Here is a 43,464-nt window from a genome sequence, read left to right as displayed (position 1 = left end):
CTAGGGTCAGGACTCGATCAGCACCAGAAGGCGTTGACGGCGGCGAGCGCAACAGCCGAGGCGTAGTTGCGGCGCTTGTCGGCGGCCAGGCGACGGACCCGACCGGGCGCCTGGGCGAGCACGGCTGGGGACGGTGGTGACGTCGCTGGCGTTGCCGGGCGTCAGCAGGAGGACGTCGGGGCGGCCGAGGACATCGATGAGGGCGTGGATCTTGGTCGTCCGGCCGCCACGCGACGGGCCGATGCCTTAGCGCACGAGCCCCCCCCTTTGCCGCCATGCGCCGAGCGGTGCGCCTTGACGGAGGTGCTGTCGATGGCGGCCGCCTCGCCCGCCCATCCGCCCTTGGCCGGCGCGGTCAGCATCGCCCGCCAGAAGCCGCGGCGGGACAAGCGGTTGTAGACGGTGGTGCGCGGACCATACGCTGCCGGGCCGTCGCGCCAGCGGCAGCCCGAGGTGAGAACGTGCAGGATGCCGGAACCGAAGGACCGCGTAGCGAGATGACCTGCCGATCGTCGTTCCGTTCCGGCCCGGGCTGGTTCTTGGGCATGAATGGTTCCATCACCGCCCACCGCTCGTCCGAGAGCCAGAACAGGTCCGCCATCGCCGCCTTCGTGCTGCAAACGGCGCTTCTGAGTCATAAAACCATAGCTCTTGCAACGCCTTGGTTCGGTTCACACCCTAGCGCATCGCCCCCCAAACTGGTGAGACGACGCGCCGACGCATGGACCTACGGTCTTCGAACAGCCAGGTTGAGGCGGGGCTGGTCGTTCCTGGAAGATCGGGGCGGGCTATCGCCCATCAGTCTTCCAGGGCGAATACCCACACGGTACCGCCCTGCGGTATATCCTTCTCCCAGCCGCGTTCCGTGTGCATGATGCCCTGAACCAGCGCCGAGTCGACACCCCAACCGGAGACGACGGCGATGTATTGCTTGCCGTTGATCGAATAGCTGGTCGGGGGAGCGATGATTCCGGAGCTGGTCTTGAACTGCCAGAGAATCTTGCCCGACTTCGCGTCATAGGCACGGAACATCCGATCGCTCGTCCCACCCGCGAAAATCAGATCGCCAGCCGTCGACAGGATCGAGCCCCAATTCCAGGATTCCGCATAGGTGTCTCTCCAGGCCTCCTCACGTGTCTCCACATTGATGGCCTGGATTCCGCCGATATACTTTGCATCTTTGTTGATATGGAGTTTGATGTCCTTGATATCGACGCCGGCCGACCACTGGCCCGGGATGCGCTTCTGGACCTTGCCGGTGAAGCTCATGCAGTGGTTGTCGTTGAACGGAACGTAGAGGTTTTTGGTCTTCGGGTTGTAGGACTCGTAGGGCCAATCCTTGCCGCCCCAGAGACTCGGGCAATACATTCCGGGTACCCCGGTGCCGGGAACGGTGCCTGCGTTGTATGTCGGGCGGCCGGTCTTCGGATCGACGCTGGCGAAGACGTTGTTGTGAACGTAGGGTCGCGCATCGCGGAAGCCGATCTTGCCGTCGGGCGTGTTCTCGAGGCGATAGAGATACCCGTTGCGCTGCGCGCTGATCAGCGTCGGGACCTTTTTCCCGTCCTTGTCGAGTTCGATCAGGGTCGGGGCGTTCATGCCCGCCCAGTCCCAGCTGTCGTTCCAGTGATACTGGAAGTGGTTCTTGATTGTTCCGGTATCGGGATCCATCGCGAGGACGGAGGCGAGGTAGAGGTTGTCACCCGGACGCTGGTCGCCGAGCCAGGGCGAGCCGTTGCCTACTCCCCAGTAGAGAACGCCGTTCTTGGCGTCGTAATTGCCCGGCATCCACATGGTGCCGCCGCCGGTCTTCCAAGCGTCCTTCCACAGGCCGTCCTTGGGCCAGGTCTCCGAACCCTTCTCGCCGGGGGCCGGCACGGCAAAGGTCTTCCACACCTCCTTGCCCGTCTCGGCGTCGAAAGCCGCGAGGAAGCCGCGAATACCGAACTCGCCGCCCGAGGGGCCGACGATGATCTTGCCGTTCACCGAGACCGGGGCCGAGGTGATGTAGGCGCCTTCGGTCCAGTCACAGACCGTGACTTCCCAGACCAGCTTGCCGGTTCTGGCATCCAGCGCGGTCAGCTTGCAGTCGAGGCCGGCGACGTAGACTTTGTCGCCCCAAAGAGAGACGCCGCGGTTGGTGTAGTGGAAGGCGCTAAATCCTTCGGGAAATTCTCTCTTGTAGCGCCAGATCGGGTCTCCGTTCTTCGCATCGATGGCGAGAACCTGATTGTAGGGGGTCGTCACGAACATGAGGCCGTCATTCACGATGGCGGGCGCTTCGTGGCCCGACGTAACGCCGGTTGCCGAACTCCAGACCGGGCGCAGCTTCTTGACGTTGCTCGTCTTGATCTGATCCAGGGCGCTGTAGCTCCAGCCGGCGTAATTGCCCTTGGCCATGAGCCAGTTCTCCGGCTCGGGGTTCGACAGGCGCTTCTGCGTGATCGGCGAATAGCTCTTCAACTCGCCTGCGGCGCACGGCGCCGCCGCAAGGGTGGCGCCCAGGAGCAGGGCGATCTTGTTCTTGACCATCATGTCTTCCTCCCTCGTCGAATTGGCCGTTCGCTCGACCGAAATCTTGATTATTGCCGTTGTGGGCCGAGTGCCCCGGTGAACGCGCCCGCTACGGTGATGGCGTCGCCCGAGATTTGGAGCGGCAACCGCGCGATCCGCCGCGATGCAGGGCCTTCAAGAACCTTGCCGCTGTCCGAAAGGTCGAATACAGACCCGTGGCAGTTGCATATGACCGATCGCTTGTCGTCCTGCAGAGAAGTAATCGGGCATCCGTTGTGAGTGCAGAGAGCAGAATAGGCCACGATTCCACTTTCCGCCGTCGTTCGCATCTCAGGAGACAGCGTGCCGGGATCGACCCGCGCGACGAGGATCTGGTTGACCCGCGAACCATCCCTGACAAGCCCCGTCTTGGGATCGGCGGGGTAGGCCAGCGTCGGCTCGTCGCCGATCTTGAGATCCGCTGCAGTCAGTGTCCTGCCCTGACTGTCGCCCGCGAGATGGACGAGAACGTCGCCGATCTGGGGACGCACGGCCTTGTCGTTGGCCAAGGACGGACCGGCGCCCGCTAGGAGCATAGCAGCGGCGCCGATCACGATCGTCCGCCGCTCCAGCATGGATGCGCCGCAGCGGCACTGGGTTTCCTCAGGCGGCGCTGCTGTCATCGACGATACTCCTGTTCTTCGTTCATCATCGCTCGGCGAACCTCGTGTAAGGATGGGACGGGATCTCGACCGGTCATTCATCGCCTTCGATTTGCCGTTGCGGGCGCGCAGGGCGCATGCGTCGAGCAGCCAAAGACGCAATGGCGAGCCCGGTCGTCTCGCGCCGAGCAGGCCCTCCATCAATCGAGATGAAATCCAGACGCGCTAGATCGGCGAAATTCATCGTTTGATCAAGATAATAACAACAGTAAACTCAATAAATATTTATGAGACCGCAGAATTGATTAATTTTTCAGTATCTCGGGCGGCTTACATCATGGGATATAGAGATACCTGAGGTAGAAAGCATTGGTAGGGCGGGCGTTTTCCGCATAGACGCTGCGGGAATAGCGAACCGTGAGGTTCTGTTTCGGGTTGAAAAAGAACATGAGACCCGCGCCGAGAGCGAGATCCTGGTTCTGGCTGTTCGGAATCACCACCTTGCTCAAAGCGAGGCGGCTGGCCGTATTGTACTGGTAGTCGAGGGCGAGGAACGGTTCCACCGGAAGAGTGGGCATGTTGAGCTTGTATCCGAGCCGAAGGTTGGTGTGGAACGTGGTGCCCGGGCTGACTGCCGCAGCACCGGGTGCGTTCTGCTCGCTGCGGAAGACGCCGCCGACATCGCCCGTGAAGCTGAAATCCTTGCCCTGAACGTCGAACAAGATGCTGGTGTAATTCGCGAAGTAGTGATTGCTGAAGTAGTCGCCGCCGATCGGCGCCTGAAGAAACGTCTGAATACCCAATGTGCTGTTCGGAGTCGGCTTGATCCAGGTCGCCACGCCCCAGAGCGTATCCCCGAAGCCGAAACGCTCCTTGGCGTCGCGGGTCCCGAGATAGATTTCGGGGAGGATCGCCTCAAGCGCGATACCGACATCGGGTAGCGCGTCGATCGTCGTGAAATAGACGAACTTGCTCAGGCCCGCCGCGAGGTTCTGACGCGATGCGCTGGTCAGATTGCCCTGCGCATCGAAGAACTGCGACGTGGCGTTGAACTGCCCGTACTGCACGAAAAGAGAGAAGTCCTTGTAATTGATGGGCAGGTCATACTCGTGTCCATCAATGACCGCGAAGGTGATGTCGGCTGCCGCAGCCGCGTCGGGCTGGGATGCTGCGCCGTAGAGCCCCAATGCCGCTGCGAAAATGTATTTGACGCCGATTTTCATGATCTCCCCCTAAATCCAATGGTATCGTAATCGTTGTTTTTGATTTTTGCGCGAAGCCGACAGAATCTCATAAGTCTGTGCCGGCAAGGCGAAAGCTGTTCGATTTAGTTCCTCTCACAAAAATTCCGCTCCCTTGTCATTGCCGGAGCGAGAACGGTCAGAGGCCGGGAGTTTTGTGAGGCAATCTTATTCAGGATTGGATGTAGACGACGTGCGTCTCTGTGAACTCGTAGAGGCCGTGCTTGCCGTCCGCCCCACCAATGCCCGATTTGCGCCGCCCGGCATGGAAGCCCTGCATGGCCTCGAAGTTCTCGCGGTTGACGTAGGTCTCGCCGAACCGAAGCTCGCGGCTGGCCTGCATCGTTGCATTGATGCTCGATGTGTAGATCGACGAGGTCAGGCCATATTCACTGTCGTTGGCGAGGCGGATCGCTTCATCGAGGCTGTCGACAGCCTGGATCGGTAGGACCGGGCCGAAGATTTCCTTGCGCATGATCTCCATGTCGGCCGTCGCGCCGGTCAGAATGGTCGGCACGTAATGGAAGCCCGCCCCCAGATCAGCGACCGCGCCGCCCGTGACGACGGTGACCCCGTCGGCCTTGGCCCGCTCGACCATCGCCGCGACCTTGTCGAGGCCGGCCTTGTTGACGAGGGGGCCCATGGCCAGGGTCTCGTCCTCGCTTGGGTTGCCGTAGCGGGTTGCCTCGAAGAGAGCCTTGAGCCGCGAGACGAACGCGTCGTGGACGCTGCGCTCGACATAGACCCGCTCGGCGCAGTTGCAGACCTGTCCGGTGTTGATCACACGGCTGGCGTGGATGGCCCTGGCGGCGAGGTCGAGATCGGCATCGGCCAGGACGATGGCCGGGGCCTTGCCGCCGAGTTCGAGATTGACCCGCGTCAGGTTCTCGGCAGCCGCCTTCATGATTTGGATGCCGGTGCCGACACTACCCGTGAAGGTGATGAGGTCGACCTCGGGATGGGCGGTGAGCGCCTGACCGACCGTGGCGCCGCGGCCGCCGATGAGGTTGAACACGCCCGGTGGGAGATCGGTCTGCGCAACGAGTTCGGCGAACACGAACGCATTGATCGGCGTCTCTTCGCTCGGCTTGATGACGATGGTGTTTCCGGTCACCAGGGCGGGCGCGAGCTTGCGGGCGATGAGGAAGAACGGGAAGTTCCAGGGCAGAATGCCGCCGACCACCCCGAGCGGCTTGCGCAGCAGGAAGATCGTCTCCTTCGGCCGGTCGCTGGAGAGCACTTCGCCCTCAAGGCGGCGCGCCCATTCGGCCATGTAATCGATGTAATCGGCGGTGAAATCGACCTCCACTTGAGCCAGGCTGCGGATCTTGCCCTGCTCGCGGACGAGCAGATCGGCCAGTTCCACGCGGCGTTCGCGCACCTTGGCCGAGATCGCACGGAGGTGCTTTGCCCGCTCGATCGGCGGCAGGGCCTCCCAGGCCGGTTGGGCGCGGCGTGCGGCGCGCACGGCCCGGTCCACATCCTCGGCGGTCGCCTCGGGGGTCGATGCGATGAGGCTGCCATCGGCCGGATTGTAGACGTCCACCGTGCTCTCGGTCGGGTCCTCGAACCGGCCATCGATGAAATGACAATAAATCTTCGGATTGATCGTCTCCGGTCCGAGCGACAATGTCTGACTTTTTTGTATTTTCAATTTGATCCCCCCCTTTGTATTTTCTATTTTAAGTCGATTACGGCGATACCGATGATTGAGTGTCGCCGTTCGCCTCCCGTTTTTGTGGCGATACTACATGGTATTTCTGTTTATATTGTCCTGCTTTTTTACAATTCGATCAATGCTTGAATTTGTGGAGATATAGACCGGTCCTTCTCCGGATCGGCATCCGCAACCGGCGTGCCAAATTTCGTCGGCACCGGCGAATTCGGCTCAACCGCTCGTTATCCGTTGCAATCATTCGGATTTTTTGTTTCCCGCCCGGCATGGTCGGCGCGCGGCAGTCGTTTCGAGAGCCGACAATGCGACACCCGTCGCAAGACGGGGTGCGACAGGTGTCGCGCGGCAGGCGGAAGCGGCGCCGGACTTCGGCCGACCTTGCCTTCGTACGATGAAGAGGAGCCGGTTCCGCGAAGAGCAGCTCTGCGGCATCCTGACGGAGTAGGTGTGCAGTCCTACGGTGTGGTGGCATGGGTTTAGCTGAGGCCGCCGCACACCGGAGGCGTTATGGGACAGGCTCTCTACGGCTGCGCCACGACCACGCACGCCGTCAGAGCAGCGCTACAGCGCTCGAAAGCTCCGCTCATACGACCTCCGTGTGATTCCTTCGGAATGGCGCAGTTCGGCTTCGCTCAAGCGCCGCGCGGGCTTGCCGATCCAGCGACTGCTTCGATCAAGCGGACGCCATATCAAAGGTCTTGCCGCGAAGTGATCGGCTCCCATACGGCGGTCCCAGTTCAAAGTTAGTGCCGGGTCGGCCTCTGCACCACGGGTAGCTTGGCCGGCGGAGCCGGTCGGGTGAGGGCAGCCGGCCAAGCGGATGAGGCCGGTACGAACACCTCCGGGGCCGGTGGTCGGTAGTCCAGCGAAGCATGCGGGCGCACGCCATTGTCGTGTCTCCGCCAACGCTCGATCACGATCTGCGCCTCCTTGAGCGTGTAGAAGATCTCACCGTTCAACAACTCGTCCCGTAATCGCGCGTTTGGGATTGCCCCGTTTCTGTGGACGGTCAGGGGGCTTGGCTGAACAGGGGCTCGGGTAGCGGGTCCGGCTGGGTTTCCTGCTCGTAGACGACGGGCGAGCGGTATCCGAGCGCCGAGTGCCGGCGCAGCGGATTGTAGAAGCCCTCGATGTAGCTGAAGCAGGCCATCCGTGCCTCGGCCTGTGAGCGGAAGCGACGGCGGGCGAGCCGTTCGCATTCGAGGGTCGAGAAGAAGCTTTCAGCCATGGCGTTGTCGTAGGCATCGCCGACCGGGCCCATTGAGGGTCGCACGCCCGCCTCCTGACAGCGGCTGCGGAAGGCTAGCGACGTGTATTGTGCCCCCTGGACGCCCTTCTGTGTGTCAAGCCGCGATGCGGGTCTGATTGATCGCCTTCTGCCGGCGGGTGATGAGCGTGAACACCTCACGGGCAATGTAGCGCTTCAGGCAGCGGATCGCCTCCAGCTTGGAGTGGCCCTCTGCAATCCGGCGGGCCATGTACGCCTTGGTCCGCGCGTCAGTCCGCAGTCGCCCGATGGCCATGATGTGCAGCGTGCTGTTGGCTGCGCGATCACCGCCTCGGTTGAGGCGATGGCGCACCGTCTTTCCCGACGAGGCCGGCACGGGGCTCACGCCACACAACGCCGCGAAGCCTGCCTCCGAGCGCAGGCGCTCAGGATTGTCGCTGGCCGTCAGGAGCAGCTGCGCGGCGCCCTTGCTGCCTGAAGTCGACCCGTAGAGCTTGGCCGAACGGAGTCTCGCCAGCACCGAAAGTGCGGATGAACCCTTATTCCACGCCTAAACACAGGCGGCGACTGCCGAGGCGATCCTGACGCTGTCGCGACAGGGCGTTCCGATCCGGCAGATCGTCCGTACGACCGGCCACAGCCGCAAGCTCGTGCGCACCGTGCTGCGTGGCTTGACCGGCGACGTGTTCCGGGCGCGCCAGAGCAGCCTGGAGGCCTATCTACCCCGGCTCGATGCCGAGTGGACGGCCGGCTGGCGCAACGGTGCCGAACTGTGGCGACGCCTGCGCGCAAGCGGATTCACCGGCAGCCTGCGCGTCGTCGGAGAGTGCGCGACCCGCCGCCGACGCCATGAGCAGTCTCCCGAGCGTGCGCCCGGCAAGGTCCCGTCTGCGCGCCTCCTCGCGCGGCTGATGACGAGCGGTCGGGACAACTTGAGTAAGGCCGAGGCCGTGACGGTGGCGACGATCGAGGCAGCGGTCCCGGCGCTCGACGAGGCCCGTTCGCTCCTGTCTGGCTTCCAGGCCATGATCCGCGAGCGGAGACATCTGGACCTCGACACTTGGACCGATACGGCTGCCTGCGGTCTCCTCGCATCCTTCGCGAACGGCCTGGCAAGGGACAAGGCGGCTGTTACCGCGGCGCGATCCGAGCCGTGGTCGAACGGCCAGACCGAGGGGCAGATCACCCGCCTCAAACTCGTGAAGCGGCAAATGTACGGCCGGGCCAAGCTCGATCTGCTCGAAGCGCGGCTGATCGGCGCCGGGGGAGGCAACCGCATCGAAAGTCAGCCAGACCCGAACCATGACCCTGGCAAAATTCTCGCTACCTAATTGCTATAACATGAAAATACGCATTTTGGTTGGGGTCAAGACTGGGGCCGATCGTGAAACCATCTATCAGCGCGGTTCAGACGATGCTGCAATGACTTAAGTGGGCTCGTGGGAGGGGGCATCAGCCGATGCCGATCCACACCCAGGTGGCGCCGGTGCTCTGGCTGATCATGCCGGACTCGGCCAGCTTGGCCCGCAGCAGGCGAGATCCCGGCCCGTCGAGCCATCTGTGGCCGACGGGGCCATACTCGATCCAGCGCCACTGCCGGGCCGGCGGCCCGCCGGGGCGCTGGTGGGAGGCCTCGCGGGCCTGATCCTCATCGTAGGCCGCGAACAGATAGGCCTGCTGCCGCTCGTTCAGCCCGGTCGCGATCGCTGCGAGGGCCGCGGCGCCCGCCATCGCCTCAACTTACCAGCTCGACCGTGATGCCGACGGCATCGTCCAGTTGTGCCCACGCCTGATCCGCCGTCAGGGCGACGAGGCCGCGCGTCTTTGCCAGGGCCAGGCAGGCGCGGTCCCCGAAGGACAGGCCGGCCTGGCGCGTGGCCAGCCGGAGCGCGCCAGCCTCGACCGCCTGAGTGCGATCGAATTCGACCACTGCGAGGTGCAGGTGGTCCAACGCTCGGCTAAGGGTCGCGACGGCCCCTCCACGCTCCACGAGCTTGGCGATGACCTCAGAGAGGTTCACGGCGGACATGGCCGACTCGGACAGCGCGGCACGAACGCGGTCCTGTCCCTCTTCCTGATTCAATAGGCAGAGCAGGGCTGACGCGTCCAACGCGTACTTCATGGCCACGGGGTCACTCCTTGGCCGCTTCGGCGCGCCTGTCGGCTAGGAACTCGTCGACCACGCTGACCCCTTCGGGCACCAAGCCCCGAACAATCTTCTGGATCTCGTCGATAGCAGCATTGCGAGATCGTACCCGAAGCTCGCCATCCACCATCTCCATCACCACTGTATCACCGACCTGAACGCCGAGTTCGCGGCGGAAGCTTGCAGGAATGACGAGTTTGCCCCCGTCAACGATTTTCGTAGATCGCGATTCCATGGCAATTATCGCTCCATATGCATGAAGCGCGTAGCTAGACCCAAACGGGTTCGGTTGCCAGGGATGGATTTCCATCCGGTGGATGGGTGCCGCAAAAAGGGTATACCGTTACGCCTCGACCTCATGGCACAGCTTCCGTATGAGGCAAAACGGTCATTTTCGAATTATGCTACATGATAGGTGTGCAGGCCACCCTTTTGGCACGTTCGAAGGCCCAAAATGCCCCGTTTCGGCTACGCCCGCGTCTCCTCGACCGATCAGGACCTCACCATCCAGCTCGAGAAGCTCAAGGCCGCCGGCTGCACCGTGATCCGCTCGGAAAAGATGTCGGGCAAATCCGCCGACGACCGGCCCGAGCTCGCCACCGTGATGCAGTTCCTGCGCGAAGGCGACGAGCTGGTGGCGGTCCGCCTCGACCGGCTCGGCCGCTCGACCCGCGACGTGCTGAACCTCGTGCACGAACTCGACCAGAAGGGCGCTTGCCTGCGCATCCTCGATCCGGAGCTGACCACCGGCGGCGACGTCGGACGGATCGTCGTCACTGTGCTTGGGATGGTGGCCGAGATGGAGCGCAAGTTCATCCTGGAGCGCCAGCGCGCCGGGATCGAAGCCGCCAAGGCGGCCGGCGTCTACGCCGGCAAGGGCCGGCCGAAATCCGTGCCCGAGGAGGAGATCCGTCGGCGCCATGCGGCAGGGGAGGGGCCGACCGCCATCGCTCGCGCACTGGGGATCTCACGCAGAAGCGTTTATCGCGTACTCGATGAGAAAAACCCCGCGCAACCGCGGGATCTCACACAGCGAACCATGTTACCAACATCGAAGGCGGCGGATAAAGCCGATGTCAGCTAAATCTCAAATATACCATTCAATTGACTTTCTATAATATTAGGTCCTGGCGCCTGCCTGTCCGCTTCGAGATATGGATCGTAATCATAGACGGAATGCTCATGATGATTTGGATCGCTCCATCGATCATGGGCACGACAATCCAGGGTTATGCTAATAGACGAAGAGTGGGCGCGTTCCTGCGGAACCGTGCCCTACTCGCTTCGCTCCCCGAACCCCTTCGGGTTTCGGCCCTGCGGGTGACGACCACATCGCGCGGGCTCGCGTGGAGGATCAGGGCGATCCGCGACCGTGCAGCAGCTTCACTCTGACTGCCTGGGACCCGGATGCGAGGTGCTCCCTTTGAAGAGCGCCTCAGTGTCCACACGCACCTGCTCGGCGGAGGAGCGCTGTGGGGCCTCCGGCACAGGAGAAAGCTCGCCCAGCAATGTCTCCATCATCTGGCGGATCTCAACGTGATCGGGGGAGAGCGGCCGGGCCAACTCCTCGGTCATATCGCGCATCAGACACACCTCGATGTCCTCGGAGAGGCTCGGAAGATGCTGGCGTGCGAGCGCGAGCAGGAGGCCTGGAGTGAGGTGTTCCGCGTACTCCGTTCCGAACCAGATCTGTGGTGAGGCGCGCTCCTCCTCATCCATTTCGGCGGTGTGCAGCGCCTCGTTCCAGATCTGGAGGTAGAAAGTGGAGAGCGGGGCATCCCAGCCGATCGCGAGACTGACGCCCGGTTGATCGAACTCGTATCGACTCATCGACGGCCTTTCAGCTCGCACGCCCGATACCTGCCGCAGGAATCCGCTCGCGACCGGCAGCGTGCACACCCAGAAGACAGTCATTGGGGTCGATGAGATCTGCAACGCGAGTGCATTTCTCAAATATTGATTGCTTAAACACTGCTGATGATGCAGGCTATTCAATCTTCGATCCGTAGCCGGGTCACGGAAAGGGGCCTGTCGCAAGCCGTGCCATAGGCCGCAGCAAAGGCTGGATCTACTGCGTTTTCAGGTTTTGTTAACTGCCTGAAGTCCGAAGCAGACTCCGAGTAGCCGGTTCTGCTCGCGGACGGTCCAGGCGCCGGCAAAGTCGAAGCCTTTGCGCAGCCAGAGCATGGCCTCGAAGCCGCAGATCGTGCGTCGAGCCGTGTGGAAGGATTGGAAGCCGCCGATCCGAGGGATGTTCTTCTTGACCCGGAAGTGGTCGCTCTCGACGCCGCGCTCCAGGAAGAGCACCTCGATGTCGCGGTAGCTCAGCGGATAGCGCAGGTACCAGGAGACGGCCTGGACGATGAGCGCAGCCTCATAGTGCCGGCCCTTGAAGTCACCTTTGGCGCGCCGCTTGAGCTTGGCGGCCATGGCAGACAGGATCATGGGGCGCCCTCCGGAAACGGAGGCGCCATGCGGCCAGCATGGTCAACGTTGGGTAAACGACGGGGCGATCGCGTTTGCGACACGCCCACGGAAGGTCCGACTCCCAACGGAATCACGGGAGATCAGCTCATTCAGAGTGAAAGCGGTCCGTCTAAATCCCCCGGCCTTGTTCTTGGAGAGAAGAACTAGGAAAGTCTATGCAAATGCTCGCTACCGTTCGATCAAGATGCATCGCAATCATTTTTGCTATTATTCCTGCATCCGCAAGAACCGAAGGCATCGACTCTCTTGAGAAAGGCTTCTACCTGCCGCCTGATGTCGGCTGTGGTGGAATTGGTGGTGCGGCCGGGATTTATTTTGATGGTCATAACTTCTCTGTGCATTATCAAGTCTGCAAAACATTCAAGCTATCACAAAAGAATACGTATAAGTCGGACTGCCTCGAAGGTCAGGGAGCTAACTGGCCCAAAAGAGACGAAATTGAGAAAAGTCCAGACAAGACTTCGGCCGTTATAAATACCGTAGTGAAAACAAATAAATCATTTATAATGGATGGCACAAGATACAATCATTGCAAGTCAGGACGATGAAGGATTTTGATGTATTGTATTTTTCGTCTATAATTACTGCGGCGTATGCATCATATTGTCCAAGTGGAGATGCTTTGATTAAAACAACACCCTCTGAATCAGCTGTGCCCCAATGGATTTACTGGCAAGGGTGGTAAGTCCATTCCGGACGCAATCACGCGATCAGTGGACACTTCGGATGACTTTGGGGTCGTTCCATATTTATGAAATTTGCCATTATTATCTGTATATCCGATATTCATGTGGTCTGTATCTGTGAGGATTTCTCGGCCAAACCCTCGTCCTTAATAGTATAATGTTACCTATGGTATTATTTTGACTCATATCCGGTAGCTGAAAGCGTAAGTTATTTCATTCGTCCCGTCGGAGTTCTCTTTTAGGTTCATCGGGTTTGCACCCCTAGCTCACGAACTCGGTCTTCAACGTGGAGCTTGTCATCGCCACGCGGTTGCGGCCGCCCTCCTTGGCCGCGTATAGCGATACGTCCGCTCGCTTGAGCAGCGTGCCGACGCTGTCCCCCTCGGACCACTCGCTCAGCCCGATGCTGACCGTGAAGCGAAGCGGACAGCTTCGCTCCAGAAGCGCCGAGCCGGCGCACTGACTGCGGACGCGGTGGGCCACCACCGCCGCGGCGCCCAGGCTGTGGTCCAGGAGGAGCAGTGCGTACTCCTCCCCGCCCAGCCGTCCGGCGATCGCACCGGTCTCCCGTAGGATCTGAGCGATGTGCCGGATCACCAGATCCCCCACGTCGTGGCCATGGCGGTCGTTGATCTTCTTGAAATGGTCGATGTCGAGCTGCATCACCGCCAGGGGGCGGCTCACCGCCGCGCTCTCGACCGCCGCTTGGGCCTGACGCATGAAGGCACCGCGGTTCAGGAGTTGCGTCAGGTGGTCGGTGTCGGCCTGCCGGATCAGCGCCTGCTGCAGCTTCAGCACCCGCTCGGCCGAGCGTAGGCGCCCGCGCAACTCCTGCGCCTCCGGCGGCTTCATCAGGAAGTCGTCCGCGCCGGCATCGAGTACCTCGTCCAGCGGCCGCCTTTCCCGTGCGGAGGACATCACCAGGATCGTCAGGGGGCGCCGATCGTCGGCCAGAGCCCGCAGCGACCAGCACAGCTCCAGCCCGTCGAGCGGTTGAACCTCAAGGCTGGTGAGCACGCAGGTCACCGACGGATCGGCAGCGACCTGCGCCAGCGCCGCGGCCGAGTCCGAGAACGCCACCACGGTGTGTCCGGCCGCGATGAGCATTCCCGAGATTGTCTTGCGGATCACGCCGCTGGGATCGACGAGGACGATGTGCATGGTACGCCCATTAAACCGAGGTCAGGTGTCGAGGGGGAAGCTTGGGGTGAAAGCCGTCGCGATGGGATGAAAGGCCTTCACCAGCGCCGGATCGAGGCGGCCCATCATCCCCTGGAGGATCGCGTAGGCGGCCTCGCTCGCCATCGGCGGCTTGTAGGACCGGCGCTCGATCAGGGCGCCGTAGATGTCGCACACCGTCACCACACGCACGAGATCGGGGATCGCCCTCCGCACGAGCCCGTCCGGGTAGCCGGAGCCGTCGAGCATCTCGTGATGCGAGCGCACCACGCCGAGGAACTCCGGCTCGAAGCCCTGGTTGGCCAGCATGGCCTCGCCCTGCGCCGGATGCAGGCGCATCACTGCCTTCTCCGCTGCATCGAGCTTGCCCGGCTTGTTGAGGATCGCGGCCGGGACGTGGATCTTGCCGACATCGTGCAGCAACGCCGCCTTGGTCAGCCGATGGCGCTCGCAAGGTCCGAGGCCAAGGCTCGCCGCGAAGGCAGCGGCCAGCCCGGCCACCAGTAGGCAGTGCTGGTGCGTAGCATCGTCGAAGCGGCGCACCGCCCGGATCCAGTCGCGGATGCCGGTTTCTTGGACCGCCCGCGCGACGAGGTCGGTGCCGTTGTCGACCACGACCGGCGTCACCGGCCCGCCGGCCACGAAGACCGACCCGTAGAAGGCGCGCACCGCCTCGGCCCGTCGCCGGGCCTCGGCCGGCACGGTCTCCGCCCGATCCTCCGCCGCGCCCAGCGCGCGCCGGAGCCGGCCCAGGTCGAAGGGAGCCCTCACCGTCCGGCTCGCCCCGAGCGCCAGTGCCTGAAGGCGGGCTTGCGGCGTGTCCTGGCGCAGCAGCACGACCAGCGGAGTACCGCGGCGCGTCCGTGCCAGAAGCTGGCGCAGGCGCTCGACGTTGGCCGCCCCGAGATCGGCCACATCCGTGACCAGCACCGCCGCGGCCTCGGCCGGATCCGCCTCGTCACGCAGGTCGTGGACCCGGTACGCCAAGCCGGGATCGAGACCGCCCACGAGATCCGCGCTCCGACCCGGATCGTCGGTGATCAGAAGCGTCTGTCCCATCATGGATCTCGCTCCCGGTTGGCCTAAGGGAACATCGCGTCGATGGCATCCTGGGATACGCTGACCGCACCGGGCAGCGCCGGACCGTTCAGGAGCGCGGACTTGCCGGTCCGCTCGCGGCGCGCCAGCGTCGGAGCCGCCGCGCTCGAACCGGACCACAGGCGCACCATCTCGACGATCCGCTCCTCGACGAACTCGATCGTCCTCACCACCTTCGCGATGGCGCTGGCCGGTGAGATCCTGGAAGTTGCAGGCCTCGAAGATCGTCTGCACGTGATCCTGGATCGCCATCACGTCCGCCCGGGTCCCCTCGTCGCGGCTCCGCTTGGCGATCCCGCGGGTCGGGGCATCGACGGCTTCCGCGGTCGACAGGATGGTGTTGGTGGCCCGCTCGGTCCCCTGAACCACCGCGTTCAACTCGTCGCAGGTGCGGCCGGTCTCCTGCTCATGCCGCAGCTCGGCGATTTCCTGCCGCATCCGCTCGATCACCGTCGATATCGCGGCCAGATGACTTTGCAGGAGCGCGGAACTTCCCTCAGGTCCAACGGCATTTGGCGCAACACGGGTCATGGTGCTAGACCGCATCATATTTCCTAAAATCCGGACTTAGCTGAATAAAATTAATGATCTACAATTGCCGTGACAGATACACTCCTATTGTAGCCATCTGCCGAATGATCTAGGCGCGCTACGGCCCATGATCGACTGATAAGACAAGACAGTACAGGGTTGGGCGGCTTTCCGTATCCGTCGATTTGGCGCGGATCGAGTATTTTAGGAATGACTTGGGCGGCTTCAGGCAACGTCGAAGAAGAGATCGAGCTGCTCGGCCTTCGTCTGGCGCGTCCGGCCCTTGCGCGGCGCCGGCTTGGGCGCAGCCGGCGCGAATACCGGAAGAGGCACCCCGGCCTTCCCCTAAAAGTACGCGCCGACACAGGCCCCCTCGGCGGTGATGAACACGTTACAGGTATGCCCCGTGGATTTCAGGATGCAGCGCGTGAGCGGCGTCGCCTTCGGCAACGCCGCCAGCGCCTTCAGCAGGCACGGTAGGCCGGCCGAGTGGATGCCGAGGATCGGATATTCGAACGCCAGACCCGCACAGGTCAGGTGCGCGGCGACGGCCGTGGTCGACGGGAACGGGTTCAGACCGAACGCCGTCCCCTCGTCGCGCAGGAACGCCGCGAGCAGGGCGCGATCCTTCCCATCGATCAGCCCGGCCAGACGGGACCTGTCGGATGCGACCAGCATTCAGAGCACCGGATACGGCCCGAGGAACAGGTCTCCCAGCGCCCGGCGGCGCAGAAAGGTCAGGCGCCGCCGCCGGATGTGCTCCGGCCGATCGTGGTCCAGGTGGCAGCGCTGGCACCAGGCGGCGAGATCGGTGGGGCCGTTGAGGCTCGTGTCGTGGGCGCGGTGGCAGGTGGCCAGGATCGGCCGGGTCAACCGGGCGCTCGCCAGGTCGGGCGTGCGCCGGAGAATCCGGCCCCGGCCCGAGCGCCAGACGCCGCCGTCGGCGTCGTACCAGCTCCCGTCATCGACGCAGACGATGACCCGCCCATGCGGACGCCCGCAGCGCTCGCACAACCCGCCGGCGCGGCCGAAGCGGATCGCGACCGAGAGCTGCGGCCAGTCGATCGGGTAGAAGTGGCGGTGTTCGGGGCGGATCGGCACGGTGCGGCTACGCTAGCACGGCAGCTAGAGCCTCGTGTCTGAAATCAGAATCGCGGGTTGCGGTGGAAGCGTTGGTTTGATGCCGTTTCCGGCTGATTAGATGTTCGGTCTGTTTTTCTGCGGCCACCAGTGGAAGAGGGTGTTGTCACGCAGGGTGTGCGGTTGAGCTTCGACGTGGCGGCATCTTTGCTCGATGCGGTCTTGGACCTCGGCCATCCGGTCGAAGTGCCGGTTGACGATGGGCTCGTCGACGAGTTGCCAGAGGTGCTCGGCGGGCTGGAGTTCGGGGGGGTAGGGCGGCCGGTAGACGAGCCGCAGACCATCCGGCACGCACAAGCCCGGTTGGGTGTGCCAGCCGGCCCCGTCGAGCAGCAGGATGATCGTGCGCTGCGGGCCTGCGCCGGCCTCGCGGGCGAAGGCGGCCAGCAGGCGTTCGAACAGCGGCTTGGAGACGCCGTTGCCGACGTCCCAGTGGCTCTCGCCGGTGGCGGGCGCGACGAAGGCGGTGACGTAGAGCCATTCATAGCGGTGGTGGCCGAGTGCGGTCGGCCTCTGCCCGCGCGGGGCCCAGATCCGGCGGGTGACCGGCTTCAGCCCGATGCGGTGCTCGTCGGTGCAGAAGAGCGCGACCGGGCGGTCGGGCTGGCGTGCTTCTTCCTCGGCGAGAAGGGCGGCGCGTTTTTTTTGAAGGCGGCCTGCTCGTCAGGACTGGCCGCAGCCGGGTTCCTCGGACGCGGCGCCTGGATCGTCCAGCCGATCGCCTGCAGCGCGTCCCAGGCGCGTTGCGGGTAGACCGAGACGAGGCCGAGGTCCTGAGCCATCCAGGCGGCGATCTTGGTCGTGGTCCAGGTGCCGCCATCGGGCGGCGGCGTTTCCAGGCGCGTGCGCAGGCGGTCCAGAAGCGCGGGGGTCAGAAGCCGGGCGGTTGCGCCGTTGCGGTGGCGGCGGTCGCCCAGCGCGTCGGGGCCGAACTGGTTGTAGCGGCGAGCCAGTTGCTCCAGCCAGCGCGACACGAAGCCGGTGACGGCGGCGACCTCCGGCACCGTCTGCCCCTGGGCCAGAAGCCAGATCGCCTAATAGTGCCGCGCCGCGCAGGCGTCCGCGCTGGTGCGAGCCCGCCGGCCTAGTTCCTCCACGCTCAGATGGTCGGCGATGTGAGCCATGTCCGCCTCCGCCAAAGGCGCACAGGCTAACCCCACACCGCACCAGCCGGAATCCCCCCGAACTGATCAAGCGGAAACCGTATCATTCCCTTCTGCTTGGAGGTGGATCATGGGCGAATGCTACTCGCTGGACCTTCGTGAGCGGATCAGCCGTTGGGTTGAGGAAGGGCACTCGCGCCGTGGCGCGGCCCGTCGCTTCGCCGTCAGCCCCAGTTGTGCGGTCAAGCTGGCGCAACGCCGAGCCCGAACCGGGTCGGTCGCACCCGCGGCACAAGGGCGGCCCAAGGGCAGCGGCAAGCGAGCACCGGTGGCAGGCTTTCTGATCGCGACGGTTGAGGCCACGCCCGACATCACGATGCCGGAACTGGCCGAGCGGCTGTTGGCCGAGCACGGCGTGACGGTCACGCCGGGGGCGCTGTCACGCTTCCTCTGCCAGCGCGGCTTCACGTATAAAAAAATGCCCTGATGGCCGCCGAACGCGGTCGCGCACCCATCCCTGAGGATCGTCATGAATGGCGCACAAAGCGCCAGCCGTTGATGCGGAAGGCCTGCCATCGCCTCGTCTTCCTCGACGAGACCTCCGTCACCACCAAGATGACCCGCCTGCGCGGGCGCAGCCGCAAGGGCACGCGGCTGCACGCCAAGGCGCCCTTTGGCCATTGGGGGACGCAGACCTTCATCGCCGGGCTGCGCTGCGACCGCCTGAGTGCGCCCTGGGTGATCGACAAGGCGATGAACCGGGCCGCCTTTGAGGCCTATGTCGAGACCCAACTCGCCCCGACCCTGAACAAGGGTGACGTCGTCATCCTCGACAACCTCGCCGTCCACAAGAGCCCCAAGGCCGCCGCCTGCCTGAAGCAGCACGGCGCCTGGTTCCTGTTCCTGCCGCCCTACTCGCCCGACCTCAACCCGATCGAGCAGGCCTTCGCCAAGCTCAAAGCTCACCTGCGCAAGGCCAAGGCGCGCACCTTCGACGCCCTCTGGCGTGCCATCGGCGACATCTGCGGGCTGTTCGAGCCGCAGGAGTGCTGGAACTTCCTCAAGGACAAGGGATATGCGTCCGATTAAAAGGTCGCCGCTCTAGCGCCTTTCACGATGCCCACGGATTCTACGCCACCCATATTCACGAGGCAGCTCATGCCAGCGGCGCAGCCCATCGGCTCGACCGGGATTTCGGCGCCAAGTGGACCAGGCACGCACTCGGCATGGAGGAAGCGACCGCCGAACAGACCGCATCGTTCCTGCTCGCCGACCTCGGGATCGCGCACGAACCGCGAGGCGACCACGCGGCCTACATCACCTCGTGGCTACAACTTCTCAAGGACGAGCCTCGGGCGATCTTTACCGCGGCGAGCAAGGCGCAGGCGGCAGCCGACTGGATGCACGCCCAGCAGCCATGACCCAGCAGCGACCAAGGCTGAGCGGCCGATCCCTCGCGGGCTCGGCCGCTTCCCTATATTATCTCAGTTCACCGCATCGACCCGCATCTCTCCATTGTGCAGGAAGCAAGTCTTCGTGAAAAGAGCCAAGTCGACGGGATTGGGCAGTCGAACGTTCGATAGGTTCGGAAGAGGTTTGCCTTCCATGTCGAACGAGCGATCGATCTGAGAGATCGCAACGATGATCGTTGACGCTATACAGGCGAAGCCCGCGAGCGTTTTGACCTGAACTGCGAGTTCGGGATTTCGTCGCCTTTGATCCAGTAGTTGAAGATAGTCGACCACTACCACGCTGTCGTCCTGACCATGTCCTACACGTTCGATAATATAATCGGCGCAAATGGCGTCTGACGTATCGATCACCAGAGCGTTTCCGGTTTCGTCCATGTCGAAGCCGAGGCCTTGAAGACGGTTGGAGATGCTCGATTCGGTTTCCTCCAGGCTGAAGAAGAAGCTGCGGTGACCCGCTCGCGCCGCTTCTACGGCCAGTTCGACGCCAAGCAGGGTTTTGCCGTGACCGGGGCGCGCACCGAGCAGCACGAGATCGCCAGGCACAAAGTGAGCCAGTAGTTTAGGCGCTGGCCGATCATGCGAACTGGAACTCGCGAGATGACTCCAGCCTCGATACCCCTCTCGTTTCGCGACCTCATCAAGAGACGCGTGCAACGGCGCATTGGTTTCGCGGGAAAGCAGCTTCGCCTGTCTTTTCAGGCGGAAAATCGGAGCAGACAACTTCATCGAAAGCCTCCTTTTCGAGCAGTTTCTGCAACCCCTCCTTATGCATTCGCTCGAACAGAGTGCGTTCGATTGAGTAAGTTACCCCGCATGTCGAATGCTTCCCCAAATCGGAGGGAGGAGGCACGGGCCATGCCTTCCCGGCGATCCTAAAATCGCAGAATTAAGAAGGCAAGCTTCAGCTCGTAGCCGACGGGCATCGATCACGCATATCTTGATGCGGACGCCGCTGGCGCGGCGGCGCTGTCGTTGGGCCTCCCTCGATGCGGGTCTGGTCGGCGCTCCCTGCTAGGCCCGCCACGGCGTGCAGCAAGCCCGGCTTCGCCGAGTTGCTCCATTTCATTTCGCCCCTCCGGGTGCGCCCCACCGCTTGCGGGCCTCCCCGGTCGGTCTCGCCGCCCACCCCCGCCTCGGGGGAGCCATGGGATTTTGGGCAGTGCTGGAGGCACCGATGGTTTTCACCTTCCAACCGCCATTTTCCGCTGGACTGTCAGGATATGTGGCCGAGATCTCGGCGGCCTACGTCTGCGCCAGCCTCGGCATCGTACCCACCGTGCGCCACGCCGACTACATCGCGTCCTGGCTCGAGGTGCTGCGCTCCGATCCCCGCGCCATCGTGCAGGCAGCGGGACACGCCAGCCGCTCGGCCGACTGGCTGCTCGGCCTTCTGCCGCCCGAGCTCGCCCCGGCCGGTGTCGGCGAACAAATCGAGGAGGATGGACCGGAGAACGAGACGGCGCCCCTGCGGGAGGCAGCGTGATGCGTTTCAAGCGCTGGCCGCGGCCGACACCGTTCGAGGATACGTCGTGCAAACGCGCGGCGTACCGGCGCAAACAGGTCCGCGAGCAGGCGGCGTTGCACCTGTTCGCCGCGGCGATCGCCAAGCGCCAGCTCGACGTCGACGTCGAGATGGTGCGGCGTACCGGCCAATGGGAGCGCCAGCAGCAGGAGAGCCGCCGGCAGCGGGCCGCCGGCTGGCGCCGGGCCCGCGCCCGTCTCTTCGCGCACCCGGCCGCTCAGCGCCTGGCGATCCGGGCGCTGTGGCGGGTCTGCCCGTATCCGGCTGATCCGAGCTATCTCGGGACCCTGCTGCACGAGATCGCGACCGGGCGGATCGATCCGGCCCGGCTTCCGTGGGGTGGTCGGCACACATCCCCCCCCCGGACGACGCCGAACCCGGCGAGCTTCGCCGAGGCCTTCCGGCAGATCGGCCAGCGCACGGTCGGCGGCGGCCCGAAGACCACCGGCGCCGACGAGCGCCTGTTCTGCGGCAATCTCGGCTCGGGGATCGTGTTCCTGACCTCGCGCGTGCGCCTGTGCGAGCCGAACGAGAGCTTCTACACCTCGTCGAACCACCGCCTGCGCGACAGCCATGTCGGTCGCGGCGGGCACTGGATCGACATCGCGGTGCGAGGCACCTGCTCGGATGCCGACCTCGCCCTGATCCGCCAGCTCGCCCAGGCGATGGATACCCGACCCATCGTCGTCCGGCGGCCGTGAGCCGGGCCGAACGAGACGAGAGGGGCGGCAACGCCCTATCGAGGGATCAGCAAAGCTGAGAGAGAGCCTCTCGGCCCCTCGTACCCAAGCGAGAGCGCATGACCGACGCCCAGTCCTACACGATGGCGCTCGACCTCGCGGTCCAGAACCCGGTGCGGGTGCTCACCGTCACGGACCGCGAGGTGGCCTACACCCATCCCCAGAGTGGCGCGCGCACCCATCTGTTGACCATCGCCGAGCGGCGCCGGCTCCGGCCGCTCGAATTCGACGCGGCGCTCGACCTGATCGCCGACGGCTACGAGCCCGTCGTCAACGCGAAGTCCGGCCGGCGCTGATGGGGAAGGCGGCCAGCGAAACCCGCGAGGACGGCTCGGTGGTGGCCCGGGTGCGCCTCGTGCGCCCGCTCCAGCGCCAGATCCTCGACCGTGATCAGTACGCGCGCTCGCACTTCGGCGAGGCCACGCTTGAGACCTTCCGGGCCGCCTTGGAGCACGGAGCTCGCCAACCTGCCGGAGTTCGAGGAGCGCACCCTGTACGTGGTCACCGGGTTGCTGCTGCCGATCTGGGACCGCCTGCCGGGCATCGACATGCGGGTGTTCCGGCTCGTGACCGACGAGGGCGAGCGCATCGTCGGGCGCGTCGTCGATCCGGAGGACCTCTGCGTCACCCGCGAGCGGCTGAAACTCGGCGCCGGTACCGCCATGGCCCCGGCCGACGCCTTCGCGGCCGTGCTCGGCGGGCGCGCTAGCCTGCAGCTCGCCGGCGGGCTCCAGATCAGGCGCGCGCGCATGATGGGCGAGGACCGGATCGAACTGATCGGCTCCAGTGACAGCGCCCGGGCGGGCCTGAAGGCGATCGGGCTGTTCTCGGAGGTGATCGCCTGGCGCACCCGCCTGTTCATTCCCACCGGCGAGCGCGGGGAGGCAGTCCTGACGGCCGTGCTCGAACGTCATGCCCTGTTACGTTGCGTCGCCGTCAACGGCCGCGCTTAATATCCGGACCCGACGGAGGCCGACATGCCGACCCATCCCACCGCCGCGGATCTCTCCCGCCAGCTCGCCGACAACGTCGAGGCGTTCTGCCGGCGCTACCTCTCGAACGGCCACCGGAAGGGCCGGTGGTGGTGTGTCGGCGACGTCCACAACACGCAAGGCGAGTCGCTGTACGTACGGCTCACCGGCCCGAGCAGCGGCAAGGGCGCCCGCGGCAAGTGGACGGACGCGGCGACCGGCGAGCACGGCGACCTGCTCGACGTGCTCCGGATCCAGCACAGCGAGAGTTGGCGCGGTGCCCTGGAGGAGGCGCGGGGGTTCCTGAGCCTGCCCCAGCCGCCCGTGTCGGAGCGGGCCCGCCCGCTCCCGGAGGCGCGCGACACCACCGATTCGGCCCGGCGGATGCTGCGCTACGGCCGCCCGATCGCCGGCACCGTGGCGGAGGCCTACCTGCGCTCGCGCGGGCTCGAGCACGCCGTCACCCAGCCCGCGTTACGCTTCCACCCGCGCTGCCTGTACCGGCTCTGCCGCAAGGACCCGGCCGGCCCGGACACCTATCATCCGGCCCTGCTTGCCACGGTCACCGATCTCTCGGGCGCCGTCATGGCCGTCAGCCGGACGTGGCTCGCTGCGGACGGGCGTGACAAGGCCGCCTTGCGCAACCCGCGACGGGCCCTCGGCAATCAGCTCGGCCATGGCGTGCGCTTTCCCGGCGCGGTGTCCGATCTGATGGTGGCCGGCGAAGGGGTCGAGACCGTGCAGTCGGTCCAGCGCGTCCTGCCGGGCGTTCCGCACGTCGCCGCCCTGTCGGGGGCGCACCTCGCCGCCCTGATCCTTCCTCCCGGCCTGCGCCACCTCTACATCGCCCGCGACGCCGATCCAGCCGGCGAGCGGGGAGCGGCGATCCTGCGCCGGCGCGCCGAAGCCGAGGGCATCCTGGTGACCGACCTGGATCCTCGCGAGGACGACTTCAACACCGACCTGCGCCACCTCGGCCCGCAGGATCTCGCCCTGCATCTGGCGCCCCAGCTCGACCCGAACGACGCGGTGGCGCACCTCCGGTTCGAGGAGGCAGCGGAGTCGATCACGGCCTGACCGGGGCCTTCGGGGAGGGTCGATCCGCAGGCTGTCCGGGCCCGTGAGAGGGCCTTTGCGTCCACAGCCTTCTTGAGAGGGCGACGGGTGCCGGGTCGGGGGCCTTAGGCGCAACGGCCCGGCCTTTGGTCGCCACGAAGGCCACGATGGACGCTGGCCTGCCGGACCCGAAGGACCAGCGCGATGCTCGACCACCTGACCCACGACCTCGACGAGGACCTGCCCGCCGATCCCACCCTGCTCGAGGAGCTGGCGCTGACCGGCTACCGCCCGTTCGAGGAGCACGACGACCCCCGGCCGCTACCGGCCAAGCGCGCGATGGATGGGGCCCTGAACGTGGCGATCACCGCCCTCGAGGGAGCCTTCGCCGGCACCCGCCTGGAGGACGACCTAGAGGACGTGCGATGGGGGTTCGTGAACGTCTTCCACCGCCGGGTCGAGCAGATCGATCGCAAGCTCGACGAGAACGAGCAGGCGCAGCGCATGAGCCAGCGCGATCAGGACGGCAGCGAGGTGCTCTCGGTCGAGCTGGAGCGGCTCCCCCCTGTCCGAGCACCGCAACAGCTTCGAGTACGCCCGCGACGCCGCCGCCCACCTCTTCACCCGAACCACCCGGTCGCTGTGGCGCCCGCGCTCCGGCTCGCAGGTCAACCGGGCCACGATGACCGCGGCGATGATCGACAGCCGGGACTTCGTCAACGCGCGGCGCCGGGCGGAGACCGAGATCCACCTGCCGCAGGGCACCCGGATCGCCTTCACCAGCGGCAAGGAATACCAGAACGTCACGGTGATCTGGGACACCCTTGACCGGGTGCGGGCCAAGCACGCCGACATGGTGCTGATGCACGGTGGCGGGGAAGGCGCCGAGCTGATCGCCGCGAAGCGGGCCGAGAACCGCCGGGTCCAGCAGGTGGTGTTCAAGCCCGACTGGAAGCGCCACAAGCGGGCCGCGCCGTTCCGGCGCAACGACATTCTCCCTGAGCAGAATCCGATCGGGATCGTGCACTTCCCGGGCGGCGGGATCTCCGACAACCTCGCCGACAAGGCGATCGCGAAGGGCATCCCCGTCCGGCGGGGGGTGAAGGCCGGCGCATGAGCGCCGGCCCCTTGCGATTTCAGCTAGAGCAGCTAATTCAGCTATTGCATGGATATCGAGGGATGTACCGATGGCAAGCTTCACCCTGACGGACCTCGGCAACAAGTCGGGCGAGGTGGTCGAGGCAGCCTTCCGTGGCCCCGTGGACATCACCAAGCGCGGAAAGCGCAAGTTCGTTCTGATGACCGCCGAGCAGTTCGATCGCCTGACCGGCACAGGCTCGCAGCGCGCGTACCGTGCCGAAGACCTGACGGGTCCGGAGCGCGACGAGATCCTGGCCGGGCTCGATGCCGTCGCGCAGGACGAGGGACGCGATGACTGAGCCCCAGCACGGCGAGATCATCCTCTACTCCTACCTCTGGGCACGGGAACACGATCGCGGCGAAGAGACCGGCCGGAAGGCACGCCCGACCTGCGTCATGCTCATCGTCGTCGGCAAGGACGGTCGTTCCAAACCCCTGCTGTTCCCGATCACCAGCCAGCCGCCAGGGCCGTCCAATCACTTCGTAGAGGTTCCCGAGACCGAGGCCCGCCGTGCGAAGCTCTACACGCCAGCCTGGGTCATCGTGGACGAGTTCAACACCGACGATCCCGCTACGTCGTGGGCGCTCGAGGACGCCAAGCCGCTCGGCCGGTTCTCGAAGAAATTCATGTCGCGGATCGCCGCCGCAGCCGCCGGTGCCATCAGAGCCGGCAAGGCACGGAGCGTCCCGAGACGATAGTGGGCAGTAGGGTGCGGGCAGGCTCGGATAAGGGGCCTGCGAATGAACAGCTCCCAACTCGACGCGACCCGAGTGCCAGGCGGCCCGGTTTCTTGGATAGGCCGCAGGAAGGGATCCTCGACGTCCGGTGAGCATGTCGGGGAAGCCGGGTTTGCACGAAAGCGGGGCCGACCGGAGGCAGGCTGGAAGCGGCCCTGCCCAGCGAGGGGTGCCCAGCCGGTCAGGCGTCGAGGCTGGAGGCGTCCGGAGTGGGCGCCATACCGGGGCGCAGCGGCGCGTTGGGGGGCACCCTCCCGAGCCAATCCGAGGCAGCGGCGAGCGTGGGAGACGGCCACCACGCCCCATCCTGCAAGCCCGGAGTCCGGTCGATCCGCCCCAAGCGGAAACGTCGGTGAAACGCGGCGCCGACGTTCGCCACAGCGACGGACCGTCCCAACACGATGGCGACAAGGGAACAGACGCCGTCACCGCCCGCAACCGTCCGGCCAGACGATTTTCCCCTGGCGCTGCGCGCCATTCCTCGCGGGACAAAATCGTCAGGCCTCCCGGTCCTCCGCTGCGCTGCGGCCCCTCACGGGGTGCGGGCGGCGCCGCCGCCTGTTTGAGGGGTCGCATCGCGCAGGGACGGTCCCGAGCGCCCCAGGAAACCCAGCCGATGCCGCGCCCCACCTCGAGCCTCCCCGCCCGTGCTTGACGAGGCTGGGATGGTCGCCTCCGAGCAGCTCTCCCGGATCGTCCAGGAGGTGGAGCGTCGTGGCGCCAAGCTGGTGTTGGTCGGCGACGCCATGCAGCTCCAGCCGATCGAGGCCGGCGCCGGCTTCCGGGCGATCACGGAGACGATCGGCTACGCCGAGTTGTCCGAGATCTGGCGTCAGGCCGAACCCTGGATGCGGCAGGCGAGCGTGGCCTTTGCCCGCGGCGAGGCGGGGGTTGCCCTCAAGGCCTATCGCGAGGCCGGCATGGTCCGGTTCTCGCCCGATCGGGAGAGTGCGCGCGAGGCCCTGATCGCGGCCTGGAAGCCGGACTACCTCGGCCGCAAGCCCGACGGCCGGGTGACCGAAACGCTGATCCTGGCTCAGACCAACGTCGACGTACTCGCCCTCAACGCCATGGCCCGTTCGGCCCTCAAGGCCGACGGGTTGCTGGTGGACGAAGCCCGGTTCATGACGGCGCGCGGCGAGCGGATGTTCGCCCCCGGCGACCGGGTTCTGTTCCTTGAGAACGACCGGCCGCTCGGCGTGAAGAACGGTATGCTAGCCACCGTCGAGACGGCATCGAGCGGTCGGCTCGTGGTCAAGCTCGATCGGGACGGAGCCGGCGACGGCGAGCGGATCGAGGTGCGGGCCGAGGTCTACCGTAACCTCGACCACGGCTACGCTGCGACCGTCCATAAGAGCCAGGGCGCCACCCTCGATCGGGTGCATGTTCTGGCAACGCCCGGCATGGATCGATACCTCAGCTACGTCGCGATGACCCGCCATCGGCACGCGGTGGCGCTGCACGGCGCGCTCGCCGACTTCGTGCCCGAATGGCGCCGGGCCAAGCTCGGCCCTGCGCCGTCGTCGGATGTTCTCGACTCCGCCGCTCTCGACGGATTGGCGCGGCGGCTTTCGCGCGACGGCTCGAAGGCCTCGACCCTCGACTACGCCGACGAGGCCGCGTTCCGTGAGGCGGCGGTGTCGCTCACCCAGCCACCGGAGTCGATGGACGGCGAGGCCGTGCTGGATCGCGCGAGCGATCGTCCGCTGCTCGATGCCGGCCGGATGGCGGCCGGGTTCACGGCGTTGGCGAACCGGCTTGAGGCCGAGGTGCCGCCCAGTGCGACAGCGGGGTCCACGGCCGTCGAGGTCGGGGTTGCTCCGCCTGCGGCCGAGCTTGATGCCGCGGCTGATACGCCCGCCACCGGCGCCTCCGTGTCCCCGGCCCTGGCAGTGATCGAGGCCGCCCTGACCCGGCTCGAACGCTCTGAAACCGAGATCGCCGACCGGGTGCGGCCGCAGGATCTGCGGGCGCTGGCCAGCGCGTTCGCCGAACGGCGCGGCCTCAACGGGCATGCCGTTCTCGCCCCTGCCCTGGTGCGGCGCGCGCGCTCGATGATCGCCAAGGTCGAAGGGCGGTGGCGCAGTCTGCACGGGCTCGTGGCCCGCCTCACCGTGGCCTGGAATGCTCTCGCTGCCGCGCGTCCCGTCGTCGCCCTCAAGGCGGCGCCTGAGGCCGCCGTTACGCCTGGTCCGTCGGCACCGCTCAAGCCGTTCCTCGCCGCCGTCCCTCTCGACGAGACGTCCGTCAGGCAAGCCCTCTATGATCGCGTCGATCCGAAGACGCATCTGAAGCTGATGGCGGATGCGTTGCAGCGGCGCCTGACGATGGCAGTCGTGGAGCCTGGTCCGCTCTACAAGGCGATCTTCGCAGAACTGCGCCAGCCGTGGGAGGTCTATTCCGCACGGGTCGGGGCGCTGCTGTCCGACCCCGAACCGTATGGTGGGCTGCGGGGCCGCAAGGGCTGGTTCGTCCCGGCTGCGGATAAGGAGGAACGGGCGAAAGCCGTGACCGCCTTTGCGCAAGCCTTGATGGCAGCCAACAATCTCAAGGGCCAGTTCGAGGCTTCGGCCGAGAAGGGCCGCGCGGCGGAGATGCAGTGCGGCAAGCGCCTGCTGATCGAGGTGCCGGGCGTGTCCCCGATCGCGGCGGCCGCGCTCGCCAAGGTCGGGCGCATGCCGGCTACGAAGGCCCTCGACGACGCGGTCGTGGAAGCTGTCTCGACGCCCGAATTGCGGGCCGAGGTGCTCGCCTTCGCCGAGGCCGTCGGGCGGCGTTTCGGCGCGAATGGCGCGATCGGGCATTCGCCGTCCGAGGGCCTCGGCCCGGATCAGTGGCTCACGTCCGAGGAGCGCCAGATCCTCAGCGGCGGCGGCTACGTCGCCTCCTACGTCGAGGACGGCACCCTGGACGAGGTCGTCCTTCGCGCGCAGCTCCAGCAGCAGACCCAGGACCTGCAGCGGACAGAGGACCTGCGCCGGGATCTCGACAGGGGACAGGATCTCGGCCCGTCGCTGTAATGCGGACGCCACGGTGATTGTATTGGCGCCGGCGCGACGATGGGTAAGGGTAGGGGAGAGAGTACATCCGAGAGTTGGGCCGTCTCAGGACGGATCGAGAGGCCTTGCCCGAAGCCGGTTGCGGCCGGGCGGTTCAGAGGAACGACATCATGCGCTTAGCCGACCTGCCGGCGCTCGTGACCCAGCGTGAGGAGGCCGTGACCCTGCTCGATGCCATCGCGGCGGGCATCGACGAGCGCGAGCTGGCCCCCTTCGTGTCCGCTCTCACCACAGCCGAGGACGAGCAGGCGGTCGCGATCATGCGCGGGTCGGGTAACGAGACGAGCTTGCGCGTGCAACTCGGGGCCCTGCTGACGGAGGCCGGGCTGGTGAGCGAGGACGAGGTGTTCCAAGCCTTCGACGCGCGTCGCGCCCGCGCCCGGGGAGCGGTCGCATGAGCGCCGATCCCTACGTCTACGAGGGCACCGACGTCCTCAGGAACCGGGCCGACATCCGGGATCCGGAGGCCCTGGCCGAGCGCGAGCAGTTCGTCTCGTTCCGGGCGCTGCGCCAGATGCAGAAGGAACCCATTCTGGGCAACTTCGACCAAGGCCATCACCGACGAGCAGGTGAACGCGGCGGGTAACGCGCATCTTTCCGATCTTAAAACCACCGCCAATCCGATCGCCGACGGCTACGGCCTCGGCGCGCCCGTCGCCGGGAATAGCTGAGCGAGCCATGTCGTTACTTGTGCCTAAATTTATCGATTATATAAAGTTATTGCAGTATAAATCTGCAGACTAGTTGAAATTAAGCGTCACATACATGAAAGGGTGAGCGCGGTATCATATTTTGCCTCAAAAATTGAGTATTATATGGACTCGGCACTATGACTCATTCTGTTGATCATAGTGTGTTCAGCAATTAACTTTATACTTATCAGATCTATACTACAAATTTTGAAAAGTATAGGATCGGTTTTATTTAAAATACACATTCCATGGTGTAAAAACAAAATGGCTCTCTTGTTTAGTGTAACTTTTTGGGTGGTTCCAGCGGCCTTCGCCCAAGAGGCACTCGCGATTAGCAGTGGAAGATAGAAGGTTCATCAGAACTATTGATAGAGCAAATATTATTTTTCCCGCGGATTCTTATTATGCAATTTTTGGCAAGCCCACCTGAATTATTCGGGCTCATAATGGCAACCATGTATGTGTTCCGCTCAAATATGAAATGGAAATTCGTAATTACCGGATCTATATCTGTAATATTGGCCTGATATATATTTGAAATAGTATATAACTGGGGAGCAAATTGGGGTCGATCATGATCTAGTGATGAACATCGTATCAATTATATAGTTATCACATACATAAATCGGAGAGCAGATATGGGACAGGATGCACTTACTCCTGTACAGTTCAATGGTTCGATTCAAGCATAGATTAGTTTTCACAAAGGTTCAATCAACCGTGTCCATCCTGAGAGTCTGTCCGATAAGTCATGAAGCGCGTCCGAGGCGTCGGACGAGGGTCATGGCAGCGGCGGCGTAGAGGAAGGCCTGGGCCGAGGCGAGGGTGGTCTCCGGATCCGTCCAGCGGCGGCGGTTGCAGTTGATCCACCCATCGGTTCGGGTGCGCGGTGAAGCCGATCTGCCCGGGTGGCTTGCGGACGATCGCGACGGTTATGCTCATGGCCGTGGCGGGTCGGTCTCCGGCATAGCCGGCATCGGCGAACGCCTTGGTGATGAACGGAAAGGTGCGACGCGACAAACGCAGCACCGGCACCGCTCCGTCGCGATCCTGCACGTCGGCGGGCTGCGGATCGAGGACGAGGGCACGCCCGTCCGTCATGAAGCGCGTCCGACGCATCGGACGCGCTTCATGACGGACGGACTCTCAGCTGCCCGAACTCGGCACCATCGGCCGCCACCAACTCGCGGCCCTCGTCGGTATCGCCCCGATCAACTGTGACTCAGGCCTGATGCGAGGCCGGCGATCCATTGCAGGCGGGCGAACATCTGTTCGGGGTGTGCTGTACATGGCTGCGCTGACCGCGATCCGGCGAGGCTCTCCCTTCCGGCCCTTCTATGAGCGGCTCACCCAGCGTGGCCGACCGAGGAAGGTTGCCCTTGTTGCAGTGATGCGAAAGCTCCTGGTGACGCTCAACGCCATCGTCCGCGATCGTACGCCATGGCGGCCACTCACCGCTTGACCTTCAACACAGCCGCTCGTCGTGGCGCTGCCGTGGAGAACCTGTCCCATAGCGCCTCCCTCCATGCGGTCTCAGCCGTACCACCACACAAAGGGACTGAACAAAGTAGCAAGTTGGCCCGAAACGAACGCCTCAGATCACTTCCGATGCGCATCGCTGCCTTCCCTACGCGGCGGTCGCCTGGGACTGCTTCGAGGCGAGCTCTACGGCCTCGACGACCTTCTCCGGCGCGAGATGGTGGATCATGTGCCCCATCCCGGGAACCACGATGAGCGTGCTGTTCGGCAATTCAGCGTGTAGCCGCTGCGATTGACGGCCGACATCGGCGATCTGGTCGGCGCCACCGGCGATGATGATGACGGGGAGGTCGAGGTCATGGTAGTGCTGCTGAAGCTCGACCGTGACCGGCGTCATCATCGCCGCATCCTCCGCAGATGCCCGCAACTGCAACGGGCGCAGCATCATGTCGGTCGGGAACTCTCGATCGAAGCGCTCGGGAATGTCGGCCGGCGCGAACATGCCTTTGATCATGGCGGGAAGGAGCGCGCGCCCGACCAGCGGCGAAACGGAGTAGCGTAGGACATCGCCGATGATCGGGATCGCGGCGGGCGAGGCGAGAACCACGTCGGCGCGCAGCGTCGGGTAGTAGTAGCCCGATGCCAGGACGAGGCTGCGCACGAGCTGCGGGGCTTGCAGAGCGAGGGCGACCGCGACCAGCGCGCCCCAGGAGTGTCCAAGCACCACGGCCTGCGTGACACCGAGCTGCTGCAAGGCTTTCTGGTAAAGCGTCGCGTGCGCGCGCGGCGTCCATACACCCCGAGGCCGGTCGCTGTAGCCGTATCCAGGGCGGTCGAAGATGATCACACGGAAGCGCTTCGCGAGAGCGTCGACGATGCCGCTGCTCAGGAAGTCTTGGATCATAGTGCCGTTGCCGTGGATGAGCACCAGTGCCTCGCCACGCCCGCGCTCGACGTAGTGCAGGCGCACGCCATTCACTGTGATGAACTCGCCTGCCGGCGGCGTCCGTCGCTCGGCCTCGCGTGCATTGTAGACAGCATACAGTGCAGAGGCTCCCAGAGCGGCTGCGGAGCCGAGCAGGGTCGGAACTAACCAAGATGTTTGTAGGCGGTGTTTCATTGGAGATGATCCTGCGTGATCAGGCGGACCGGCTGGTCCAGGGAAGGCAGATCAGGAGCAGCCGCGACCCCCGTTACGGAGAAGAGGCGCCTTCCAGCAGCTTCGGCGTCATTGCCGCGAGGGCCAGGAGTGGCGCCGGCATGACAACGCCGGCACGACGCATGGACTGCGCGGCTGCCCGGCAAGCGGGGAGATCGTTGGTCCGGGCGGCAGCCTCGATTTGCGTCACGTTCTCTGCCGACGGCTTCGACGTGTCCGGCTGAGTGGACGACCCGCTCCGCTCGGGTCCCGAGGCGGTCGCGGTGGAGCCCGCAGGCGCTGCTAGGTTCTGCGCTTGCCCCTGCGGGCCGGCAGCGCCCGGGCCTGACGCGGTGATCTGAGCACTCTGTCCCGAGCTGCTCTGTGGGGTCGTCTCCGCCGCAGGCTTTGCCGACGCATCGCTGTTATTCTTCGCCGAAACAGCCGTTGCCAAGCGCGGCGGTGTGTCGGCAGCCTGAGCGCCGGCCGCGGGCTGATGCACAAAGGCAACGAGTTCCTGGCAGAGGTTCGCCGGCCTCCCGGCCGCCAGTGTCGGAGCATCGTGTGTTTGAGCCGCGGAGGCGTGGGCGAGGACGCAGACCGGCACGGCCAGCATCAGCATTCTCACGATCCGCATAATCGATCTCCTCTCATCGGACAAAACGGGGCGGTAGCCCAAGACTGACTTGGGCGCCGCGGTGCGAACGAGATCGAGAGGTTCATCCTGAGCGCGCGAAGCGAAACGCGCGGACCGGGCGAATTCTCCGACGACATTGCTGCTGGGCGCTCGTCCAATACGAATGAGCAGGCAAGATCGGATCAGAACGCCGTCGTGCGAACTGCACGCTCCATCTTCATCGAAGCGTGCCGAGCTACACTATGATAAGGCTGCTAGCCGTTACTTGTTCCAACGATTTGAGATCATGAATCGTGATGCGGGATAAGCGGAGATTTATCGGGCGACTCACCAAATTATATCATCCCGCAGGTTTTGAATTCTATCGGCGCCGCTTTCTCGCCCCCATCCGGGAGAGCCATAGCCATGCGTAATCTGACGGCCATCGCAGCGTGGATCTGATCCTGCCGCACGGGCAGGCCTTCAGCTAATCCAACGCAAAGATCTGCAAGTCATGCAGTCAGATTTTGCGTCAGGCTGCTTGGAAACAGCGGGTGATCAGGCCGCGCAACGCCAAGCGTAGGCTTGCGGTGCGGGCGATTGGGTCTGCGGCCCGCGTGAACAGGCGCAGGATGAGGGTTTGCCGCTGCAGGTGGTCCGGTGCGAGTGCGACCGCACAGGCGCCTGCTTCGGCCCCCGTGAGGCGAGCGGGGATCCAACCGGTCGGCTCAAGAAGCACCTCCACCGCGTCTCCAGCCGCGATGGTATGGGGTAGAGCTGGTATCCGCAGCTGGGCTGTCCCCATCCCGAGACTCGCCAGCACGGCGTCGTAGGCGATCCCGCGGAACCGGACGTGCACTGGCTCCTCGACAAGGAACTCCTCCGCTCCACGTGGGCGCTCGAAACAGACAAGAAAGGCCACGAAGCAGAACAGCATCGCGACGCCAGCCCAAACCAAATTGAAATAATCGAGCGGCGAAATCTCGGTCGCGCCCGAGGGCGACACGAAGGACCAGACGATGGCGCCGGCCGAGAGCAGGCAAATCGCCCCGAAGCCGGTGGCCATCCGCCAGCGCACCAGCGAGGCAGAGCGGTCGCCCCCCTTGTCGGTGACCTTGAAGGGGCGACCGAACGGGCGAACCGCTGCCGAGACCAGGGTGATGCTGATGGCAAGCGCCGTCATGATGTGCGTCACCTCCATGAACAGCGGGAGCGTGCGTCGGCCGGAGACCCAGCCGCTATAGGTCCAGAGCGCGAAGAGCGTCGGCAGGCCGTAGCGGAGGAAAGAGAGATAGTCGGCGTAGAAGGCCGGCATATCGAAAAACCAGTAGATCGACGGAGCCACCAGCATCAGGACGATGAAAGGCTTGCACAGCCAGTTCAAAACGCCGTGCAGATAGTGCAGCCGCTGCAGCGGCGTGTAGTCACTGCCACGGAAGGGACCGGCCTTGAGCAGGGCGACTTGCATGGTGCCGAGGCACCAGCGGGTGCGCTGCGTGATGTATTCCGGCAGGCCTTCGGCCGAGAGCCCGGCGCTCAGACGCTCATTCAGCCAGTGAGTCCGGTAACCGCGGCGCATCAGCGAGTAGGTTAGGTTGATGTCCTCGCAGATGGCATCGTGCGGGAACCCACCCATCTCCGTCACGCGGTCGCGTCGCACGAGAAACGAAGTGCCCACGCAGAAGGCGCAGCCCCAGGCATCCTTGGCCGGCTGGAACACATCGAAGAAGATGCGCTGATCGTCGACCCAGGCCTCGGATGCCATTAGGTTGTGCTGGATCGGGTCGGCGTTGAAGAAGAATTGTGGCGTCTGGACCACGGCCGCCCGCTCGTCGTGGAACAGCCCGACGCTGCGGCGCAGGATATTGGGCGCCACCGCGAAATCGGCGTCGAGCACGAGGATAATCGGTGCGTTGGTGCGACCGGCCGTGTGGTGGAGCGCGTTGTTGAGATTGCCCGCCTTGGCCCCCTCGTTATCGGGGCGCGTGACGTAGTTGGCGCCCACTTCCTCGCAATAGTCCCGCAGCCACGCACGGCGGGTGTCGTCGCAGACCCACACCGTAGCGTTCGGGTAGTCGACCGCGAGGGCCGGGATGATCGATTTCTCGACCACATCCAGGGGTTCGTTGTAGGTGCAGATGAAAATATCGACGGCCGGCCACGCACCACTCTCGCTTAGCCGCGTCTCCTCGCGATCAGCCTCGGCGGACCGGTCCTTGAACCGAAACAGGATGACGATGGACATCAGCGTGTAGAGAATCGCCACCATCTCGAAGGCGAAGAACAAGTAGGGCCAAAGCTTATCGGGCTCCGGCTCCAGACGCGGTAGCGTGTCGTGCCAGCGCCAAGCGGCGTAGCAAAGAATGAACACCGCCGTGGTCAGGCCGAACAGGACGCGGGCAGGGGCGCTCGTGCGGTCGAGTAGGCTCGCCATCAGGAGCAGACTGATGAGAATGCCGGAATCGATGGTGAGAACGGACAGAACGTCCTGAGGCGCTTCGAACATGATCGGGCTTACTCCACGCGCCGTCCGGTGAATGGATTCCAGCCCGTCGCCGCAAGCACGCCCCAGGCGGTGGCGCCCAAGTGAGGCCGGCGGAAATAATAGAAGTCCGCCCCCGTGCTCGCCGGACCGATTGCGATTCCTGTCGTCAGGCGATCGACATCGGTGGCGAAGAGGAAACCGGACGGTGAGACGTGTCGACCGATCGTGGAGAGCAGGCGTTCGGCCTCGGAGCGTCGGCCGAGTGCGCGAAAGGTCAAGGCGGCCTGCGCAGTGCCCTCGACCCAGAGACCGTCCCGATCCTCGTTGAAGTCGAAGCCCTCCCGAGTTGCGAGGTGCGTCTCGGCAAAACCCAGCGCCCGCCGCCAGTCTTCGGGCGCAGCCGTTACTCCGATCAGCGGCCAAAGCTGGGTATCCAGAGCAATGTGGGTCGTGGGCTGAAGCTGCCCCTCCGGCGTCGTGCCAAGGCGAAACACCCCTGGGGCTCGGGCGAAGGCCGCACCGAGAAAGCCCCGCGCGATCCCTGCGATACGCGCCTCGTCCGGCCTCCCGTCGAGGCGATGAAGCCAAGCCGCAACCGCATGGACGTCGAGGTTGTGTTCGGTGGATTTCCACGTCAGCCGCGTCTGGCTTGGATCGAAGCCATCGACGCCGCCTGAATAACCCTCCGGATCTCGTCGATCGGTGGTCTGGTCCGAGATCCAGGCCAGCATCTGCCGAGCACCTGCCCTGTATCCGCCTTCCGGTGCGACCGCATCAACGGTGAGGAGGGCAAGGGCTGCCCAGGCCACGTTCCCGGTCGCGGTGCCGTCTTGGTAAGGGTCCTCGGCCCAGAGATTCTGCTTCGCATCCCACCAGCCAGGCAAATCGAGCGGTCCAGCGCCGATGGGACCAGCGCGATAGGCGTTACGGACGCGGCCGTCCGAGAAGGTGCGATCCCGGGCCAGCGCGCCGAGTAGGGCATCACCGATGCGACGGGCGCGGCTGATTTCGCCGCAGGCGACCAGCGCAATTGCCGCCAAGGCGTTGTCATAGGTGAAAGCTGAGCTTCGCAGGGGGGCGGGCAATTCGGACTCGCTGGGCCCCGGTCGGTAGCTCGCCACAAAAGCCGGTCCCGGTCCGGTCGCGTCTATCGCTCCAGAGAGAGCGCGGCACAGGGTTTGAGCGAGAGACGACGAGGGTTCCAGCGCCGCTTCCGGTGGCGACGCGGGCTGCTCGGGCTTAGCGCTCAGCGGCGAGACCACGAGCGCTGCGACCGCTGTCACACTCAAGAGGCGCCGGATCCGTGCACAGCCCCGGATCAATGCGTGTTTTCGGCAGCGTGCTGCCGCTCAGGTTGGGTTACCGGATCGCTCGTGCTGCGACCTGGAACTCGTGCCGCCAACTCACGGATCGTCGTCGAGATTGTATCCGCGGCACGGGTCGCACTGTTCGAAACGAAGACCCAGGCTTGCTTCGCTTCCGGTCCGTTGACGCCACGGGCGATGAGGTCGGAAGCTCTTGCGGTCGTGTTGGTCGCCGCAGAGGCGAAAACGCCCCATGCTGCCTTTGCTTCCGGCCCACTGAAACCGGAGGCGACGGCTTTCCAGGCTACGGAAGCCGATGGAATCCAACCATTCTCCCGGGTGATCGTGACCCATTGGCCTACAGAGCAAGGCGTGGTGCGACGCGTTGTTTGGGAAGGCAGTACGCTCTCGACTATTTCCGGTGCTGAGCCGCGATCAAGGCTGACGAGGACATACATCTCCCGCCGCTCGGTCTGTGGAAATGGCACCGCATATTGCTGATCGGTCTTGTCGCTGGTCTTGGGCAAGATCTCGCTGACCCAACCGCGTTGAGGAATAACATTTCCTGCCGCCGAAATTCGCACGGGGGTTCCGACCGCGAGTTCCTGCGCCTGCCGATAAGAGAAAATCCCGACTGCGAACGATTGCTCGCAGTCGACCAGCGTTGCCACAGAGTCCCCAGGATTGACGTGGCGCCCTTCGGTGACGCCGAGGCTGAGAACCATGCCGCCGTTCATCGCTCTCATTTCCGCATCTGCGAGGCTGTCGAGACGATTTCGTTCTGCAACCAATAGGGATTCTTGTGCCTTGAGACTGGCGGCGAGCTGCACTTCTTCGATGGCCAGTCGCTGAGCATCGAAGGCCAGATCCCGTCGCTTCTGCGTCAGCACCGCCAAGCTGTTGGATTGGTTGCCCACGAAGACGCTCTTCTTGACGGCAGTCAGTTCAGCCAGCTTCTGGTTCAGCTTGGCCGTCTCGGCGTCCTTATCAAACCGGGCAGCCTCGAGCTTGTGCTGCGTTGGGCGCAGAAGATCGAGACTGGCTGTGTTGCGGTCAACCATAGCTTGCTGCCGATCCACCACCGCCTTGGTGGACTGACCCTCAGCATCGGCTGACCCGACCCGGGCGCGAGCCTCCGCAACCTCTCCGTCGAGTTTAGCGACTGTCTGCTCAACTTGTCGACGGATCTCGGCATCAAGGGCTGCGACGTATGCCTGATCCGATTCTTTCTTCTGGCGTGCTGCCAAGAGGGAGCCGCGCAACTCGTCGACTTTGCCGTCCAAGGTGATCAAGGTCGTGCGGTCGATGCGCCCGTTATGGATGCGTGCCACCGAGTCGCCCATTCTAAGGCGTTTTCCGATTGAGGCGGAGACTTCGGTCATCTCTCCGGCAATCGGCGCCGTCAGCAAGCTGATCGGCGCATTCATCACCGCGCGGTCTGACTGATCGGCGAGGAGAGGAGGGAGCGTCGCCGTGGTCATGAGGAGGGCAAGAACTGTTGCCACCGAATAGGCTGAGACCCGGACCACCCGCGTATGGCTCGGCTTCTGGTTCGGCTGTGACGTGGAGGCCGGCAAGGGGCGCTGCATAGGACTCTCATAATGACGCAAATCATCGTCGACGGACACGATGAGCTGGAAGACGGATTGGCGACGTCGATTCGTCGCTTCGCACAGGACAGCGGAAGAATGCCTCGCGAGGTACGGCAGGCGACAACTGGCCAATAGCGGGGATGTCTTGTGTCTGAACGTTGCCTGACGTGAGGCTGCTCGGATCTAGGCTGACGCTAAGATCATGTTAGCCAATTGGCAACCTGCGACAAATGTGCAGAAAGCAAAGTAAGTTAACTTGGGTAATTATCGAGAGCCGAAAGCATGCTTCGGCAGCTAGGATATCGTTGCTCCCCGGGTTTGATATTTGCTGCTGATCTGATTTATTTCGCCGACATATGAGGCCGACATTTCATTGTTTGACTGATAACGATCCGGGATCGGCAGTTTATATCCGAACGGTTGCGAGCCTGGGCACATTGTTGCCCTATGAGATGACGCCTCGCTGATTTCGGGCCAATAAACGGCGCCGCCGCAAAAGTGGTTCCAAAAAAATTTCAAGGCTTTTTCTTGTTATTTTTGTGCGAAATCGTGATCGCTGCTTAATAAGGAATAAGTGCAATCCATGAATGCAACAGCAATGTATGCTGTGATCGGCCGCCTCGTCGTCAGGTGCGTGCAGCGCAGCCGGTCTCGATCGGCGTCCAAGCGGGGTCCGGTGTCCGGCATCGCTCTTGCTGACAAGCTTGCCATCCCGCGATCCACCACGGCAGGCATGGACATGCGAAGAACGAGGCCTTGATCGAGGCGATCCGGCAGAAGGAGGCGCCTCCGGTTGCCTGACATCGAGAAGCTCGTCGCGGGCACACTGCACTGGTTCGCGGTCCCGCCGGTGCGGCAGGTCCCGAGCACTGGCTGTGTTCCAAATGCCTGCGGATAGGGCCTCAACGGGCAGTTTCAGGCGGTCTTCCGGAGTGCTTGGCGAGCTCAGCGCGAAGGCGTGCCGCCTCGGCTTCGTGCCTCACAGCAGATGCTCGGATCTGTGAGCACAGATGGTCATAGAACAAGCGTAGCGACTCCGTCAGGCGCGCCATCAGTTCCTCCATCGCGATAGCCGTTTACCCACCACACAGTGATCGGCGACACCACCCAATCGGCGGGCGAACCTCGAACCATGCCTTCAAGATTGGTTGCCTCTGGCGTGCCATCAAGAGCGGCCCGCGGCAGGCCGAGGAGACCGGTGCAGTGTTGCCAAGGCTGCTTCGGCAGCCCCTGCGCGGTTGGGATCTCGCGGTGGTGCAGATCGGCAGCGATGCCGGGACAGGGTCTGTAGGCCGGCAAGGGCCGAGGTCAGTGCGCCTCAGCAAAGAGTGTTCGGATCAGCCGCCAGAGTTCGCGGTGCCCGGTCGTTTGCCCCGCCTGCAAGAGATACTCCGGGATTTCCAGCTGCTCCTTACCGTGGTCTGAGTGGCCAGCCCCACGCACGTCCGTATGCTCCCATTCGTGCTCGACGTAGAGGCGCTTCGTGTCCGTGTCGAAGACCAGACGCCACCAATCCTCATTGTTTTCGACAGGGCCTTTGGCCGATCGTTGAAGCTCGCGGACGAGTAGGGCCATCTCGAACACTCCTGCGGTGAGGCCGAAGCTACTTCAGCCAGCGGCCGACCGCGAGGGGTTCCGCTCGCGTCTCGTCACACGAGGGCCGAGGCGGAGAACCGGATCAATGGCAGTTTGAATGGTCGTTAGTGTCTCTCACAAAACTGCCGCCGCGCTGTCATCGCCAGCACGAGAACGGTCAGAGACCGGCAGTCTTGTGAGGCACTCTTAAAGCGTGTCCCAAATTTCCTTGCGACAGTGGTCCGAGGTTGCTGGATCCATATCGGCTCCGCCGTGCTGTCTGCCAGTGTTCAAGGCCCTCGATGGAGCGAAGAAGCGGATCAGGCCTTTACCACCGCACGCCTCCCCGTTCGCATACGACTCTGGAGTGCCGAGGTCGGGTTCTTGGATTCTGCTCCCGAGCGCTCGCAGATGTGGCCCACTTGTGCCGCGCTCGTCGCTCTTGGATCGCCGGTGCTCAGCGAGCTAAGTTTCTGATGTTCCAGGAGGGGTTTAGCGAACCGGAGAGCCGGGTCCCCCACCTTCGGAGGGCAACGCTCAATCCAGCTGAGCTACGGGTGCTGACCGTGGCTCGTGAGTAGCCCAACTCGGCGGCAGCCGCAACGGCGCTGCGCGGCAGTGTCGAGCCGCGTGATGGCCGGACGTGCGGCCGGGCCGCCCTGCACCGGTTGGCCCGGTGGTCCCCAGGGAAGTGCGGTGGAAACCGGGGATGGTGACGCAGAACAGGAACCGCTGGCCGGCCGTGCGGCGTTCCTGGGAGCCGACCCCGGAAGTCGTTCGATGGAACAGAAATGGCACAGTCCAGGACCGCCAAGCCCCGAGACGACCAGGATGCGAGCCCGGATGGGGGCGTCGCTCCGCTCGTTCCGACGGGAGCCCTGGCGGTGGCTCTGCTCGGTTTCGCGCAAGCCGCGCGGCCGTTGATCCACGTGGCCCGCGATGGCCGCCGCCTCGACGAGATCGCCGCGGTCCTGCGCGCGCTGGCGCCGGAGCGGAGGGTGGCTGTCTATCCCGAATGGGATTGCCTGCCCTTCGACCGCGCTTCGCCCTCGCGCGGTGTCATGGGCGCGCGCACCGGCGTGCTGCGCTGGTTGACCGACGACCGGGCACAACCGGACATCGTCCTGACCACTGCCCCCGCGCTGCTGCAGCGCGTGCCTCCGCCGGAAACGTGGGAATCGGCCCATATCGAGCTGCGCGTCGGCGAGCCGCTCGATTCGGAGCAGCTCACGGCGCAACTGGCACGGCTCGGCTATATCCTCGACGATCGCGTCGATGAGCCCGGCGAGGTGGCGGTCCGGGGACGGACCATCGACGTGTTCCCGGCCGCCGCACCGCTTCCCTGCCGGGTCGAGCATGACGGCGCGCGCATCACTGCGATCCGCTCCTACGATCCGGTGTCGCAGCGCTCCCGCGTCGAAACCGGGCGGCTGGTGATCGATCCGGCCACCGAAATCATCCTGGACCCGGATTCGCGCTTCGCCCTGGAGCCGTTCACCGGACAGGAGCACCGGCTTGCCCGGTTCTATCCCGCGCTCGTGACGATGCTCGATTACGTGCCCAAGGCGCGCCTCGTGGTCGAGGCCGGGGTGGAGGAGCGTGCCGCCGCGTTCTTCGAGCAGATCGCCGAGGGCCGCGAGTCGGAAGGGGCGGTGTCACCTTCCGGGAGCCGGCGGGACGACCGATCCCAACAGAAGCCCGCACCGGATCTCTATCTCGCCCCCGAGGAATGGGCGGAACGGGTCGAGGCACGCAGCCTCGCGGCGGCCACGACCGCCGAGGCGGAGCGGATCGCAGGGCCGGTTTTTGCCCGCGAGCGCCGCCCCGAGGTCTCCTTCGCCAAAGCCCTGCGCGCTGCGCTGAAAGCGGGCGATCGCGTCGTGCTTGCCGGCCCCAAGGCGCCGCTGCGCCGCCTCGTGCGCGCGGCCGCCGCGGCCGACGAGCGAACCGTGCGCCTGATCGATGCCTGGGCCGACGTCGAGACGGCGGAGCCCGGCGCGATGCTGGCGATCGAAATGCCGGTCGAGGCGGGGTTTCGCGTGCCGGAGGCCGGTGCGACGGTGATCGCCGCGGCGGATCTGTTCGGGCCGCTGGCCGCAGGCGCGGGGCGGCGGGCCGCCGTGCTGCCGATCGGCGAGGTCGAGCTGCGGGTCGGCGATGTAGCGATCGATCGCGATCACGGCCTGTGCCTCTTCGAGGGGCTGGAGGCGATCCGCGCCGGTCAGGAGGACGAGGAGGACGCGCTGCGTCTGCGTTTTGCTGATGACGCCATCCTCATGGTGCCGGTGAGCCAGGCGGACCGGATCTGGCGCTACGGCTCTGAGGCCGAAGCCGTGACCCTCGACCGGCTCGACGGCGGCACCTGGGCCCGGCGGCGGCTGGAGACGGAGGCGACGCTCGCCAAGGCGGCGCGGGCGATGCTGAAGGCCGCGCAGGAGCGCCGGGAGGCCCACGCCCCGCAGATCGTGCCGCCCGAGCGCGAGATGGAACGGTTCGCAGCCGGTTTCGGCTATCCGCTCACCGACGATCAGGCCGGGGCGGTGGAGGAGACGCTGGCCGATCTCGCCCGCGAGACGCCGATGGACCGGCTCGTCTGCGGCGATGTCGGCTTCGGCAAGACCGAGGTGGCCCTGCGCGCCGCGGCGGCGGCGATCTTTGCCGGACGGCAGGTCGCCGTCATGGCGCCGACGACGGTGCTGGTCCGCCAGCATGTCGAGACGTTCCGGCGCCGGTTTGCCCGGTTCGGCATCGAAGTGGCGCATCTTTCGCGCCTCGTGTCCCCGGCCGAGGCAAGGCGGGTGAAGCAGGGCTTGGCCGATGGCAGCGTCCGCCTCGTCGTCGGCACCCAGGCGCTCGCCGGGCGCGGCGTGTCGTTCCACGATCTCGGCCTTGCCATCATCGACGAGGAACAGCGCTTCGGGGCCAAGACCAAGGCGAGTCTGCGCAAGGCGGCGGGCGACGCCCACATCCTCACGTTGAGCGCGACGCCGATCCCGCGCACGCTCCAGGCGGCGATGGTCGGCCTGCAGAGCCTCAGCGTGATCGCTACGCCCCCGGCGGTGCGCCAGCCGATCCGCACGGTGATTGCCGCTTTCGAGGAGACGACGCTGGCCGCGGCGCTGCGGCGTGAGCACCGCCGCGGTGGGCAGAGCTTCGTGGTCTGCCCGCGCATCGAGGACATCGCGCCGATGGCCAAGCGCCTGCGTGCGCTCGTGCCGGGGCTCGACGTGGTGACGGCGCATGGCGAGATGAAGCCCGCCGAGATGGACGACGCGATGGTTCGCTTCGCCGACGGCGAGGGCGATGTGCTGCTCGCCACCAGCATCATCGAGAGCGGGCTCGACGTGCCGCGCGCCAACACCATGCTGGTCTGGGACGCGGAGCGGTTCGGCCTCGCGCAGTTGCACCAGTTGCGCGGTCGCGTCGGGCGCGGGCAGCGGCGCGGGGTGGTGTACCTGTTCGGGCATCCCGACAAGCCGCTCAGCCCCTCGACGGAGAAGCGGTTGCGCACGCTGGAGGCGCTCGACCGGCTCGGGGCGGGCTTTGCCATCTCCGCCCGCGACCTCGACCTGCGCGGGGCGGGCGACCTCGTCGGCGACGACCAATCCGGCCACGTCAAACTCGTGGGGCTCGGCCTCTACCAGCACCTGCTGCAACTGGCCCTGCGCGCGGCCAAGGGCGAGGCGGCCGAGGATTGGAGCCCGGAGGTGCGGATCGGTCTGAACGGCCGTGTGCCCGCCGACTACATCCCCGAACCCGAAATCCGCCTGAGCCTCTACACGCGCCTCCTGCGCCTGCGCGCCGAGGCCGAGATCGACGCGCTGCGCGACGAGATCGAGGACCGCTTCGGGCCCCTGCCGGAATCGGTGGACGCGTTGTTCACCCTGGCGCGCCTGCGGATCGGATGCCTCGCCCTCGGCATCGTCCGCCTCAGTGGCGGTCCGCAGGGGATCGCGGCCGACTTCCATCCGGACAGGCAGGCACCGGTGATCCCGGTCTCCGACGAGATCACGGTTCGGGATCGGCGTATCGTCATCCGCGGGGGCTGCGACGACCCGGTCGAGCGCGGCGCACGCGCCGCCGTTTTCCTGCGCCGTCTCCATGAAGCCCGCGACCGGCGTGGTTGATCGGTGATGGCATGAACGGCAAGCCCTCCCGGTTACCGAAAACCGGGAGGGTACGAGGCGGGGGAGGCCGCGTGTTCGGAACGAGGGCT

General features: G+C 64.9%; 36 protein-coding genes and 10 pseudogenes. 19 read left to right on the top strand and 27 right to left on the bottom strand.

Annotated features, from left to right (window positions below; genetic code table 11):
* Positions 1 to 17: 17 nt before the first annotated feature.
* From E4V01_RS22785 to E4V01_RS22750, 8 genes and pseudogenes are all read right to left on the bottom strand, one after another.
* A pseudogene (locus tag E4V01_RS22785) lies at positions 18 to 601 on the bottom strand (IS5 family transposase).
* Between the two features lie 197 nt (positions 602 to 798).
* The gene (locus E4V01_RS22780) at positions 799 to 2,532 is read right to left on the bottom strand and encodes a PQQ-dependent dehydrogenase, methanol/ethanol family (RefSeq protein ID WP_135299928.1); all 1,734 of its coding nucleotides are present in this window, start codon (positions 2,530 to 2,532) and stop codon (positions 799 to 801) included.
* Between the two features lie 50 nt (positions 2,533 to 2,582).
* Positions 2,583 to 3,356 (bottom strand): ubiquinol-cytochrome c reductase iron-sulfur subunit, encoded by a 774-nt coding sequence (locus E4V01_RS22775; protein WP_210234764.1) that lies wholly within the window; start codon positions 3,354 to 3,356, stop codon positions 2,583 to 2,585.
* 134 nt (positions 3,357 to 3,490) lie between these two features.
* Positions 3,491 to 4,378 (bottom strand): transporter, encoded by an 888-nt coding sequence (locus tag E4V01_RS22770; protein WP_135299927.1) that lies wholly within the window; start codon positions 4,376 to 4,378, stop codon positions 3,491 to 3,493.
* A 190-nt stretch (positions 4,379 to 4,568) separates the two neighbouring features.
* Positions 4,569 to 6,026: an aldehyde dehydrogenase gene (gene aldA / locus E4V01_RS22765; protein WP_245517661.1), complete on the bottom strand. Its 1,458-nt coding sequence runs from the start codon at positions 6,024 to 6,026 to the stop codon at positions 4,569 to 4,571.
* A gap of 788 nt (positions 6,027 to 6,814) precedes the next feature.
* Positions 6,815 to 7,054: pseudogene (locus tag E4V01_RS22760) on the bottom strand (integrase core domain-containing protein); the annotation flags it as partial.
* Between the two features lie 26 nt (positions 7,055 to 7,080).
* Positions 7,081 to 7,398, bottom strand: a pseudogene (locus E4V01_RS22755) (integrase core domain-containing protein); the annotation flags it as partial.
* 16 nt (positions 7,399 to 7,414) lie between these two features.
* Positions 7,415 to 7,774, bottom strand: a pseudogene (locus E4V01_RS22750) (transposase); the annotation flags it as partial.
* Between the two features lie 82 nt (positions 7,775 to 7,856).
* Here E4V01_RS22750 and E4V01_RS22745 point away from each other — a divergent pair.
* Positions 7,857 to 8,564 (top strand): annotated as a pseudogene (locus E4V01_RS22745) (transposase); the annotation flags it as partial.
* Positions 8,565 to 8,751: 187 nt separating this feature from the next.
* Here E4V01_RS22745 and E4V01_RS22740 read toward each other — a convergent pair.
* Genes E4V01_RS22740 through E4V01_RS22730 form a run of 3 tightly spaced genes read right to left on the bottom strand, consistent with a single transcriptional unit; the run spans position 8,752 to position 9,680 of the window.
* Positions 8,752 to 9,030, bottom strand: coding sequence for a hypothetical protein (locus tag E4V01_RS22740; RefSeq protein WP_135299926.1), 279 nt, complete (start codon positions 9,028 to 9,030; stop codon positions 8,752 to 8,754).
* 4 nt (positions 9,031 to 9,034) lie between these two features.
* A complete protein-coding gene (locus tag E4V01_RS22735) occupies positions 9,035 to 9,421 on the bottom strand; it encodes a type II toxin-antitoxin system VapC family toxin (protein WP_135299932.1) in 387 nt (128 codons plus the stop codon).
* A 10-nt stretch (positions 9,422 to 9,431) separates the two neighbouring features.
* The gene (locus E4V01_RS22730) at positions 9,432 to 9,680 is read right to left on the bottom strand and encodes an AbrB/MazE/SpoVT family DNA-binding domain-containing protein (protein ID WP_060768959.1); all 249 of its coding nucleotides are present in this window, start codon (positions 9,678 to 9,680) and stop codon (positions 9,432 to 9,434) included.
* A gap of 219 nt (positions 9,681 to 9,899) precedes the next feature.
* On the opposite strand from E4V01_RS22730, the gene E4V01_RS22725 reads away from it, so the two are divergent.
* Positions 9,900 to 10,529 (top strand): recombinase family protein, encoded by a 630-nt coding sequence (locus tag E4V01_RS22725; protein ID WP_245517660.1) that lies wholly within the window; start codon positions 9,900 to 9,902, stop codon positions 10,527 to 10,529.
* A 299-nt stretch (positions 10,530 to 10,828) separates the two neighbouring features.
* On the opposite strand, the gene E4V01_RS22720 is transcribed toward E4V01_RS22725, so the two are convergent.
* Together E4V01_RS22720 and E4V01_RS22715 are read right to left on the bottom strand one after the other, a co-directional pair.
* Positions 10,829 to 11,440, bottom strand: a complete 612-nt coding sequence (locus E4V01_RS22720; protein WP_135299925.1) for a hypothetical protein — start codon at positions 11,438 to 11,440, stop codon at positions 10,829 to 10,831.
* An 84-nt stretch (positions 11,441 to 11,524) separates the two neighbouring features.
* Positions 11,525 to 11,890, bottom strand: a complete 366-nt coding sequence (locus tag E4V01_RS22715) for a DDE-type integrase/transposase/recombinase (protein WP_135299924.1) — start codon at positions 11,888 to 11,890, stop codon at positions 11,525 to 11,527.
* Between the two features lie 203 nt (positions 11,891 to 12,093).
* Between E4V01_RS22715 and E4V01_RS22710 the strand changes: the two genes are divergently transcribed.
* On the top strand, positions 12,094 to 12,480 hold the full coding sequence (locus E4V01_RS22710; RefSeq protein WP_135299923.1) for a hypothetical protein: 387 nt from the start codon (positions 12,094 to 12,096) through the stop codon (positions 12,478 to 12,480).
* A 399-nt stretch (positions 12,481 to 12,879) separates the two neighbouring features.
* Here the strand turns inward: E4V01_RS22710 and E4V01_RS22705 are convergent, their stop codons facing one another.
* Together E4V01_RS22705 and E4V01_RS22700 are read right to left on the bottom strand one after the other, a co-directional pair.
* Positions 12,880 to 13,779: a diguanylate cyclase gene (locus E4V01_RS22705; RefSeq protein ID WP_135299922.1), complete on the bottom strand. Its 900-nt coding sequence runs from the start codon at positions 13,777 to 13,779 to the stop codon at positions 12,880 to 12,882.
* 21 nt (positions 13,780 to 13,800) lie between these two features.
* Positions 13,801 to 14,856, bottom strand: coding sequence for an HD-GYP domain-containing protein (locus E4V01_RS22700; protein ID WP_135299921.1), 1,056 nt, complete (start codon positions 14,854 to 14,856; stop codon positions 13,801 to 13,803).
* A gap of 42 nt (positions 14,857 to 14,898) precedes the next feature.
* Here E4V01_RS22700 and E4V01_RS25875 point away from each other — a divergent pair, with 42 nt between their 5' ends.
* Entirely contained in the window at positions 14,899 to 15,453 is a 555-nt protein-coding gene (locus tag E4V01_RS25875) for a hypothetical protein (RefSeq protein ID WP_193763284.1), read from the top strand.
* Between the two features lie 318 nt (positions 15,454 to 15,771).
* On the opposite strand, the gene E4V01_RS22690 is transcribed toward E4V01_RS25875, so the two are convergent.
* The 4 genes and pseudogenes from E4V01_RS22690 to E4V01_RS22675 all read right to left on the bottom strand — a co-directional run bounded on the left by E4V01_RS22690 (position 15,772) and on the right by E4V01_RS22675 (position 17,588).
* Entirely contained in the window at positions 15,772 to 16,104 is a 333-nt protein-coding gene (locus E4V01_RS22690; RefSeq protein ID WP_135299920.1) for a hypothetical protein, read from the bottom strand.
* Entirely contained in the window at positions 16,105 to 16,527 is a 423-nt protein-coding gene (locus tag E4V01_RS22685; protein ID WP_135299919.1) for a hypothetical protein, read from the bottom strand.
* Positions 16,528 to 16,623: 96 nt separating this feature from the next.
* A pseudogene (locus E4V01_RS25870) lies at positions 16,624 to 17,139 on the bottom strand (IS630 family transposase); the annotation flags it as partial.
* Complete coding sequence (locus E4V01_RS22675) at positions 17,118 to 17,588, bottom strand: winged helix-turn-helix domain-containing protein (RefSeq protein ID WP_305847215.1); 471 nt, start codon at positions 17,586 to 17,588, stop codon at positions 17,118 to 17,120. The pseudogene E4V01_RS25870 and the gene E4V01_RS22675, both read right to left, overlap by 22 nt.
* A gap of 211 nt (positions 17,589 to 17,799) precedes the next feature.
* Here E4V01_RS22675 and E4V01_RS22670 point away from each other — a divergent pair.
* A protein-coding gene (locus E4V01_RS22670; RefSeq protein ID WP_135299931.1) for an IS630 family transposase occupies positions 17,800 to 18,758 on the top strand; the annotation gives its coding sequence in 2 pieces (ribosomal slippage) (positions 17,800 to 18,147 and positions 18,150 to 18,758; 957 coding nt in all).
* On the top strand, positions 18,716 to 19,090 hold the full coding sequence (locus E4V01_RS22665; RefSeq protein WP_371688539.1) for a zincin-like metallopeptidase domain-containing protein: 375 nt from the start codon (positions 18,716 to 18,718) through the stop codon (positions 19,088 to 19,090). Before E4V01_RS22670 ends, E4V01_RS22665 begins: the two co-directional genes overlap by 43 nt.
* 63 nt (positions 19,091 to 19,153) lie before the next feature.
* On the opposite strand, the gene E4V01_RS22660 is transcribed toward E4V01_RS22665, so the two are convergent.
* Positions 19,154 to 19,867, bottom strand: a complete 714-nt coding sequence (locus E4V01_RS22660) for a DNA helicase (RefSeq protein WP_135299916.1) — start codon at positions 19,865 to 19,867, stop codon at positions 19,154 to 19,156.
* 496 nt (positions 19,868 to 20,363) lie between these two features.
* Here E4V01_RS22660 and E4V01_RS22655 point away from each other — a divergent pair.
* The 11 genes and pseudogenes from E4V01_RS22655 to E4V01_RS22605 form a co-directional block, all read left to right on the top strand.
* Positions 20,364 to 20,624, top strand: a pseudogene (locus tag E4V01_RS22655) (zincin-like metallopeptidase domain-containing protein); the annotation flags it as partial.
* The gene (locus E4V01_RS22650) at positions 20,624 to 21,364 is read left to right on the top strand and encodes a hypothetical protein (protein WP_135299914.1); all 741 of its coding nucleotides are present in this window, start codon (positions 20,624 to 20,626) and stop codon (positions 21,362 to 21,364) included. The pseudogene E4V01_RS22655 and the gene E4V01_RS22650, both read left to right, overlap by 1 nt.
* A 98-nt stretch (positions 21,365 to 21,462) precedes the next feature.
* Positions 21,463 to 21,699 carry a hypothetical protein gene (locus E4V01_RS26340; protein WP_060768950.1) on the top strand — a complete coding sequence of 79 codons (237 nt, stop codon included), beginning with the start codon at positions 21,463 to 21,465 and terminating at the stop codon, positions 21,697 to 21,699.
* A 129-nt stretch (positions 21,700 to 21,828) separates the two neighbouring features.
* Positions 21,829 to 22,356, top strand: coding sequence for a hypothetical protein (locus E4V01_RS26335; RefSeq protein ID WP_245517659.1), 528 nt, complete (start codon positions 21,829 to 21,831; stop codon positions 22,354 to 22,356).
* Positions 22,357 to 22,380: 24 nt separating this feature from the next.
* Positions 22,381 to 23,451: a toprim domain-containing protein gene (locus tag E4V01_RS22640; RefSeq protein ID WP_135299913.1), complete on the top strand. Its 1,071-nt coding sequence runs from the start codon at positions 22,381 to 22,383 to the stop codon at positions 23,449 to 23,451.
* Positions 23,452 to 23,634: 183 nt separating this feature from the next.
* A pseudogene (locus E4V01_RS22635) lies at positions 23,635 to 24,547 on the top strand (DUF2493 domain-containing protein).
* Positions 24,548 to 24,617: 70 nt separating this feature from the next.
* A complete protein-coding gene (locus tag E4V01_RS22630; RefSeq protein WP_135299912.1) occupies positions 24,618 to 24,869 on the top strand; it encodes a type II toxin-antitoxin system Phd/YefM family antitoxin in 252 nt (83 codons plus the stop codon).
* Positions 24,862 to 25,269 carry a hypothetical protein gene (locus tag E4V01_RS22625; RefSeq protein WP_135299911.1) on the top strand — a complete coding sequence of 136 codons (408 nt, stop codon included), beginning with the start codon at positions 24,862 to 24,864 and terminating at the stop codon, positions 25,267 to 25,269. The genes E4V01_RS22630 and E4V01_RS22625 overlap by 8 nt, the downstream gene beginning before the upstream one ends.
* 686 nt (positions 25,270 to 25,955) lie before the next feature.
* A complete protein-coding gene (locus tag E4V01_RS22615) occupies positions 25,956 to 28,328 on the top strand; it encodes an AAA family ATPase (protein WP_256371273.1) in 2,373 nt (790 codons plus the stop codon).
* A gap of 149 nt (positions 28,329 to 28,477) precedes the next feature.
* Positions 28,478 to 28,765 (top strand): hypothetical protein, encoded by a 288-nt coding sequence (locus E4V01_RS22610; RefSeq protein ID WP_135299909.1) that lies wholly within the window; start codon positions 28,478 to 28,480, stop codon positions 28,763 to 28,765.
* Positions 28,762 to 28,953: a hypothetical protein gene (locus E4V01_RS22605; RefSeq protein WP_245517658.1), complete on the top strand. Its 192-nt coding sequence runs from the start codon at positions 28,762 to 28,764 to the stop codon at positions 28,951 to 28,953. Before E4V01_RS22610 ends, E4V01_RS22605 begins: the two co-directional genes overlap by 4 nt.
* An 855-nt stretch (positions 28,954 to 29,808) precedes the next feature.
* Here the strand turns inward: E4V01_RS22605 and E4V01_RS22600 are convergent.
* Positions 29,809 to 30,157 (bottom strand): annotated as a pseudogene (locus E4V01_RS22600) (IS5/IS1182 family transposase); the annotation flags it as partial.
* 46 nt (positions 30,158 to 30,203) lie between these two features.
* On the opposite strand from E4V01_RS22600, the pseudogene E4V01_RS22595 reads away from it, so the two are divergent.
* Positions 30,204 to 30,521, top strand: a pseudogene (locus E4V01_RS22595) (transposase); the annotation flags it as partial.
* A gap of 165 nt (positions 30,522 to 30,686) precedes the next feature.
* On the opposite strand, the gene E4V01_RS22590 reads toward E4V01_RS22595, so the two are convergent.
* The 6 genes from E4V01_RS22590 to E4V01_RS22565 form a co-directional block, all read right to left on the bottom strand.
* Positions 30,687 to 31,658: an alpha/beta fold hydrolase gene (locus E4V01_RS22590; RefSeq protein ID WP_135299908.1), complete on the bottom strand. Its 972-nt coding sequence runs from the start codon at positions 31,656 to 31,658 to the stop codon at positions 30,687 to 30,689.
* Positions 31,659 to 31,731: 73 nt separating this feature from the next.
* Positions 31,732 to 32,298, bottom strand: a complete 567-nt coding sequence (locus tag E4V01_RS22585; RefSeq protein ID WP_245517657.1) for a hypothetical protein — start codon at positions 32,296 to 32,298, stop codon at positions 31,732 to 31,734.
* Between the two features lie 526 nt (positions 32,299 to 32,824).
* On the bottom strand, positions 32,825 to 34,798 hold the full coding sequence (locus tag E4V01_RS22580; protein WP_193763282.1) for a glycosyltransferase: 1,974 nt from the start codon (positions 34,796 to 34,798) through the stop codon (positions 32,825 to 32,827).
* A gap of 8 nt (positions 34,799 to 34,806) precedes the next feature.
* On the bottom strand, positions 34,807 to 35,862 hold the full coding sequence (locus E4V01_RS22575) for a hypothetical protein (RefSeq protein ID WP_245517656.1): 1,056 nt from the start codon (positions 35,860 to 35,862) through the stop codon (positions 34,807 to 34,809).
* 233 nt (positions 35,863 to 36,095) lie between these two features.
* A complete protein-coding gene (locus E4V01_RS22570; RefSeq protein WP_193763281.1) occupies positions 36,096 to 37,709 on the bottom strand; it encodes an HlyD family efflux transporter periplasmic adaptor subunit in 1,614 nt (537 codons plus the stop codon).
* 1,272 nt (positions 37,710 to 38,981) lie between these two features.
* Positions 38,982 to 39,248 (bottom strand): hypothetical protein, encoded by a 267-nt coding sequence (locus E4V01_RS22565; RefSeq protein ID WP_135299905.1) that lies wholly within the window; start codon positions 39,246 to 39,248, stop codon positions 38,982 to 38,984.
* A 791-nt stretch (positions 39,249 to 40,039) separates the two neighbouring features.
* Here E4V01_RS22565 and E4V01_RS22560 point away from each other — a divergent pair.
* On the top strand, positions 40,040 to 43,375 hold the full coding sequence (locus tag E4V01_RS22560; RefSeq protein WP_135299904.1) for a helicase-related protein: 3,336 nt from the start codon (positions 40,040 to 40,042) through the stop codon (positions 43,373 to 43,375).
* The last annotated feature ends 89 nt before the right edge of the window (positions 43,376 to 43,464 follow it).

The organism is Methylorubrum sp. Q1 (assembly GCF_004683995.1).
Classification (GTDB): Bacteria; Pseudomonadota; Alphaproteobacteria; order Rhizobiales; family Beijerinckiaceae; genus Methylobacterium.
This window is presented reverse-complemented; position numbering and strand designations above follow the sequence as displayed.

Bases quoted from the DNA above. Each gene is read 5' to 3' on its own strand.
- E4V01_RS22725 (WP_245517660.1), top strand. From the start codon at position 9,900: ATGCCCCGTTTCGGCTACGCCCGCGTCTCCTCGACCGATCAGGACCTC.
- E4V01_RS22610 (WP_135299909.1), top strand. From the start codon at position 28,478: ATGCGCTTAGCCGACCTGCCGGCGCTCGTGACCCAGCGTGAGGAGGCC.
- E4V01_RS22590 (WP_135299908.1), bottom strand. From the start codon at position 31,658: ATGAAACACCGCCTACAAACATCTTGGTTAGTTCCGACCCTGCTCGGC.
- E4V01_RS22585 (WP_245517657.1), bottom strand. From the start codon at position 32,298: ATGCTGATGCTGGCCGTGCCGGTCTGCGTCCTCGCCCACGCCTCCGCG.
- E4V01_RS22630 (WP_135299912.1), top strand. From the start codon at position 24,618: ATGGCAAGCTTCACCCTGACGGACCTCGGCAACAAGTCGGGCGAGGTG.
- E4V01_RS22565 (WP_135299905.1), bottom strand. From the start codon at position 39,248: ATGGCCCTACTCGTCCGCGAGCTTCAACGATCGGCCAAAGGCCCTGTC.
- E4V01_RS22690 (WP_135299920.1), bottom strand. From the start codon at position 16,104: ATGCTGGTCGCATCCGACAGGTCCCGTCTGGCCGGGCTGATCGATGGG.
- E4V01_RS22735 (WP_135299932.1), bottom strand. From the start codon at position 9,421: ATGAAGTACGCGTTGGACGCGTCAGCCCTGCTCTGCCTATTGAATCAG.
- E4V01_RS22625 (WP_135299911.1), top strand. From the start codon at position 24,862: ATGACTGAGCCCCAGCACGGCGAGATCATCCTCTACTCCTACCTCTGG.
- E4V01_RS25875 (WP_193763284.1), top strand. From the start codon at position 14,899: ATGGCATCCTGGGATACGCTGACCGCACCGGGCAGCGCCGGACCGTTC.
- E4V01_RS22715 (WP_135299924.1), bottom strand. From the start codon at position 11,890: ATGATCCTGTCTGCCATGGCCGCCAAGCTCAAGCGGCGCGCCAAAGGT.
- E4V01_RS22780 (WP_135299928.1), bottom strand. From the start codon at position 2,532: ATGGTCAAGAACAAGATCGCCCTGCTCCTGGGCGCCACCCTTGCGGCG.
- E4V01_RS22650 (WP_135299914.1), top strand. From the start codon at position 20,624: ATGCGTTTCAAGCGCTGGCCGCGGCCGACACCGTTCGAGGATACGTCG.
- E4V01_RS22740 (WP_135299926.1), bottom strand. From the start codon at position 9,030: ATGGCGGGCGCCGCGGCCCTCGCAGCGATCGCGACCGGGCTGAACGAG.
- E4V01_RS22730 (WP_060768959.1), bottom strand. From the start codon at position 9,680: ATGGAATCGCGATCTACGAAAATCGTTGACGGGGGCAAACTCGTCATT.
- E4V01_RS26340 (WP_060768950.1), top strand. From the start codon at position 21,463: ATGACCGACGCCCAGTCCTACACGATGGCGCTCGACCTCGCGGTCCAG.
- E4V01_RS22560 (WP_135299904.1), top strand. From the start codon at position 40,040: ATGGCACAGTCCAGGACCGCCAAGCCCCGAGACGACCAGGATGCGAGC.
- E4V01_RS22770 (WP_135299927.1), bottom strand. From the start codon at position 4,378: ATGAAAATCGGCGTCAAATACATTTTCGCAGCGGCATTGGGGCTCTAC.
- E4V01_RS22580 (WP_193763282.1), bottom strand. From the start codon at position 34,798: ATGTTCGAAGCGCCTCAGGACGTTCTGTCCGTTCTCACCATCGATTCC.
- E4V01_RS22640 (WP_135299913.1), top strand. From the start codon at position 22,381: ATGCCGACCCATCCCACCGCCGCGGATCTCTCCCGCCAGCTCGCCGAC.
- E4V01_RS22705 (WP_135299922.1), bottom strand. From the start codon at position 13,779: ATGCACATCGTCCTCGTCGATCCCAGCGGCGTGATCCGCAAGACAATC.
- E4V01_RS22700 (WP_135299921.1), bottom strand. From the start codon at position 14,856: ATGGGACAGACGCTTCTGATCACCGACGATCCGGGTCGGAGCGCGGAT.
- E4V01_RS22775 (WP_210234764.1), bottom strand. From the start codon at position 3,356: ATGGAGGGCCTGCTCGGCGCGAGACGACCGGGCTCGCCATTGCGTCTT.
- E4V01_RS22710 (WP_135299923.1), top strand. From the start codon at position 12,094: ATGCTCGCTACCGTTCGATCAAGATGCATCGCAATCATTTTTGCTATT.
- E4V01_RS22605 (WP_245517658.1), top strand. From the start codon at position 28,762: ATGAGCGCCGATCCCTACGTCTACGAGGGCACCGACGTCCTCAGGAAC.
- E4V01_RS22660 (WP_135299916.1), bottom strand. From the start codon at position 19,867: ATGAAGTTGTCTGCTCCGATTTTCCGCCTGAAAAGACAGGCGAAGCTG.